At 71.8% G+C, this 42,857-nt stretch carries 40 protein-coding genes and 1 pseudogene; 20 read left to right on the forward strand and 21 right to left on the reverse strand.

Annotated features, from left to right (window positions below):
• Positions 1-196: 196 nt before the first annotated feature.
• From C5508_RS19480 to C5508_RS07710, 5 genes are all read right to left on the reverse strand, one after another.
• Positions 197-361 (reverse strand): hypothetical protein, encoded by a 165-nt coding sequence (locus C5508_RS19480; protein ID WP_157944022.1) that lies wholly within the window; start codon positions 359-361, stop codon positions 197-199.
• Between the two features lie 414 nt (positions 362-775).
• Positions 776-1,585, reverse strand: a complete 810-nt coding sequence (locus C5508_RS07695) for a 3-oxoacyl-ACP reductase (RefSeq protein ID WP_198597952.1) — start codon at positions 1,583-1,585, stop codon at positions 776-778.
• Positions 1,582-3,087, reverse strand: a complete 1,506-nt coding sequence (locus C5508_RS07700; RefSeq protein ID WP_104524361.1) for an acyl-CoA reductase — start codon at positions 3,085-3,087, stop codon at positions 1,582-1,584. Before C5508_RS07700 ends, C5508_RS07695 begins: the two co-directional genes overlap by 4 nt.
• Positions 3,084-4,229, reverse strand: coding sequence for a LuxE/PaaK family acyltransferase (locus tag C5508_RS07705; protein ID WP_104524362.1), 1,146 nt, complete (start codon positions 4,227-4,229; stop codon positions 3,084-3,086). Before C5508_RS07705 ends, C5508_RS07700 begins: the two co-directional genes overlap by 4 nt.
• On the reverse strand, positions 4,226-5,665 hold the full coding sequence (locus C5508_RS07710; protein WP_198597953.1) for a sodium:solute symporter family transporter: 1,440 nt from the start codon (positions 5,663-5,665) through the stop codon (positions 4,226-4,228). The genes C5508_RS07705 and C5508_RS07710 overlap by 4 nt, the downstream gene beginning before the upstream one ends.
• 541 nt (positions 5,666-6,206) lie before the next feature.
• Here C5508_RS07710 and C5508_RS07715 point away from each other — a divergent pair.
• The 10 genes and pseudogenes from C5508_RS07715 to C5508_RS19490 all read left to right on the forward strand — a co-directional run bounded on the left by C5508_RS07715 (position 6,207) and on the right by C5508_RS19490 (position 12,201).
• Complete coding sequence (locus C5508_RS07715) at positions 6,207-6,599, forward strand: hypothetical protein (protein WP_232796991.1); 393 nt, start codon at positions 6,207-6,209, stop codon at positions 6,597-6,599.
• Positions 6,600-6,702: 103 nt separating this feature from the next.
• Positions 6,703-8,052 (forward strand): dihydrolipoyl dehydrogenase family protein, encoded by a 1,350-nt coding sequence (locus tag C5508_RS07720; protein ID WP_104524364.1) that lies wholly within the window; start codon positions 6,703-6,705, stop codon positions 8,050-8,052.
• 68 nt (positions 8,053-8,120) lie between these two features.
• Positions 8,121-8,237: a Zn-dependent oxidoreductase gene (locus tag C5508_RS07725; protein ID WP_232796992.1), complete on the forward strand. Its 117-nt coding sequence runs from the start codon at positions 8,121-8,123 to the stop codon at positions 8,235-8,237.
• 280 nt (positions 8,238-8,517) lie between these two features.
• Positions 8,518-9,390 (forward strand): TIR domain-containing protein, encoded by an 873-nt coding sequence (locus tag C5508_RS07730; protein WP_198597954.1) that lies wholly within the window; start codon positions 8,518-8,520, stop codon positions 9,388-9,390.
• A 221-nt stretch (positions 9,391-9,611) separates the two neighbouring features.
• Positions 9,612-9,845: a hypothetical protein gene (locus tag C5508_RS19865; protein WP_198597955.1), complete on the forward strand. Its 234-nt coding sequence runs from the start codon at positions 9,612-9,614 to the stop codon at positions 9,843-9,845.
• 46 nt (positions 9,846-9,891) lie between these two features.
• Entirely contained in the window at positions 9,892-10,548 is a 657-nt protein-coding gene (locus tag C5508_RS07740; protein ID WP_104524366.1) for a TIR domain-containing protein, read from the forward strand.
• Positions 10,533-10,745, forward strand: coding sequence for an FxLYD domain-containing protein (locus C5508_RS07745; RefSeq protein WP_104524367.1), 213 nt, complete (start codon positions 10,533-10,535; stop codon positions 10,743-10,745). Before C5508_RS07740 ends, C5508_RS07745 begins: the two co-directional genes overlap by 16 nt.
• A gap of 108 nt (positions 10,746-10,853) precedes the next feature.
• Positions 10,854-11,108, forward strand: coding sequence for a hypothetical protein (locus tag C5508_RS20270; protein WP_232796993.1), 255 nt, complete (start codon positions 10,854-10,856; stop codon positions 11,106-11,108).
• A 13-nt stretch (positions 11,109-11,121) separates the two neighbouring features.
• Positions 11,122-11,349 (forward strand): annotated as a pseudogene (locus C5508_RS20700) (hypothetical protein); the annotation flags it as partial.
• 195 nt (positions 11,350-11,544) lie between these two features.
• Entirely contained in the window at positions 11,545-12,201 is a 657-nt protein-coding gene (locus tag C5508_RS19490) for a restriction endonuclease (protein WP_157944023.1), read from the forward strand.
• A gap of 851 nt (positions 12,202-13,052) precedes the next feature.
• On the opposite strand, the gene C5508_RS07760 is transcribed toward C5508_RS19490, so the two are convergent.
• Positions 13,053-14,222 (reverse strand): MFS transporter, encoded by a 1,170-nt coding sequence (locus C5508_RS07760; RefSeq protein WP_104524369.1) that lies wholly within the window; start codon positions 14,220-14,222, stop codon positions 13,053-13,055.
• Between the two features lie 395 nt (positions 14,223-14,617).
• Here C5508_RS07760 and C5508_RS07765 point away from each other — a divergent pair, with 395 nt between their 5' ends.
• Positions 14,618-14,767, forward strand: coding sequence for a Zn-dependent oxidoreductase (locus tag C5508_RS07765; protein WP_104524370.1), 150 nt, complete (start codon positions 14,618-14,620; stop codon positions 14,765-14,767).
• A gap of 92 nt (positions 14,768-14,859) precedes the next feature.
• Here the strand turns inward: C5508_RS07765 and C5508_RS07770 are convergent, their stop codons facing one another.
• Complete coding sequence (locus C5508_RS07770) at positions 14,860-15,549, reverse strand: GPR1/FUN34/YaaH family transporter (RefSeq protein WP_157944024.1); 690 nt, start codon at positions 15,547-15,549, stop codon at positions 14,860-14,862.
• A gap of 660 nt (positions 15,550-16,209) precedes the next feature.
• On the opposite strand from C5508_RS07770, the gene C5508_RS07775 reads away from it, so the two are divergent.
• From C5508_RS07775 to C5508_RS07785, 3 genes are all read left to right on the forward strand, one after another.
• Positions 16,210-16,356 carry a Zn-dependent oxidoreductase gene (locus C5508_RS07775; RefSeq protein ID WP_104524372.1) on the forward strand — a complete coding sequence of 49 codons (147 nt, stop codon included), beginning with the start codon at positions 16,210-16,212 and terminating at the stop codon, positions 16,354-16,356.
• A gap of 361 nt (positions 16,357-16,717) precedes the next feature.
• On the forward strand, positions 16,718-17,977 hold the full coding sequence (locus tag C5508_RS07780; protein WP_269801774.1) for a S1C family serine protease: 1,260 nt from the start codon (positions 16,718-16,720) through the stop codon (positions 17,975-17,977).
• Positions 17,978-18,401: 424 nt separating this feature from the next.
• Positions 18,402-18,875 carry a hypothetical protein gene (locus C5508_RS07785; protein ID WP_198597956.1) on the forward strand — a complete coding sequence of 158 codons (474 nt, stop codon included), beginning with the start codon at positions 18,402-18,404 and terminating at the stop codon, positions 18,873-18,875.
• On the opposite strand, the gene C5508_RS07790 is transcribed toward C5508_RS07785, so the two are convergent.
• On the reverse strand, positions 18,809-19,453 hold the full coding sequence (locus C5508_RS07790) for a hypothetical protein (RefSeq protein ID WP_104524374.1): 645 nt from the start codon (positions 19,451-19,453) through the stop codon (positions 18,809-18,811). The genes C5508_RS07785 and C5508_RS07790 overlap by 67 nt on opposite strands.
• Positions 19,454-19,605: 152 nt before the next feature.
• Between C5508_RS07790 and C5508_RS07795 the strand changes: the two genes are divergently transcribed.
• Positions 19,606-20,577: a quinone oxidoreductase family protein gene (locus tag C5508_RS07795; protein WP_104524375.1), complete on the forward strand. Its 972-nt coding sequence runs from the start codon at positions 19,606-19,608 to the stop codon at positions 20,575-20,577.
• 57 nt (positions 20,578-20,634) lie between these two features.
• Here the strand turns inward: C5508_RS07795 and C5508_RS07800 are convergent, their stop codons facing one another.
• The 7 genes from C5508_RS07800 to C5508_RS07830 form a co-directional block, all read right to left on the reverse strand.
• Positions 20,635-21,591, reverse strand: coding sequence for a VWA domain-containing protein (locus C5508_RS07800; RefSeq protein WP_104524376.1), 957 nt, complete (start codon positions 21,589-21,591; stop codon positions 20,635-20,637).
• Positions 21,588-22,616, reverse strand: a complete 1,029-nt coding sequence (locus tag C5508_RS07805; RefSeq protein WP_104524377.1) for a DUF58 domain-containing protein — start codon at positions 22,614-22,616, stop codon at positions 21,588-21,590. Before C5508_RS07805 ends, C5508_RS07800 begins: the two co-directional genes overlap by 4 nt.
• Positions 22,613-23,875 carry an AAA family ATPase gene (locus tag C5508_RS07810; protein WP_104524378.1) on the reverse strand — a complete coding sequence of 421 codons (1,263 nt, stop codon included), beginning with the start codon at positions 23,873-23,875 and terminating at the stop codon, positions 22,613-22,615. The genes C5508_RS07805 and C5508_RS07810 overlap by 4 nt, the downstream gene beginning before the upstream one ends.
• Before the next feature lie 379 nt (positions 23,876-24,254).
• Positions 24,255-25,607, reverse strand: a complete 1,353-nt coding sequence (locus tag C5508_RS07815) for a C40 family peptidase (RefSeq protein ID WP_232796995.1) — start codon at positions 25,605-25,607, stop codon at positions 24,255-24,257.
• Between the two features lie 326 nt (positions 25,608-25,933).
• The gene (locus tag C5508_RS07820; RefSeq protein ID WP_104524379.1) at positions 25,934-27,469 is read right to left on the reverse strand and encodes an AMP-binding protein; all 1,536 of its coding nucleotides are present in this window, start codon (positions 27,467-27,469) and stop codon (positions 25,934-25,936) included.
• 182 nt (positions 27,470-27,651) lie between these two features.
• Positions 27,652-28,407, reverse strand: a complete 756-nt coding sequence (locus C5508_RS07825) for an SIR2 family NAD-dependent protein deacylase (RefSeq protein ID WP_104524396.1) — start codon at positions 28,405-28,407, stop codon at positions 27,652-27,654.
• Between the two features lie 112 nt (positions 28,408-28,519).
• Positions 28,520-29,530 carry a phosphatase PAP2 family protein gene (locus C5508_RS07830; RefSeq protein WP_104524380.1) on the reverse strand — a complete coding sequence of 337 codons (1,011 nt, stop codon included), beginning with the start codon at positions 29,528-29,530 and terminating at the stop codon, positions 28,520-28,522.
• 284 nt (positions 29,531-29,814) lie between these two features.
• Here C5508_RS07830 and C5508_RS07835 point away from each other — a divergent pair, with 284 nt between their 5' ends.
• The 3 genes from C5508_RS07835 to C5508_RS07845 are packed head-to-tail and all read left to right on the forward strand — an operon-like array spanning position 29,815 to position 34,197.
• A complete protein-coding gene (locus tag C5508_RS07835) occupies positions 29,815-32,679 on the forward strand; it encodes an aconitate hydratase (protein ID WP_104524381.1) in 2,865 nt (954 codons plus the stop codon).
• 16 nt (positions 32,680-32,695) lie between these two features.
• Positions 32,696-33,457 (forward strand): SDR family oxidoreductase, encoded by a 762-nt coding sequence (locus C5508_RS07840; RefSeq protein ID WP_104524382.1) that lies wholly within the window; start codon positions 32,696-32,698, stop codon positions 33,455-33,457.
• A complete protein-coding gene (locus C5508_RS07845; protein ID WP_104524383.1) occupies positions 33,454-34,197 on the forward strand; it encodes a sirohydrochlorin chelatase in 744 nt (247 codons plus the stop codon). Before C5508_RS07840 ends, C5508_RS07845 begins: the two co-directional genes overlap by 4 nt.
• Position 34,198: 1 nt before the next feature.
• On the opposite strand, the gene C5508_RS07850 is transcribed toward C5508_RS07845, so the two are convergent.
• Positions 34,199-34,480 carry a hypothetical protein gene (locus tag C5508_RS07850; protein WP_104524384.1) on the reverse strand — a complete coding sequence of 94 codons (282 nt, stop codon included), beginning with the start codon at positions 34,478-34,480 and terminating at the stop codon, positions 34,199-34,201.
• 94 nt (positions 34,481-34,574) lie between these two features.
• On the opposite strand from C5508_RS07850, the gene C5508_RS07855 reads away from it, so the two are divergent.
• Complete coding sequence (locus C5508_RS07855) at positions 34,575-35,432, forward strand: DUF881 domain-containing protein (RefSeq protein ID WP_104524385.1); 858 nt, start codon at positions 34,575-34,577, stop codon at positions 35,430-35,432.
• 9 nt (positions 35,433-35,441) lie between these two features.
• On the opposite strand, the gene C5508_RS07860 is transcribed toward C5508_RS07855, so the two are convergent.
• The 5 genes from C5508_RS07860 to C5508_RS07880 all read right to left on the reverse strand — a co-directional run bounded on the left by C5508_RS07860 (position 35,442) and on the right by C5508_RS07880 (position 41,042).
• Positions 35,442-35,906, reverse strand: a complete 465-nt coding sequence (locus C5508_RS07860; RefSeq protein ID WP_104524386.1) for an SgcJ/EcaC family oxidoreductase — start codon at positions 35,904-35,906, stop codon at positions 35,442-35,444.
• A gap of 245 nt (positions 35,907-36,151) precedes the next feature.
• A complete protein-coding gene (locus tag C5508_RS07865) occupies positions 36,152-38,050 on the reverse strand; it encodes an ABC transporter ATP-binding protein (RefSeq protein WP_232796996.1) in 1,899 nt (632 codons plus the stop codon).
• Positions 38,051-38,130: 80 nt separating this feature from the next.
• Positions 38,131-38,880 carry an enoyl-CoA hydratase/isomerase family protein gene (locus C5508_RS07870; protein WP_104524388.1) on the reverse strand — a complete coding sequence of 250 codons (750 nt, stop codon included), beginning with the start codon at positions 38,878-38,880 and terminating at the stop codon, positions 38,131-38,133.
• A 76-nt stretch (positions 38,881-38,956) separates the two neighbouring features.
• Complete coding sequence (locus C5508_RS07875; protein ID WP_104524389.1) at positions 38,957-39,187, reverse strand: helix-turn-helix domain-containing protein; 231 nt, start codon at positions 39,185-39,187, stop codon at positions 38,957-38,959.
• Positions 39,188-39,440: 253 nt separating this feature from the next.
• Positions 39,441-41,042 (reverse strand): ABC-F family ATP-binding cassette domain-containing protein, encoded by a 1,602-nt coding sequence (locus tag C5508_RS07880; protein WP_104524390.1) that lies wholly within the window; start codon positions 41,040-41,042, stop codon positions 39,441-39,443.
• Positions 41,043-41,174: 132 nt separating this feature from the next.
• On the opposite strand from C5508_RS07880, the gene C5508_RS07885 reads away from it, so the two are divergent.
• The coding region (locus C5508_RS07885) for an SCO7613 C-terminal domain-containing membrane protein (RefSeq protein ID WP_157944026.1) at positions 41,175-42,857 on the forward strand (1,683 nt) is incomplete at its 3' end.

Here is a 42,857-nt window from a genome sequence, read left to right on the forward strand (position 1 = left end):
AACCCACCCACCCCGGGGCCAGGCCAGCAGCGCTACGAGGTGAGCGCCGCAGGAGTCAACTTCACCGACACCCACCACCTGCTGTCTCGCAAGGCAGATCAGCGCCCTCGAGGTACCGGCTGCCACTGTTGAGCGGGTTCGCGTGGCGTGCAACCCTCTCGGGCACTCATGTGGGTCGGTTCCAGTTGAAGCGTTCTCAGGTGGAGCCTCCGGAGATCGCTGCGGCCTTGTGGCAGCTTCGGGGCGGGTCGCGATCGACAGGGAGGTAGTCCGGACCGACGTGCACACCGTCCAATCCGTCTGCAGCACGGAGGGTGTCGAGGTCGTCGAGCGCGGTCACGGCCTCCACCATCACGATCATCAGGGCTGGTCAGCCCGCGCCGTCGCGTCCGATCGATCACCCACCGGCCGGCGCCGATCGCTCCGGCGCACCGCAGCCGGGCGAGCCGCTGGGCAGCGCTGCAGCGGATCCCGTCCTCGCCGACCGGCACGCCCACCTCACCGGCCCCGCCGACAACCCGCTCCCCGACGCCCGAGCCCGCACCTCGCAACTGGGCATGAGCAGTCCCGACAGCCTTCCCAGTGCTCGGTCGGAGGCTGGAAACCTACCCCCGGTGGAACGCTGGGTGGAGCAGGGAGGCGGGCAGCAGAACCCCGTTCGACATCACCGCCACCGACCCCGACACCGCGATATGGAGCGCGGCGCACGCCGGCGCGGCAAACCACCACGCCTCCAACCCGCCAGGACAGGGCTCGCCTTCACTGTTCAGGCCCCTCAGCGCATGACGAGGCCACCGTCGACGAAGAGGCAGGCGCCTGTGACGAAGCGGGCCCACTCACTGGAGAAGAAGAGCACCGCGCCGGCGACGTCGTCCGGGGTGGCCAGGCGCCGCAGCGGTGTGGCCTCCTCCAGGGCGTCCCGTTGCTCGTCCGTCGCGGTCCGGCTCGAGTCCGTGGGGTGCACCAGTCCCGGCGCGACGCAGTTGACCGTGATCCCGAAGGGTCCGAGCTCGGCGGCCAGGTTCCGGGAGAAGCCGAGCAGGGCGGCCTTGGCCGTCGTGTAGTCGTGGTACGGCACGCTGGGGCGCTCGACGAGGTCGGTGACCAGGTTGATGATCCGGCCGCCTCCACGGGCCTGCATGCCGGGCAGCGCTGCCCGGCAGACGTTCACCGCCCCGCCGAGGCTGCCCTCCAGTTGGAGCTGGTAGTCCGCCCAGGTGGTTTCCCACGCCGTCCGGCGGGCCAGCGGGTCGAAGGTGTAGCTGCGTAGCGCGTTGTTGACCACGATGTCTGCAGGCCCGAAGAAGTCGTCGACCTCGGCGACCATCTGCTGAACGGCAGCGGGGTCGGTGACGTCGGCGCGAATTGCCCGGGCCCGCCCTCCGGAGGCTTCGATGGTCGCGGCCACGCCTTCGGCGGACGCTGCATCGCGGAGGTAGTTCACGGCGACGGCAGCGCCGTGGGCACCCAACGCTCGGGCGATGGCGGCGCCGATGCCGCGTCCGGCGCCGGTGACCACCGCCACCCGCCCGGCGAGGAGATCGCTGCGGCCCAGCCCGCTCGGAGACCCGTGGAGGGCGCTCAACGCCGACTCCTGTCCGGCCTGCTCGCAGGCTGGGTCCACTCGGGGTCGTACCGCTCGACCGCGGCCTCGGCCGCGCCTTCGACGTCGGTCCACCGCACCAGGGAGGCGAGGCTGCCCAGGCCGTCGTGATGCCAGCCCGCCGCCGGCTGCGGCATCTGCCCGACCGCACAGATGCGGTCCGCGCCACAGCGGCCGAGGAGGGACGCCCAGGCATCCAGTCGCTCCGGAGCGCAGGCGATTCCGGCGGTCTGCAGATAGCGGCGCAGGGGCTGCAGCTGCGCGACGACGTCCTCGATGCCGTCCACCGGGTGCACCCGCACCAGCCGGTTGAGGACGGAGGGCTCGAACCGCTCGGGTCGCTCCTCGAACAGGACGGTCCACGCGTTGCCGTGCGGGCTGGTGAGGACCTGCACCCCCGAGTCGGCATCGTAGGAGCGGAACTCGTACCGGGCGCGCACCCCGGCGATGGCAGCGCTCTCCTCCAGGCCGATGGCGGCCCGGGGCCGGGACCGCTCGTAGCGCTCCATCTCCGCGGCCAGGGCCGCGGCGAAGGCCCGGGGATCCACTCCTCCCCCTCGCTCGACGAACACCGCATGCGGGGACAGGCAGCCCTGCTGGTCGTACTGCGACACGTCGCGCGCCACCCGGCGAGCGGTGTCGGCGTACCGGTTCAGGGCCAGCGCCTCGTGCCCCACCACGGCGAAGCTGACCTTGTGGCCGTAGGGGACGAAGGGCATGCCCACGGGCACCCGCCGGGCCAGGCTCTCGGTCGCCCGCAGGCCCGCGGTCGCCATCACCGCGTCCGAGCGGGTGAAGGCGGTCTCCTCGACGTCCTCCTGCCCGCCGGGCCAGTGCAGGACGGCCAGGCATCGCGCCAGGCCAGGGTCCTCCTCGGCGATCGTGCCGGCGAACAGGACCGGGAACAGCGGCTCGGCGCCGGCGGACTTGCCCAGGGTCGCCGACTTCACCAGCAGGGCGCAGACCAGGTTCCAGGCCGGCAGCCCCGGGACGTTCCCGGCGAAGAACTGGGTCGTCAGGCGTGGGCCGTAGGCGCGGGAGCGGCCGCCGGCCCGGTTTGGGTGGAACCCGTCGAGCACCAGCGGGTTGTCGAAGTCCTGGGCGAGGAACCGGAGGAGCCGGTCGCGCCGGAAGGTCCGCAGGTGTTCCTTCAGGCCCCGGCGCACCATCTCGGGGGCGTAGCCGGTGATCTGCGGCAGCAGCTCCTCGGCCAGGACCCGTTGCGGGCAGCGGGGGTCGAACCACCGGGCCACCGCTCTGCCCAGGACCTCGAGCACCTCCATCACGGGGCGTTCGGCGAGCTCCTCGGCCTGGGCCTGCAGGAGGCGGTCGCACAGCTGCTCGACCAGCGGCGGCGTCACCACAGGGAAGCGCAGCGGCACCGTGCCCACCTGCCGCGTCGTCCACTCCAGGGCGGCCAGCTCCGCGGGGTCCAGCTGAGGGAGGAAGAACGCGTCCACCACGTCGGAGGAGGGCGGGGTCACCGTCGGCGTCCCCCGTTGGCCGCGAGCAGCTCGTCCAGGGCGATGGAGCACCCGCGGGCCTCGCTGCCCTGCGCGCGCCCCAGCAGCACGAACCCGTCCGCGGTGAGGTGGCCGACGTCCTCGGCCAGCACGGCGAGGCAGGAGCCCCGGTTCGCCAGGTCGACGTGGACGAGCAGGCCGCGCTCCCCGGCCGGCACCGGCCGGCCGGTGCCGGGGTCGACCACGCGGATCCGGGCCCACGGCGGCACGGCCTTGACCCGGGGACCGGGGTCCTCCCCGAGCCAGACCCGCCGCAGGCTGGTGTCGTAGTACTGGGTGCTGATCTCGGTCATCCCGTAGTAGTTGACGCACCACGGGTCGGGGATGCCCAGCCGGTCTCCGAAGGCGGCGCGCAGGGTCTCGGCCGAGACCTCCCGGGAGCGCCCCTTGAACCCGCCGGTGTCCAGCAACCGGCTCCCGGCGGGGAGTGCGAATGAGGCACCGGAGGCCTCCAGGGCATCCAGCAGGTGGACGTAGGCGAACGACGTGCCGAGCAGGCCGACCGCCACCCCGTCGCGTTCGGCTTCCGCCAGCGCCGCCGAGAGCCGGTCGACCTGGAGGCCGTCCTCGTCGAGGAAGAAGGCGCTGCCCGGCGCCCCGAAGGAGTCGACCAGGCGACCGAGGAAGTAGGCGAGCGAGGAATGCGGCTGCTGCGCGGGCGGGGGGTTGAGCACCAGCAGGCGGATTCGCTCCCGGTCGGGCAGAAACCAGTGCCGGAAGCTCGCCTGCAGCGAGGCGTCATAAAGCCGCAGGTGCGGGTGGTGGTTGCGCCCGCGCCGGCTCGGGTCGGTGCTGCCGCTGGTCATGAACACGGCGGCGGCGGACTCCGGGGGGTCGCACGACAGGGTGAGCTCCTTGAAGGCGCTCAGCGGCACCGGCGGGATCTCCTCCCACCCCGGTATCCGCCCCGGCTGGGCTCCTCGGGCACGGCAGAAGCGCCGGTAGGGAATGTTGCGCTCGTACTGGTCGGCGAACAGCTCCCGCGCCAGGCGGTCGAACTCCGCCTCCGCGGCCTCGCCGGGGCCGCCGTCGTCCCACCGCTGCGCCGCCTGCTCCATCCAGGCCAGCAGCCGGGCGTCCAGGTCGGGGAGGTCGGGGTTCATCGCGTCTCCGTCCGCGCCACGGACGAGGTCAGCGGCGCGACCTCGTCGGACAGGGCCTGCAGGTCGGTGTCGCGCCGGCCGAGGAGCGAGACAGCGACGGTCACCGCGGTGGAGGAGGCCAACGCCGCCGCGAACGGCGGGAGCGACAGGCCGTCGGCGAAGGTGGCCAGGTCGAGGGCTGCGCCCAGCGAACCACCGGCGGCGAGTCCGTAGGACAGCGCGCCGGCCAGGCCTGCCACGGCTCCGGCGATCGCGGCGCCAGGAGTCGCGCGGCGCCACAACCCCAGGAAGGCGGGTGCGATGGTCGCGGCGCACAGCAGGTCGGCGATCAGGAACAGCCGCAGCACCGAGAAGCCCTGGAACGCGACGACCGTGGGGAGCGCGGTGAGCAGCACCACCAGCACCCGCGCGCCCCGCAGCCCCATCCGCGGCGCCTCGGTGACGACCGCCGCGGCCAGCCCGCCCTGCAGGGTGTCCACGGTGGAGGTGACCAGCGCGATGGTGAACAGCAGGACGACGACGAGCACCCATTGCGAGCTGCCGGTCAGGAGCGCGAAGAACGGCGCCGGCGGGGAGCCCAGGTCGACCGCCGCAGCGGCGGCCAGGAGCCCGACCAGACCCGCCGGCAGCACCACGAGGAACCGCGTCGCGGCGCCGATCACCGCGCCGCGCGCCAGGGCCCGCTGGTCCCGCGCGGACCACACGCGCTGCCAGTATCCGTTGTGGAACAGGCTCGTGGCCACGACAGCGACCACCAGCGTCGCGGCGCCCTCCAGGCCGGCTGCGTCCACGCGGAACAGCTGCTCACCGCCCTGCAGGCCGCCGTCCGCCAGTGCCCGGACGACGACGACCCCCACCACACCCAGCAGCAACAGGAGCAGCCAGCCCTGCCACACGTCGGTGCGGATGGATGCACGCAGCCCGCCGTACGCGGTGTAGAGGGTGGTCACCGCGGCGACGGCGGCGACGCCGATCCGGGGATCGAGGTCGGACAGCCGGCCCAGCACGGCCTGGGTGGCCGTCAACTCGGCGGCCAGGGCCACCAGCATGTAGACCAGCGAGATCCCCAGCACGTACAGGTGCATCACCCGTCCGAAACGGACGCGCACGAATTCGACGAGGTTGTGCCCGGCCGGCACCAGCTGCCGCAACCGCCGGCCGACCAGGGCCAGTGCCGCCAGCGGGAGGGTGATCGCCACCGCGTACCCGACCACCCCGGCCAGCCCGATCTGGGCCCCCACCTCCGGAGGCGCGAAGAGCACCCACGCCCCCACGCCGGAGGCGAAGAACGACAGGCCGAGCGCGCCGCCGCTCTGGGTGCCACGGGCCACCGCGAACTCCTCGAGGTCGCGGTCGCGACCGACCGCCAAACCGACCACGGCGAACAGCAGCAAGACGGCAGCCACGGCCACCACGGTCAGGGGGATGCCCACCATGTCGAGTCCCTTCGCCGGCATTACCCGGGCAGGTTCCTGCGGTCGGCGGCGCGTCCTGCCGCCCTCTCAGCCCGGTGTGCCCGAGCTCCCGCTCTTTCCCGCGGACTGTAGCGCCAGGCACCGACGCAGCCCTGGGCACTCCCATCCGAGGAGGACGTGCGCACCGAGCTGCTCGAACCGAGTTCCACCACGACTCGTTGCCCTACGAGGGCATCGCCCACCACGGGTCCCTCCGACTGGGCGAGCGGTACGAGAAGAGTTTGCTGTGGACCTACTCGGGCCCTCCTACGACGCCGAAGCCGTCCGAGGGCTGCTCTGCCTCGTCGAGGGCAGGGTCGATCTCGAGGTCGATCACGAAACGGGTCGGCGGGGGATCCGCTGTGAATCAGAACGCGGAGGTCCGGTCCGTCCCTCGCGGCATGGACATGGTCCGGCCGGGTAGCTGAGTCCGATGAAACCCGTAGAGCCTTCAACCGCACGTTCCTCACTCCTGGCGAACGTCGGACGGGGGGTGCTGGCCGGTGTGGCCGGCAGCGTCGTGATGACCGCGTTCCAGAAGTTCGTCGAGATGCCCATCTCGGAGCGTGAGGACAGCTACGGCCCTGCTGACCTGGCCCAGAAGCTCCTGCCCGTCCGGCCGGCCACCGATGCGGGCAGGAAGCGGCTGAACTACGTGACCCACACCGCTCTGGGCGCCATGTGGGGTGCCGCCTACGGTGTGGCCGCTCACCGGGGCCTGCGCGGCCTGCGCGGCACCGCGGCAACCTTCGGCGCCATCTACTCCCAGGACCTGGTCATGATCACCGCGCTCGGGCTCGGCAAGCCGTGGACGTGGTCGCGCAAGGAGGCCACCATCGACGTCCTCGACAAGGTCGTGCACATCGCCGCGACGTCGGCCATCTACGACCGCTTGCTCTCCCCCGCCGTCAGGTGATGGCGCGCGCCGAGGCCGATGGGCCGGACGACGGGAGGCCCGCCACCTGCGCGGAGGACAGCTCGAGTGACCTGATCGGCCACGGACCGAACGAGGGAGCGGCATGAGCGAGCACGTCGACGTCGCAGTGATAGGCATGGGACCGGGTGGCGAGGTCGCCGCCAGCAGGCTGCTGGCCGCCGGCCGGCGCATGGCGGTGATCGAGCGGGAACTGATCGGCGGCGAATGCGCCTACTGGGCGTGCATCCCGTCCAAGACCGTGTTGCGCCCTCCGGAGGCCGCCGGAGGGGTCGACCGGGTCGAGGGAGCAGCCGGAGCCCGTCTGGACTGGTCACAGGCCCGGGACTACCGCGACTACATGGCCCGCCACCTCGACGACTCCGGCCAGGTCCGCGGCTACACCGACCAAGGGGCTCTTGTCCTCAGGGGCGGGGCCCGGCTGCTCGCACCGGGTCGTCTCGACGTCGGCGGCCGTGAGCTCACGTGCGACCACGTCGTCGTCGCCACGGGGTCGGATGCCGTCATCCCGCCCATCGACGGCCTCGAGAACGTCACGACCTGGACGAACCGGGAGACCTACACCGCCCAGGACCTGCCCGAGCGGGCCGTCATCGTCGGAGGCAGCGCCGTAGGAGTGGAGACCGCCCAGTTCCTCACCCGCTTCGGCGTGCACGTCATCCTGGTGCAGCGGGGCAAGAGGCTCCTCGGCCGGGAGGAGCCCCGTGTCGGGGAGCTGGCGGAGAAGCACCTGCGGGACATCGGCGTCGACGTCCGCCTCGGCACGGACCCGACCCGGGCGCGTCGCGACGGCACCGCGAGCGTGCTCGACCTGGCCGACGGCAGCGAGGTACGGGGCGACGTCGTCATCCTCGCCACCGGCCGCACGCCCCGGACCGACGGACTGGGGCTCGACCGCGTCGGGGTGCAACTCGGCGAGCGCGGCGAGGTCCTCGTCGACGACCACTGCCGAGCCGCGGACGGCGTCTGGGCACTCGGTGACGTCACGGCCGTGATGCCGTTCACCCACGTCGCCAAGTACCAGGGCCGGATCGCGGCGGACGCCATTCTCGGTCGGCCGCACCCCGCGAACTACGACGGCATCCCGCGGGTGGTCTTCTCGGACCCCGAGATCGCCGCGGCCGGGCTGACCCAAGCTCAGGCCGACGAGCGGGGCCTGACCACGTCGGCCGCCGTGATCGACCTGGCGCAGTCCCTGGCCCGCCCGTGGACCTACGAGCGCGACCCGCGTGGGCATCTGGGGCTCCTCGCCGACACGGAGCACCGCGTCCTCATCGGGGCCTGGGCGATCGGTCCTCAGGCCGGCGAGTGGATCCACCAGGCCTCACTGGCGATCCGCGCCCGCATCCCGGTCGAGACGCTCCTCGATCAGGTCGCCCAGTTCCCTACCTACAGCGAGGGATACCTGACCGCGCTCGACGCCCTGGACCTGTGATCGACGAGGTCACCTCCTGCCGTCGACTCGGATGACCTGCCGTTTCAGCCGAGCCCTAGCTCACCGGCATGCGACCCGTGGAGATCACCCGCTTCGGCGGGCCCGAGGTCCTCGACGTCGTCGACATCCCCGAGCCGGAGGCCGGGCCCGGCCAGAAGGTTTACGACGTCTCGACGGCGGGGTGAACTACGCCGACACCCACCACCAGCTGTCGTCGAACTGACATGAGCAAGGGCGGCCACGCTCATCCGTCGTTCCCCAGCGACGGCGCATGCTGCCCACGTGAAGCACCCGCCCAGAATCTGAAGCACAACCAGGCCGGCCAGGTCGAAAGCCGTTCCACCGCTCGCCGCTGTCGAGGCGAGTCGAACACCGACGTTCAGTCCTCCAAGCACTGTCTTACCGGCGCGCTACATTTCTTCCCATGACTGACTCGAGTCGTCGGCGCAGCCGATGAGCGGGCCCATGCCCAGCACGCGGGACGTCTTCGTCATCCACGGCCGGAATGAGCCAGCCCGCGCTGCACTGTTCACCTTCTTGCGCTCGATCGGTCTGAAGCCAATCGAGTGGTCCCAAGCGATCGGTATGACGGGAACGGCATCGCCGTACATAGGCGAGGTCCTTGACGCAGCGTTCAACGCTGCTCAGGCAATCGTCGTGCTGGAGACCCCCGACGACATTGCCTACCTCCACCCCAGCCTGACTTATCCCGGTGACCCGGAGTGCGACGCGCAGCCGCAGCCTCGACCCAACGTGCTGTTCGAAGCGGGCATGGCGATGGGCCGGGACCCTCGCCGGACAGTGATCGTTGAGCTGGGACGAGTCCGAGTCTTCAGTGACATTCACGGCCGTCACGTAATCCGCCTCGACAACTCTGTGAGCAAGCGTCAAGACCTGGCGGCCCGCCTAGAGGCAGCTGGCTGCGCCGTCGACCTCAGCGGCCGTGACTGGCATGACGCTGGAGACCTCACACCGCCAGCGCCGCCTGGCGGTGGACTTCCCCTCGGGCGGAAGCTGCCGTCGACCCAAACATCAGGCCTCCCTCGTCTGGACGCCCGCTACCACGATGGCCCGAAGAGCAGCGGATATGTCGAGATCATCAATAATGGACCGGGCGACGTCTACGAACTCGACTTCAGCACGGATCGAGATGAGGGTCTGCGCATCGATCGAAATGGCGACTTCCCGATCCCCAAGCTGCCAGCCGGCAAGAGCATCCGGGTCATGCGAACACTGACCCTAGGTTCTGGCGCTGGCTCCTACTTCAACGTGCGCGTGACTGGAAAGACCATCGACGGGGCCCCGATTGACGAGGAGCTGTTTGTGAGTACGACGTGAGCATGTCTGTGTCTCTACCCCTAGACAACGACGGCTTCCTTCGGCGTGAGTGCCCACACTGCGAGAGAGAATTCAAGTGGCACCACGGACCTGCCAACGAAGAAGCCGAGCACGCTGAAGTCCCGGTCACCTACTACTGCCCGCTGTGTGGCGAGCCTGCGCCGCCGGACCACTGGTGGACCACAGCGCAATTGGACTATATGGAAGAGGCGGCCACGCCCATGATCATCCGTCAGCTCAGTGACGAGATCGGGAACGCGCTGCGCGGCAATAAGCACCTGACCTTCAAGCCGGGTGACGGACGGGACGTCCCCGATCCACCAAGCGCGTTGACCGAGCGCGACGACATGCGGATCGTGGCCTCGCCCTGCCACGACTACGAGCCGGTCAAGGTGCCCGATGACGTCGACGGCCCACTGCACTGCCTGGTCTGCGGCAACGCCTACGCCGTTTAACGTACGACGTCCGACAGGCGGGAGTCGTCACGACGCAGGGGGATAGATGGCACAACGCGTCTTCATCAGTCACGCAGCAGGCGACAAGGCCCTCGCGGGTTTGATACAACGGCTGTTGCTTATGAGTGGCGTTCCACGGGACCGCGTCTTCTACTCCTCGGACCGCGCCACCGGAGTGCCCGCGGGGCGTGGATCCCGCGAGGTCCTCAAGGAGATGCTCCGCGATGACCCCTTCGTCATTGAGGTCATCAGCAACACCTTCATGACGCGGCCGATGTGTCTCATGGAGCTCGGTGCTGCCTGGGTCATGGAAGTGCCCACCTTTCCCGTAGTCGTGCCACCACTGTCCCGGACTGAGCTCATCGCTCAGATCGGCGATGTCCACCTCCCCCGCTTGGGCACGGAGGAGGAACTCGACGAACTCTTCGACGAGTTGCACGGTCGACTCTTTGAGCACCTCGGAGTCACTGTGCAGGCCGCGGTTTGGAACCCCGCCGTACGAGACTTCAAGCGCGACCTCCCTCAAGCACTGGCCGCAGTCGACGCCGCAAGCGGCCAGGCAGCCTCGCCAATGCAGTCCGCCGCACGCCCACAGACTCGGTCGTCGGCCAGGACGACCAGCAGCGACTGTCTCCGGATTTGGTGGCGCACAACATCACGAGACTCGACGCTGCCTACAGCACTGATGTGCTCGGCGAGCTGACCAACGAGTCCAATCGGGACTTCCAGTTAGTGATGTTGTCCGCGACGCTCTACGGCGCGACCGGCGGCATCGTTGGGACCGCGAGCGGCTCGATCAATGGCCTCCTTGGCGGCCAGACCAAGACCTTCCGCCTGTCCACGACTGGGCGAGTTGAGGGAATCGCCACGATGCGTCTCCAGACGGACGGTCAGATATAGCACCGGAGGAGCGCCGCCGCCTACTCGGACTAGGCAGCCGGACATCACTCCTCTCATGCAGTGAGCGGGCAAAGCACCTACTCAGCGTCCACCGCCTACCCTTCCTGCATGCGTGCCGTGCAGATCACTCGCTTCGGCGGTCCCGAGGTCCTCAAGGTCGTCGACCTCCCCGAGCCTGAGGCGGGTGATGGCCAGAAGCTGTACGCCGTGACGACCGCGGGCATCAACTATGCGGACAGACATCACCCTCAGCAGGAGTGGCAGACGACTCCACGCACACCGGGATCCTCGGGACTCGACCACACGGGGATCGCCGGGAACTCGACGACTACCGTCCGCTTACTGACCTCCGAATCCGGCTAGGAGCTGTTGCTGCATGCCATCTCGACCAGCTTGCGTGGCCATCCTGGATCTGGCTCTCCAGGCAGGCGAGGCAAATGAAAGCTCTCCAGTGCGCCCGCCAATCGGCGAGGGAAGACCACTGACAGTGGGTCTCGGCCTCGGCCAACACGGAGTTCGCGTTCGACAGTTCTTGCAAGAATTCAATCACGACACCCGATCCTTAGTCGGCCACATCGTCCCCGTGAAGTTGTACGTCTTTGCTGACCGCACCTACAAGTACACTCTTACGTGGCCACGGTCAGACTTCGACATCGACACACAAGGCGGCGTTGCCCCTCCCCCCTCCCCCGACAGAGTCGAGACTTCACCACAGCCGCGGCACTCGCCTTCCCTGCTGGCATGGGACAGTGAGCCCCGAACGGAACTCCAACCGACGCCTGTTGTGACGTCCTGGCAGATGGCTGAAGCCTTAGCAGCCTGGCACATGCGTACGATCGGATTCCGGGATGCCGAGGTGACACAAGCTGGCGTAGACGGCGGACTGGACGTCGTTGCGGCAGAAGGCGCCGCACAAGTCAAACACTATTCAACATCACCCGTTGGGTCGCCTGCTGTCCAGCAACTCCGAGGCGCAGCCATCGGCCATCAGTGGGCACTTTTCTATGCCCTTTCCGGTTTCACGACGTCGGCCGTAGCCTTCGCAGATTCTGCCAGCGTCGCGCTACTTCGATACACCGAATCCGGGGACGTCACACCAGTCAATGCGGTCGCTAGTCACCTCACCGAACGGCGAGCCGCGAACACCCCCTCGACGCCGAATCACTTTCAGCTAGATCAGGAAGCAGCGAAAATATCCCAGCAGTATGTCGAAGAACTGGCCGGGCAGTTTCTGACAAGTGCCGAGAAGGCAATCGAGGCGGTGCGCCCATGGGGCGGAACGCATCCGCTGGCATCGGCAGTTATGGCGGAGACGGATAACGTGCAGGCCCTGCTCTCCCAAGTCAACGGCAACCGGGTCTCCGTGGACGACATCATCCGCGTGGGCGAGCAGATTCTAGTGGCAAGGAACCGGCTTCTTGGAATCTCCGCCCGCCTCGGGGCTTCTGGCGACTAAGCAAGCCCGGGACCGCGGTCTCGGCAAGAAGGCACCGAGCCTGCCGAGCCGACTCCGAGCACCTCTGCGCATAGATGTCCTGGTCAGACGTACAGCCGGGACAGCGACCCAGGCGACTAACCGGTCAGGCGCTCAAGCACGTGCGCCGGCTCTGCGTTCTAGCCAGAACAGGCGACGTCTGAGTGCCGCTCACCTTCCCGACCCGGTCAACCCTCGGCGTCCCTTGCATGGGCGCTGTGCAGGCACCCGCTCCGGCGGGCCAGAGCCCTGATGTTGTCGACATCCGAGCCGAAGGCGGGTCAGGTGCAGAAGCTTTACAACGTCTCGGCCGCCGGTATCAACTTCGCCGACACCCACCACCGGGAGGAGGGCAGCATCAGGACGTGGTGAACAGGCGCCCGGCAGTCGACAGCGGGACGCCCCAGCGAGCGCGACGCGTACGAGGCCTCGGACGCAGACGAGGTGAAGCTCGAATCGACTGCCGGGCCAGTCCGTACACAGCCCAGTCGCGAAGAAGACGGAACGGAGAGGCACCGGATCACCGCTCACTCCCTCGGACCGCCACCCCAGCGGCGGCCGGTTCCGCCCGGTGCAGCGGCGCGTGGGCCGGAAGCCGAAGCGTCGATGAGGCCGCCGACGAGTCATCCGCCGGCCGCATGCAGCCTTCGTGTTCGGCGGCGCGGCTGCACGCAGACCGAGCGCCAGCGCTGCGCCGGCGGTCCCGATTGCATCGCTTGTGCGGCGGGTGGGCAAACCCCGAGTCGCCTTCCGGAGCGGGGCTTTCCACCGAGCGATGACCGGCTCATCACGATGCGGAGTGTGCGCGTCGATGACCGGCGGGTTTGTCGTGTTCACGGGCTGGTTTCGGCGACGGCCGCCCCTCCCGACCGCCCCTGCAGCATCAGCGCCAGCGCGCTGAGCAGCGACACCGCGGCGGTGAGGACGAGCAGCGCGCCCAGTCCCAGGCCAGGGATCACCGCACCGGCGAGAACTGGCGCTGCTACCGAGCTGACGGCCCCCACGACCAGGCAGCCGGTGAACGCCGCGCCTGCGCGGTCGGGCACCAGCTCCGCGGTCCAGACCGCGAGCACCGCAGACCCGGCCATGTACCCCACGCCGAAGATGCACGCCGAGGCCGCCGTTGCGGCCATGGAGTCGCTGCCCAGCCCGAGGAGCGCCAACGCTGCAGCCACCGTCGCCAGGGACAGCGCCGCGACCCTTGTACTACCCAGTCGCTGCGCGACGGCCCCGGTCGCCACGCCCACCACGCCGGTGACGCCGATGGCCGCGTAGAGCACCGGAACGGCTGCCACCGGAAGGGCACCGCGGTCGACGACGTCCCCGGCATAGGTGAAGTAGATGACGACGACCGCGAAGTAGACGACGGAGTAGGCGGCCGGCACCCGCAACGCTCTCCCCAGCGACGAGGCACCGCGTCGTCCGTCCGGGTGTGTGTCCGGCTTGGTTCGCGGCACCAGGCGGAGGTTGACGATGGCGGCGGTCACGGCGGCAAGGGCGATGCCGCCCCAGACCAGGCGCCAAGATCCCAGTGCGGCGAGGACCGCCAGGCCACCCAGCGCAACCAGTCCGCCGCTGGTGCCGGTGGTGATGATCGCCAGCGCCCTGGGCTGCTCCCGCTGGGACACCGTCCGGGACACGATGTCGGAGTAGGGCGCCCAGACCCAGCCACCCGCGCTGCCGGCCAGGACGACACCGACGGCGAGCAGCCAGGGGGACTGCGCGACCGTCACGACCACCGCCCCCAGAGCGCCGCAGGCCCCGCCCACGGTCGTCGGGGCACGTGAACCGCGACGAGCGGCGAGCGGGCCCGCGAGCAGCAGGCCGGCCAGGTAGCCGACGAACGTGGCGCTGGCGACGAAGCCGAGCACCAGTTCGGAGAGCCCGAGGTCCCGACGGATGCCGGGCAGCGTCAGACCGTAGGCGTACCGGGCCATGCCGAAGGCGACCCCGACCACCGCCGCTCCGGCCAGGCCGACCCGGCCGCCCGCGGAGAGCGTCATGCTGCTCCTCTTCCTGCGGCGCGCACCGGAGCCACTGCCCGCCTCCGCGAGATCGGCGTCACGATGCGGTCGGCCTGGCTGCTGATCGTGTACTGCGGCGGAAAGATCCGAGGAACTCCCGCCGTCCACGCGAGGACCAGAGCCTACTTACATGGCTCATCAGAGTTCAGGCGGTGGCGTCGGCCCGCGCATCGGCAGCCCGGTAGAGGTCGAGGGCGCCGAGGATGAGTTCCTACGACGCCCCGTCCGAAGACCCGGACGTGCTGACGCGACCTCCGCGCGCCCGGACCTGAGCACGAGCGGCCGGTACCAACGAGACGGACATCGCTCCAGGCGCCTGCAACTCGGCCTACCGCCAGGCACGTTCCACACCGAGCAGGCCATAGCCTCCCCCGATGCGAGCTGTGCAGATCACCCGCTTCGGCGGCCCGGAAGTCATGGACGTCGTCGACCTGCCCGACCGCATCCCAGGGCCCGGCCAGCAGCTCCATGAGGTGAGCTCCTCAGGAGTCAACTTTGCCGACACCCACCACCGGCTGTCCTGAGGCCTACCTCAGGACAGCTCGGGGTCGGACGCGGAAGCCCCGGCGCTGCAACGACCCGACACGGAGTTCAGTTGTCGACGTGGCTGACCGTTTCAGAGATTGCGGCGAATGCCCGCCTCCTGCTGCAGATCCCCGAGCTGGTCACCGAGCGAGCCCTCCAGAGCGGTCCGCGACTGCCCCCGCCGCGCCAGTGGCAGGACGGTCCCGTGGGTGGTGTCCTCGAGTAGCAGGGCGAGGCCGCCGTAGAGGGCGAGGGCGGTGATCGCCAGCGAGATGATCCCGCTGGTGGTCTGCAGCGCGCCGATGCCGAGCAGCTCGTAGAGCGCGGAGAGCGCCGTCCGTACCGCGGCGGACAGCAGGATGACGGCCAGCAGGAGCTGGCCTTTGAGGGCGACGACGCCGAGCAGCACCACCGCGACCGCGAAGGTGAAGAAGTAGATGGCCTGCACCGGCGACCGCGCCCCCGGCTGCGCAAGCAGGTACTGGACGCCGATCGTGGCCCATGACCCCGCGAACAGTCCGAGCCCCGTGCCGGCCAGGCCGTCACGGGACACGAAGGCCAACAGCGAGGCGACGAACTCCAACGGGGCGACGAAAGTAAGCAGCAGGACTGCCGCCTGGTGGGTCATCGGCAGAGGGATGAGGTGCAGCTGGATGCCGCCGAGCACCGCCATCCCCGTGCCGAAGACCAAGAACCCCAACGGCAGAGCGCTGCCCAGCGGCCGCAGGACGATGCGCACGGCGTCGCCCGTACCTGCGCCGTCCTCCTTCGTGGCGTGCATCAAGCGACATCCCTCGGTGCGGTCATCCCCGACGAGTAGCCGGTTGGACCCCTGCCGAACCGCGTCGTCCAACCCCGCGGACACGCGGCGCCCGACGCAGCACAGGCCCTTGGCCCGGCGGCGGGGCACCGCCTCGTCGGCTGGACGGAGCGTTCCCTGCCGGGCTCAGTGGGGGCTCGGAGCTGACCCGGCCACGGTAGTCGCCGGGGGGTGTCGGTAGAGATCGTCTTCGTGCTCGGTCAAGGGCTTCGGCCGACGCTCCGGACGGCGAGACGAGTGGTCACCGTGCCTGACCGCGCCCCCACGACCCCGCCAGGTCCTCCCGCTGCGGGAGGGAACGGCCGCGCAGACGCCCGCTGAGAACGTGGAGGTGTTCAGCGCCGAGTGGACCGACCACCCCCGCCAGAGCGGCACAGCCGGCTGACCCGCGCGGTCATCGTCGGGGCCGCGCTCGGCGCAGCCGCGAACGAACTCACCTCGCCCGTCGCTGGCACGTGCTCCGCACTTTCACGTGGGCTCACCGATCATCAACACGCGCCCCCAGCCGGGCCCTACGGTGGCCTGGGTGGCGCTGAGACTGCCTCCGGTTCGATTGAGTCCACCGAGCTCACTGCCAACGACTGATGCCCCGAGTGCAAAGTGACGCCATAGCCTCGGCGCATGCGCGCTGTCCAGATCACCGAATTCGGCGGACCCGAGGTCCTGAACATCGTCGACCTGCCCGACCCCACCCCCGGGGACGGCGAGCAGCTGTTCGAGGTCTCCACCGCCGGCATCAACTACGCCGACACCCACCACCCCGCGTAGTAGGAGGTAGATCAGGTGCGGCTCGTACTGCTCCCGGTCGCCGCGCCGGCACGGCCCGTCGAATCGCCGCTCAGACACCGAAGCGGCAGCACCCCATTCCCGTTCGTGCGCCCCTCCAGAGGTCGACCTTCGGCCCCGGAGGAAAGCCGACTCAAGAAGGAGTCGGCTGACTGTTGACCCGCGCCAGCCGCGGCATCGAGCGTCGCCTACAGCGCTTGCGGCAGCGCCGCGCGTGATGACACGCCTAGCCGACCGCTGACTGTCGCAGCCGGGCTGGCGGGCAACCCCCTTTCGCGCGGCGTGGTCGCATCCTGTGCGCCCAGCCGGTCCCGATGGGAGGCACATGCGACGGGCATTCTTGATGGTCTCGCTGGTATGCGCGGCGACCTCTTGTGGCTCACTGGATGACACGCCCCGCGCCGAGGATCCGGCTCCACCCGGCGCTTCACTTCCCTCCGTAACGCCGGTACCGGCCCCCTCCTCGCCCACGGAGACGTGGACGTCGAGCAGTTCCGCGCCCCCGCCGTCACTGCAGTCCGCGTTCGAGACGGTCAAGTCGGGCGTCACGCGCTTGGAGGTGGCGACCTGCGAGGGGCACTCGACAGGGTCGGGGTTCCAGATATCCCCCACGCTGGTCGCCACAGTGGCGCACGTGGTCCACGACGGCCAGGTCATTCGAGTCATCCAAGGGACCATGTCCTCCGCGGGCACCGTCGTGGGGATCGACCAGGGCACTGACGTGGCGCTGGTACGGACCGCCTCCCCACTCAACGGGTACACGCTTTCCTTCTCCGACACCGATCCCCGCGTCGGGGACGAGGTTGCCGCGCTGGGCTTCCCGAGACGAGACCCGCTGGCCTTCACCCCCGGGACGATCAACGGCCTCGGCCGGAAGGCGACCATTGACGACTTTCTTCGCTACGACTTGCTGGAACTGGACGCTGCTACGCACCCCGGCAGCAGCGGTGGACCCGTCATTCGTCCTGACGGTTCGGTCGTGGGTCTGGTCGACGCTCACAAGGTGGACCCAGAGACCGGCGAATCCGAGCAGGGGCGCCGTCTAGCCGTCTCCAGCGCGACGGCGCAACCGCTGATCGCGCAGTGGAGCGCCGATCCACAGGCGGTCCCGCTCCCCGACTGCAGCGCGGCGATCGACCCTGATGGCGTAACCGACCCGGAGGAAGCATCTCCACGGCGGGACATCGTGCAGGCGGCGAGAACGCTCGACCTCTACTTCGAAGGAATCAACAGCGGCGATTACGCCACCGCACTGGCTCAGCTGACGGCGCCAGGCTCTCTGGAGGATTTCCAGGCAGCTGTCGCAAGCGCCGTCGACACGGACATCGCCTACCGGACCTACCGAGTCGACGGGGAGGAACTCGTCCTGTGGGTCACATTCACCAGCCATCAGAACGCTGGCAGGGGTCCGTCCGGCCGTCCCCAGGAAACGTGCACCCATTGGTCTCTGGATTACGTGCTGGCGCAGAGAAACGGGCTTTGGCTCATCGACGCCACCCGCCCTCACGACGGGACAGGTCACCAGCCGTGCGACACAACGGCAAGTAGCACCCCGAGCACCGCGGCGACCCTTCCCTCCGGATCAACGGCGCCGCCGAGTTGATGACCGCGGTACGTGCATAGCCGCCCGCCCAAAGCAACTGGAGCCGTTCCGCACGGCTGGGCCGCCACCCGGCCGAGCCGACGCCCGGAACCCACACCTGCTCTCACCGCCGAGTGTGTGGAGGCGACGTGCGAGACGCCGCCGGTCGGCCAGTCGACAGGCACTCGCGCCACAGCTGTCAGCTGCCATGGCCAGCCCTAACCTGCCGGCATGCGAGCTGTGCAGATCACCCGCTTCGGCGGCCGGGACTGCTGCCCGCCTGCGAAGCGCCAGACTCCCATCTTCGACGCGTCGGCCGGCTGCGCCGTGACCGCCGCTTTCCGGTAAAACGAGTCATGCCGCAAGCCGTCGACCTCGGTCTTCTCAGCGCCCGCGAGCTTCTGCGGCTCTACGCCGACATCCTGACCGAGCTGGTTGACCGGGGGTGGTGCGGTCGCGGAACGCGCCGGCGGGCGACTTGGCTGAGCACCTCGTCGCGACGGCGTACCGCGGCGAGCTCGCCCCGCCGTCGGAGAAGAGCTGGGACGTCCGCGCCGACGGGCGACTCCTCCAGGTGAAGGCTCGGGTCATCGCGTCCGACGACAAGAAGTCGCACGTCTACAGCCCCTTCCGGTCCTGGGGCTTCGACGCGTGCGTGTTCCTGCTGATGGACGCACACACGTACGAGGTCCTGCGTGCTGTCGAGCTTCCCGTGGCGACGGTTCAGTCCCTCGCCCGGGAGAGCGTCTGGGTGAAAGGCTTTCGAGTCACCACCAAGACCCCACTGCTGGGGCAGCCAGGCGCCGTCGATGTCACGTCAGCCGTCAGGGACGTCCTCGACGCGCTCGGAGCTCAGCATCCGGCGACCTCGACGACGAGCGTCCTGAACACCCCGCGCGGGCCAGGCAACGCCGAGTAGTCCGACCACGCCATCCGGTACGTCCCGACCAGCGTCAGAGGCTTCGCCCGTCCCCGGCTAGTGCCCAGGCCGGTCAGCGGGCCCCACGCCCGCGTCCCCTGCAGGACCACTCCCTCGTGGAGGCGGAACGCGTCGGCGTTGGTGGGACGGCCGTGCGTGGGGGCGTTCCAATAGGACGGGTCATTGCCGACGCAGATCACCGCGCCGTTGCTGCCCGGCATCGCCGCGACGAACTTCTCGACCCGCACGATGTCCTTCACAACGTCGTGCGCCCGGATGTCCTGCGCGCCTTGGTCCTTCAGCTCGAACCGCTCCCCGGCGGATTCGCCGGTCCAGAGGCGCGTGAGGTACTTCAGCTCGACCGCACTGCGCTGCAGTCCGTCATCGCTTGTCAGGAGGAGGTCGAGCCGCATCCCAGGCGCAGGCCGGGTCTCCAGCCTGACGCGCACGGTTGGGTCCTGCATCCGGACCTCCCAGGCGAACGCCTGCTGGAAGTCCGCCTCGGAGTGGAACACCGGACGGAGCGCCGCGAGCCGGGCGAGCACGGCGTCCAAGCCCACGCTCCCGGCCAGCAACATCCGTCGACCATACGAGCGCGCCCTCGCTCACGGATAGAGGTGAAGGATGAGCCCATCCACGCCGTCGCGGTGGAGTTCCGGGAGAAGCCCTCACAACGAGGCTGGACCGGAGCCCGTACCGGCGAGAACACGCGGCTCGTAGGTTGAGGTGCATGCGTGCCGTGCAGATCACCCGCTTCGGAGGACCCGAGGTCCTCGACGTCGTCGACCTTCCCGACCCCACTCCAGGACCAGGTCAGACGCTCTACGAGGTGAGTGCCGCAGGAGTTAACTTTGCAGACACCCACCAGATCGAGAACAGCTACCTCGCCGAGCAGAAACTTCCGCTCGTGCCGGGCGCGGAGTTCGTGGGCACCCCGGTCGGTGGCGGTCAGCGGGTCGTCGGCCTCCTCGACGGCGGCGGCTATGCCGAGAAGGTCGTTGCGCACGACGCACTCACCTGGGCCGTCCCCGACGGCGTGAGCGACGAGCAGGCCCTCGCCGTCGTCCTGCAGGGCTCGACCGCCTGGCACCTGCTGCGCACCAGCGCGCACCTCGCCGAGGGCGAGACCGTCGTCGTCATCGCCGGAGCCGGCGGGGTCGGCTCGCTGGCCGTGCAGCTGGCCCGCCGCTGGGGCGCCGGCCGCGTCATCGCCACCGCCTCCTCCCCCGAGAAGCGGACGCTCGCCGAGGAGCTCGGCGCGCACGCCACCGTCGACCCGGCGCTGGCCGACTCCGACCCCAAGGCGTTCACCTCCGCGCTCCGCGAGGCCAACGGCGGCAAGCCGGTCGACATCGTGCTGGAGATGACCGGCGGCAACGTCTTCGCCGGCTCGCTGAGCGCGCTGGCGCCGTTCGGCCGGCTGGTCGCCTACGGCATGGCCGCGCGGCAGGAGACCCGCGCGGTGCCGCCGGGCATGCTCATGCAGAAGAGCCGCGCGGTCATCGGCTTCTGGCTGGCCCACTGCATGGCGCGCCCGCAGATGATGGACGCCGCCATGACCGACCTGCTGGCTCTGGTGGCCGCCGGTGAGCTGAAGCCCGTCGTGGGCGGCCGCTATCCGCTGTCCGCGGTGGCCGAGGCGCACGGCGACCTGCTCGCCCGCCGCACCACCGGCAAGCTCGTCCTCGACCCCAGCCGCTGACGGACTGCCGGTACCGGAAGTCCCGTCGCCCCCGGGACTTTCGGTACCGAAAGTCCGTCAGACGAGGCGGTTGGTCCAGAGAAGGCTGAGGACGGCGCCGATCAGCACCACGAGGACGCCGGCCCGCACGAACCACGGGCTGATGTCCTGCGGCTCGGTCGTGTAGCCGATCTGGCTGCCCAGGTCGCTGTAGACCTGCTCCAGCTCGCTGGCACTGGCCGCCTCGCTGAAGCTGCCGCCCGTCTGGTCGGCGATCTCCTCCAGCGCCGTCCGGTCGACCGGCACGGGGACGTTCTCCCCGTCGATGTCGAGGGTGCCGTAGTCGGTGCCGAACGCGATCGTGGAGACCGGCACCCCGGCGGCGCGAGCGGCGTCGATGGCCTGGGCGTTGTCCCGGCCCACGGTGTTCGAGCCGTCCGAGAGCAGCACGATCCGCGACGGGGGCAGCTCCTCCCCCGAGCCCTCCAGCGACGCCTGGAAGTTCTCGATCGCCGCGAGGGAGGTGAAGATCGCCTCGCCGATCGCCGTCGCCTCGGCCAGGTCCAGGTTCTCGATGGCGAGCGCCACCTGCCCGCGGTCGGTGGTCGGCGGCACCACCGTCGTCGCCGTGCCCGCGAAGGACACCAGACCGAGGTTGATCCGCTCGGGCAGCACGTCGACGAAGTCCGTGGCCGCGCGCTGCATGACCTCGAAGCGGGTCGGCTCGACGTCTTGTGCCTGCATGGAGAGCGAGACGTCGACGGCCATGACCACGGTCGCCTTCTCCCGGGGCACCCGCACCTCGGTGCTGGGCACCGCGAGCGACACGACCAGCGTCGCCAGGCCGGCCGCGACGATGCCGAAGGCCAGGTGCCGCTTCCAACCCGGCCGCTTGGGCACCAGGGTGCCGAGCAGCGCGACGTTGGTGAAGCGCGCCGCGTACGCCTTCCGGCGCAGCTGCAGCAGCACGTACACGCCCACGAGGGCGGCAACCACCAGCAGCGCCAGCAGCCACCACGGGGACTGGAAGGTCATCGGGAGGCCCCTCCGTTGCCGGCACGCCGGCGCTCGGCGACGAATCGGACGACGTCCATGAGCCAGTCGCGGTCGGTCCGCAGCTGCAGGTGCCCGGCACCGGCGCGGCGCAGCGCGGCGGCGACCCGCTCGCGCTGGGCGGCGGCGCCCTCGGCGTAGCGGGCACGGAACTCGGCGTCGCCCGTGGGCACCTCGAGGGTCTGCCCGGTCTCGGGGTCGACGACGGTGAGCAGGCCGACGTCGGGCAGTTCCAGCTCCCGCGGGTCGACCACCTCGACGGCGAGCAGTTCGTGCCGGGTACCCAGTCCGCGCAGCGGCCGTTCCCAGTCGCTGTCGCCGAGGAAGTCCGAGATCACCACGACCAGTCCTCGCCGGCGCTCCGGACGCCGAAGCGCCTCCAGCGCCTGGGCCAGGTCGCCGCGCCGGCCGCCGGCTGCCCGCGGCGTGGCCACCACCGAGCGCAGCAGCCGCTCGGCGTTCAGCCGGCCGGGCTGGGCCGGGTAGCGGTCGACCCGCTCACCGGTGGTGACGACGGCGCCGAGCCGGTTGCCGCCGTGCACGGTGAGGTGCCCGACGGCGGCGAGCCCGGCGATCGCCAGATCCCGCTTCTGGCAGTTGGCCGTGCCGAAGTCCAGGCTGGCGGACAGGTCCACGACGGCCCAGGTCTCCAGCTCGCGGTCGGCGATGGTCTCGCGGACGTGCGGCACCTGGGTGCGGGCGGTGACCGGCCAGTCCATCCGCCGGACGTCGTCGCCCGGGTGGTATGTGCGGGAGTCGCCGGCCTCGCTGCCCGATCCGGGGACGAGCCCCAGGTGGTCGCCCTGCAGCAGCCCGTCCAACCGCCGCCGGACGGTGAGCTCGAGGCGGCGGAGCAGGACGTCGGCCGGGCCGTCGGTGAACCGGGGCGGAGCGCCGTCGCTGCCGCTGGTCGCGGCGGCCGAACCGGGCGTCGCGGGGTGCAGGAGCAGCCCGGGATGCTCGGGTGCGTCCGGGAGCGTCCCCTCCCGGCGACGGCGACCGATCACGCCGGCTGCGATCCGGGTGAGGCGCCGTTGCCGTTGCCGTGCGCGCCCGAGGCGGTGGATCCACCGGGGGCGCCGTTGCCCTGAGCACCGGGGCCGTACCCACCGGGGTGGTGCGGACCGGGCTGCTGGTGAGCAGGCTGCTGGGCGCCGGGCCACGACGGGGCGCCGTTGGGCATCCCCTGCGGCGGGCCGTAGAACGGCGCCGGCACCGAGGGACCACCGGGGCCGCCGCCGGTGGCCTGCTGGCGCGGCGCGACCTGCGGCAGCGGGACCGTCTGCACGATCCGCTTCACGATGTGGTCCGCCGGCACGCCGTCGGCCAGCGCGTCGTAGGAGAGGACCAGCCGGTGGCGCAGCACGTCGGCGGTCACGTCGAGCACGTCCTGCGGCAGTACGTAGTCGCGTCCCCGGACCAGTGCGAGAGCGCGGGCGGCGGCGATCAGGCCGAGGGAGGCACGGGGGCTGGCGCCGTAGGAGACCCAGTTCGCGACGTCGTCCATGCCGTGCTCGCGCGGCGAGCGCGTGGCCACCACGAGGCGGACGACGTAGTCGACCAGCGCGTGGTGCACGAAGACCTGCGAGGCGGTCCTCTGCAGCCGGCGCAACTCGTCGGGCGCCAGCACGGTCTCGGCCACCGGCGGCTCGGAGCCCATTCGGTAGATGATCTCGCGCTCCTCCTCGGCGGTCGGGTAGTCGACGAGCACCTTCATGAGGAAACGGTCGCGCTGCGCCTCGGGGAGCGGGTAGACGCCCTCGGACTCGATCGGGTTCTGGGTGGCGAGCACCAGGAACGGGTCGGGCAGCGGATAGGTGATCCCGCCGATGGAGACCTGCCGCTCGGCCATGACCTCCAGCAGCGCCGACTGCACCTTGGCCGGGGCGCGGTTGATCTCGTCGGTGAGCAGGAAGTTGGCGAAGACCGGACCGAGCTCGGTGTCGAAGGCGTCCTGCCCGGACTTGTAGATGCGGGTGCCGATGATGTCGGCGGGCACCAGATCCGGGGTGAACTGCAGCCGGGCGAACTTCCCACCCACGACCGTGGCGAGGGTCTCCACCGCAAGGGTCTTGGCCACGCCCGGCACGCCCTCGAGGAGCACGTGGCCGCGGGCGAGGAGCGCGACGAGCATCCGCTCGACGAGCCGGTCCTGGCCGACGATGACGCGCTTGATCTCGAAGAGGACCCGCTCCAGCCGCGCCGCGTCGGCCGACGGCGGCACGGGGGCCGAGGCGTGGCCGACCGGGGTGCCGGCGGCGGTCACGCGAGGATCCCGGCGGGGACGGAGGTCATCGACGTTCCCGACGGTGCGGTGCTGATCGGCTCGCGCGCGGACTCGCTCACGGGGCTCCCTGGTCGTCCCGGGCCGCGGCCGCCCGGATCCGGGAAGGCCGTCGACAGGGCGGTGTCGTCCCGGCCCCTCGTCCAGTGTCCTACACCTTCGGACGGGAGCCACTCGCCGCGTTGGACGAGTCGTCGCGGGCACCGGCGCCGACGCCCTTTCCGTCCACAGCGAACATCCTTCCCCTGCCCCGGGGCGGCCGGAACTGCTAGCCTCTCGGGTGCGTCGGGCAGCTCCCCCCGTGGCTGCCCGACGCCTCATCGCCGGCCCGTCCCGGTTCCGCTCCGAGGACCGGGCTTCGTCAGGCCGAGGGCCGTACCGCGCCGAAGTACGTCGAGCTCGACGTCCGCGCGGACGAGATGGTCACGTGCTTCCCGCGGTCCGGGGCCTCGATCATCTGGCCGTCGCCGATGTAGATCGCCACGTGGGTGATCGACATGTAGTCGTACCGGTCGCTGCCCCAGAACAGCAGGTCCCCCGGCTGCAGGGCGCCGACGGCCACCTGCTGGTTGCGGTTGAGCCACCACTGGTCCCGGCTGGTCCCGCCGATGGCGATGCCGGCGCGGGCGTAGGCGTACTGGGTGAGCCCGGAGCAGTCGAAGCCGAACACCTCCGTGTCGGGGGCGATGCCGTAGCTCGGGCCGTTGGTTCCCCCACCGCCCCACGAGTAGGCGACGCCGAGCTGCGTGCGGGCGGCCGCGATGGCGGTCTGCGCGGCCGAGACCGACGGAGGCCCGGCCTGGCCACCGCCCGGGAGGGGACGGGGACGCGACGGCGCGGGAGCCGGGGCCGGTGCCGGCGCCGGAGCCGGTGTGGACGGGCGGGCCGTCGCGGCCTGCCGCGCCGCCTCCTGCTGGGCACTGGTCTGCCGCGCCGCTTCCTGCTGCGCGGCGGCTCGTGCGCCCTCCAGCCCGCTGACCACCTGCTGCGCCTGCTGGAGCTCGCCCTGCAGAGCGTCCTCCTGGGCGTCGATCGCGTCGGCCTGCGCACGGGCCGCGATCTCCTGCGCCTGGGCACCGGCGAGCAGGTCCGCGGCCTGCGCCTGCAGCTGGTCGGCTTCGCCGAGCGTGCGGGAAGCCACCTCCTCGGCGTCCTCGGCCTGCACCTCGAGCACGGTCAGCTGAGCGAGGACGTCGACCCGGTGGGTGCCGGCGGCGTCGAGCAGCGCGGCGCGCTCCACGAGGTCGGCCGGGCCGCCCGCGCTGAGCATCGCGGTCATGCCGGGGGCGGTGGTTCCGCGCATGTAGCTGGCCCGCGCGAAGGCGGCGACGTCGTCCCGGCCCTCCAGCAGGTCGGCCTCCGCCTGAGCGGCCGCCGCGGCGGCGGCCTCGGCGGCCGCCTTCGCCGTCTCGTACGCGGCCTGCTTGTCCTCGTAGTCCTGCAGGGCGACCAGCGCGGCCTGGTGCGCGGCGTCCGCGCCGGCCCGGGCCGAGGCCAGCTGTGCGGTGATCTCGCCGACGCGGGCGGCAGCATCCGCCCGCGCCTGCTGCGCCGCGGAGAGCTGGGAGTCACTGGGGTTCCGGGGTGCCGCGGCGGCGATCCCCGGGGCGGCGCCCAGGCAGAGGGCTCCGGCGACGCCGATCCCGACCACGCGGGCCGCCCAGCGGGCCTCCCTGCGCTCCGTACCGAACCGTGCCTCGTCCTGCTCGCCCACGAACCCGACTCCTCCGTTGCCCGGCGCCACCCGGGAGGGGCGCCGGTCTCGACTGGTGTCGTGCACCCGTCGGGGCGCACCAGTCCGGGATCGACCAGAAAGGGTGGAGAGGAGAGGGGTTGCAGCGCCGCCTCCCCCCGAGGGGGGAGACGCCACTCACGGGTGAGGTGCCGGAGCGGACACCCTTCGGGGGCCCGCGCCAGGTGACGGGATGGAACGGCCACGCTCGAGGGGCCCGCGCCGAGCGTGCGAGGCGTGGGGGAAAGCTGGAAGGACCCCGTCCTCCCCACCCCTCGCAGGCTCGCGGCGGGCCCCGGGACGGGGCCTCAGTTGACCTGGCGCTCCGCGCCGGACCAGAAGTCCTGCCGGAGCTTGAACTTCTGGATCTTCCCGGTGGCGGTGCGGGCCAGCTCGTCGCGGAACTCGACCTTCTTCGGCGCCTTGTAGCCGGCCAGCCGCGCTCTGCAGTGCGCGATGATCTCGGCTTCGGTGGCCTGCTCCCCCTCGGCGAGGACGACGACCGCGGTCACCAGCTCGCCCCACTTCTCGTCGGGGATGCCGATGACCGCGACCTCGGCGACGGCCGGGTGGCTGAAGACGACGTCCTCGACCTCGATCGAGGAGACGTTCTCGCCGCCGGTGATGATCACGTCCTTCTTGCGGTCGGAGATCGTGAGGTATCCGGCGTCGTCGATCGTGCCGCCGTCGCCGGTGTGGAACCAGTCGTCCTCGAGGGCCTCGGCCGAGGCGTCCGGGTTCGCCCAGTAGCCGGCGAGCACCGTGTTGCTGCGGGCCAGCACCTCGCCGGTCTCGCTCACCGACAGGCGGGTGCCCAGCGTCGGGACGCCGGCCCGGGACAGCCGCTTGGCCCGCTCCTCGGCGTCCATCCCGTCGTACTCCTCGCGCCCCCGGTTGATGGTGAGCAGCGGAGCGGTCTCGGTGAGGCCGTAGATCTGGTTGAACTCCCAGCCCAGTTCGGCCTCGATGCGGGCGATGGTGCGCGAGGGCGGCGGGGCGCCGGCGACGACCACTCGCACGCGGTCGCGGCCGGGGATCTCGCCGTCCCAGTCGACCGCGGCGTCCAGGACGGCGTTCCAGACCGCGGGCGCGCCGGCCATCATCGTGACGCCGTGCTGCTCGACGCGGCGCAGGATCTCGGCGCCGTCGATCTTGCGGATCACCACCTGCCGGGCGCCCACCCCGGCCATCGCGTAGGGCAGGCCCCAGCCGTTGACGTGGAACATCGGCAGGGTGTGCATGTAGACGTCGCGATCGCTGATCTGCATGTGCATCCCGAACGTCACCGCGTCGACCCAGATGTTGCGGTGGGTCATCTGCACGCCCTTGGGCCGCGCGGTGGTGCCGCTGGTGTAGTTGATCGTCGCCGTGGCGTCCTCGTCCGGCTCGCTCCAGGGTCGCGGCTCGGTGTCGAACCGCAGCAGCTGCTCGTACTCCTCACCCGTCCCGAACCGGTGCTCGGCCCGCACGGCCTTGAGCGAGGTCTCCAGCTCGGGGTCGACCAGCAGCACCCGGGCGCCGGAGTGCCCGACGATGTACTCGACCTCCTCGGGCTGCAGCCGGAAGTTGATCGGCACGGCCACCCGGCCCGAGGACGGCACCGACAACAGCAGCTCGAGGAGCCGGGCGGAGTTGTGGCTGACGATCGCCACCCGCTCCCCCTCGGCGATGCCGAGCTCGTCGAGACCGGCCTGCAGCGCGCGGCCACGCCGGGCCATCTCCCGGTAGGAGACCTCGCCGAGGGTCGGGGCAGGCTGCGTGAGCTCGTCGACGACGCCGACGCGGTCGCCGTAGACCAGCTCGGCACGGTCCAGGAAATCGCGGGTGGTGAGGGGCACGCGCATGCCGGCTCCCGGTGTTTCGGGGCCGGCACGATCCGGCCGTCGAGGTGGTCGTCGTCACGCTATCCGCCGACGCGACCGCCGACGAGCCGGTCGGTGTCGATGATCAGGCGACCTGATCACCAGGGGTCCTGGCTCACGGTCGGCAGTGAGCCAGGACCCCGGACGGTGAGCCAGGAAGCGCCTCAGGCGAGGGCGATGAGCCGCGGCAGCGCGGTCCCGATCGGCTCGTCCACGACCAGGTCGGCGACGTCGTCGTACGGGGTGGGCTCGGCGTTGACGACGACGACGCGGGCGCCCGAGCCGACCGCCAGGTCGACCAGGCCGGCCGCGGGGTGGACCGTCAACGAGGTGCCCACGGTGAGGAACACGTCGCAGTCGGTGGCCGCGGCGACCGCCGCCTCGACGACCCGCTCCTCCAGCATCTCGCCGAAGTAGATGGTCGCCGACTTGAGGATGCCGCCGCAGACCCGGCAGGCCGGGTCCGGCTCGCCCGCCTCGACCCGGTCCAGCGCGGCGCTCATCGGCGTCCGGTCCCCGCAAGAGGTGCAGCGGACCTCGTTGACGGTGCCGTGGATCTCCAGCACCCGGTCCGGGTCGGACCCGGCCGCCTGGTGCAGCCCATCGATGTTCTGCGTGACCAGCGCCCGCAGCCGGCCCTGCCGCTCGAGGTCGACCAGGGCGGCGTGGCCGGCGTTCGGCTGCGGATCGGCGACCTGCAGGTCCCGGCGCATCAGCCAGGACCGGCGCCGGATGTCCGGATCGGCCAGGTAGTACGAGAGGGTGACGAGCTTCTCGGCGTCGGGGTCACGGGTCCAGACGCCCTTCGGACCGCGGTAGTCGGGGATGCCGCTGTCGGTCGAGATGCCCGCGCCGGTGAGCACGGTGATCCGCGAGGCGGCGGTCAGCCAGTCGGGCAGGGATTCGGGGACGCCGGTCACGCCCGCCACGGTAGGGCGGATGCCAGGCGTTCGGCGCTCCGACGAGGTGCGCCGTGCGGCAGCGAGGTACGCGGTCTCCCGCGTGCCCGGCTGCCACACCGCGCACCTCAGGTCATCCGGCGCCGGTCGGGTTCCCGTCGGCAGCGCGACCGACCCGCCGCAGAGCGGCACGGCCGGCCCGCTCCATCGACGGCATCGCCAGGAAGATGCCGATCGCGTAGGCCGCACCCAGCAGCGTGTCGACGACGTAGTGCTCGCCGCCCCACACGAGGACCACCGGCATGAGGACGGCGTAGGCGATCAGTGCGACCCGCTGCCACGTGCGGCGGGCCACCGGCAGGAGCACCGCGCACATGAGCACGGCGAACGCGGTGTGCAGCGACGGCACGGCCGCCACCAGGTTGACCTGCCCCTGCCCGGCGTCGAGCAGGACGCCGGCCCGCGGCAGCCCGAGGACCTCCCAGCCCGATCCGCTGATCCGGTCGACGGGCTCGATGACGTCCTCGCGGGCGGCCAGCCAGGGCGGCGCCGCCGGGTAGAGCACGTAGGTGGCCAGCCCCGCGACGGAGAGGCCCACGACGAGGCGGGCGCAGCGGGCCCAGCGTCGGCGGTTGCGCACCCACAGCACCCCGAGCACCAGCGGTGTGACGACGAAGTGGCTGCTGTAGACCAGCGTCGCCGCGGCCCTCCACCAGTCGGCCTGCACGTGCTCCTGGAGCCAGACGGTGGGCAGCAGTCCCCCGCCGAGCCAGCGGTCGGCGTCCGCGAGCTCCTCGACGTGCACCGGCATGCCGAGGCCGTCGGCCAGCCCACGGCTGGCGTCGTAGGCCAGCAGCACCGCGACCAGCGGCAGCCAGTCCAGCAGCAGCCGGCCCAGGCGGCGCGGCCCCTGGGTGGCGGCGTGCGCGCCGAGGCCGGCGATCACCCAGCCGAGCAGCACCACTCGGTCGGTGGGCAGGCCGTGGACCGCGCAGGTCGCCGCGAAAGCGACGGCCAGCCCGGCCCAGAGGACGGCGGTCAGCGCCAGGACGCGTCGGCCCCGGCGCGCGGCCGGCGCAGCCGTCGCGTCGACGACGGGGGCCGCCGGGGCCACGACGGGTCCCGGGAGCTCGACCGCGGTCATGGCGCGGGACGGTATCGGCGCCCGGAGCCGCTGTGGGCCGCCTCACGGCGGCACGCCGTCGATTCCGCCGCACGAGTGACAGGAGAGCCGTCGTGGACGGATGTGACGGTCCCGGGCCGCCGGTTCGGCACCGCCCAGCGCGTTTCACCGGACGTGACACAGGTCACCGGGTGAGGGAAGGGTCGCCTGACCAGTCATGCCCGTCGCTGAACTGGGATGATCGGGGGTGGACACGAGCGCGACGAACCAGCCGCGACGAACCAGCGAGGGGTAGGCGCAGAAGAGTGGCAGCCAGCAAGGACAGCTTCGGAGCACGATCGACGCTCTCCGTCGACGGAACCGACTACGACATCTACCGGCTCGACGCGGTGGAGGGCTCCGAGAAGCTGCCCTTCAGCCTCAAGGTCCTCCTCGAGAACCTGCTGCGCACCGAGGACGGCGCCGACATCACCGCCGACCACATCCGGGCGATCGCCAACTGGGACCCGTCGGCCGAGCCCGACCAGGAGATCCAGTTCACCCCGGCCCGCGTGGTCATGCAGGACTTCACCGGCGTGCCCTGCATCGTCGACCTCGCCACGATGCGCGAGGCCATGGCCGAGCTCGGCGGCGACCCGCAGAAGATCAACCCGCTCGCCCCGGCCGAGCTGGTCATCGACCACTCGGTGATCGCCGACATCTTCGGCACCGAGGACTCGTTCCAGCGCAACGTCGAGATCGAGTACGAGCGCAACGGCGAGCGCTACCAGTTCCTCCGCTGGGGCCAGGGCGCCTTCAGCGACTTCAAGGTCGTCCCCCCGGGCACCGGCATCGTCCACCAGGTCAACATCGAGCACCTGGCCCGCGTGATCTTCCCGCGGCAGGAGGGTGACCGTGTGGTCGCCTACCCCGACACCTGCGTGGGCACCGACAGCCACACCACCATGGTCAACGGCCTGGGCGTGCTGGGCTGGGGCGTCGGCGGCATCGAGGCCGAGGCCGCGATGCTCGGCCAGCCGGTCTCCATGCTGATCCCCCGCGTCGTCGGCTTCAAGCTCTTCGGCCAGCTCCCTGACGGCGCCACCGCGACCGACCTGGTCCTCACCATCACCGAGATGCTGCGCCAGCACGGCGTCGTCGGGAAGTTCGTCGAGTTCTACGGCGAGGGCGTCTCGGCGGTGCCCCTGGCCAACCGCGCCACGATCGGCAACATGAGCCCGGAGTTCGGCTCCACCGCGGCGATGTTCCCCATCGACGAGGAGACCATCACCTACCTGCAGCTCACCGGCCGCTCGGCCGAGCAGGTGGCGCTGGTCGAGGCCTACGCCAAGGAGCAGGGCCTCTGGCACGACCCGTCACGCGAGCCGGCGTTCTCCGAGTACCTGGAGCTCGACCTCGGCAGCGTCGTCCCGTCGATCGCCGGCCCGAAGCGCCCGCAGGACCGGGTCGCGATCACCGACGCCAAGGCGTCCTTCCGCGTGGCGCTCGCCGACTACGTGCAGGCCGACGAGACCGGTGGCGAGGACCGCAAGCCCGGCGTCCCGCAGCAGGAGCAGCCGTACGGTGTCGAGTCCGCCCAGGACGAGGCCTCGGCGGAGTCCTTCCCCGCGTCCGACCCCGCCACCCCGACCCCGGGCGGTGGCCACGGCAACGGCGAGGCGGGCAAGCCGCACCACGCCGAGACGGGCACCGTCTCCGAGCGGCCCTCCAAGCCGACCCGCGTGGTGATGGAGGACGGCACCGAGACCGAGGTCGACCACGGCCACGTGGTCATCGCGGCCATCACCTCCTGCACCAACACCTCGAACCCGCAGGTGATGATCGGTGCGGCCCTGCTGGCCAAGAACGCCGTCGAGCGCGGCCTGGCCACCAAGCCGTGGGTCAAGACGACGCTGGCTCCCGGGTCCAAGGTCGTCATGGACTACTACGAGAAGGCCGAGCTCACCCCGTACCTGGAGAAGCTGGGCTTCTACCTGGTCGGCTACGGCTGCACCACCTGCATCGGCAACTCCGGGCCGCTTCCCGAGCCGGTGTCCAACGCGGTGAACGAGGCCGACCTCGCCGTCGTCTCGGTGCTGTCGGGAAACCGCAACTTCGAGGGCCGGATCAACCCCGACGTCAAGATGAACTACCTGGCCTCCCCGCCGCTGGTCATCGCCTACGCGCTCGCCGGCTCCATGGACGTCGACCTGAACAACGACCCGCTGGGTCAGGACACCGACGGCAACGACGTCTTCCTGCGCGACATCTGGCCCTCCCCTCAGGAGGTCCAGCGGGTCATCGACCACGCCGTCTCCGCCGAGCAGTTCGGCCGCAGCTACGAGGACGTGTTCGCCGGCACGGAGCAGTGGCAGAACCTGCCCACGCCCACCGGCGACACCTTCGAGTGGGCCGAGGACAGCACCTACGTGCGGCGTCCTCCGTACTTCGAGGGCATGCCGGCCGAGCCGGCCCCGGTCGAGGACATCACCGGCGCCCGCACCCTCGCGGTGCTCGGCGACTCGGTGACCACCGACCACATCTCGCCGGCCGGTTCGATCAAGGCCGACAGCCCGGCGGGTCAGTACCTGCGCGAGCACGGTGTGGACCGTCGTGACTTCAACTCCTACGGCTCGCGCCGCGGGAACCACGAGGTCATGATCCGCGGCACCTTCGCCAACATCCGGCTGCGCAACCAGCTGGTGCCCGGCACCGAGGGTGGCGTCACCAAGAACCACCTGACCGGCGAGACGACGACGATCTACGACGCCTCGCGCGCCTACATCGACGCCGGCATCCCGCTGGTCGTGCTGGCCGGCAAGGAGTACGGCTCGGGCTCGTCGCGCGACTGGGCCGCCAAGGGCACTGCGCTGCTGGGCGTCAAGGCCGTCATCGCCGAGAGCTACGAGCGGATCCACCGCTCCAACCTCATCGGCATGGGCGTCCTGCCGCTGCAGTTCCCCGAGGGCCAGGACCGCGAGTCGCTCGGCCTGACCGGTGACGAGGAGTTCACGATCACCGGGATCACCGCGCTGAACGACGGCTCCGTGCCGCGCACGGTCAAGGTGAAGGCCGGGGACGTCGAGTTCGACGCCCGCGTCCGCATCGACACCCCCGGTGAGGCGAACTACTACCGCAACGGCGGGATCATGCAGTACGTCCTGCGCTCGCTCCGCGGCACGGCCGCCTGACCGCCGGGACCCGCTGATGGACCTGGGCCTGGGTGGTCGTGGATTCCTGCTCACCGGCGCGAGCCGGGGGCTGGGATTCGCGACCGCCCGGGCCCTCGTCGATGAGGGGGCCCACGTGCTGGTCAGCTCCCGGTCTCCCGACGGTGTCACGCGGGCGGTCGAGGAGCTCGGCGGGGCGCCGTCGGCCTTCGGGCTGGCCGCCGACCTCGCCGACGCCGGCGCGGCCGACCGGCTGGTCGAGGAGGCCCGCCGGCGGCTGGGTCGCCTGGACGGTGCGCTGATCAGCGTCGGCGGCCCCGCCCCGGGCACCGTCCTGGGCACCGCCGAGGAGGACTGGCGGTCCGGCGTCGAGAGCGTGCTGTTCGGCCCGCTCCGGCTGGTCAAGGCACTCGTCCCGCACCTGGACGAGGGCGCGGCCATCGGCCTGGTCCTCTCCACCTCGGTGCGCCAGCCGCTCGACGGGCTGGCCATCTCCAACGGCCTCCGACCCGGACTGGCCATGACCGCGAAGGGCCTGGCCGACGAGCTGGGGCCGCGCGGCATCCGCGTCGTCGGGCTGATGCCCGGCACCATCGCCACCGACCGCATCGCCGAGATCGAGGCCGCGTCGGGCGACCCGGCGGCCGCCCGGGCCCGCACCGAGGCGGAGATCCCCCTGGGCCGCATCGGAGAGCCTGCGGAGTTCGGCCGGGTCGCGGCGTTCCTGCTCTCCCCCGCCGCGTCCTACGTCAGTGGCACCATGGTCGCCGTCGACGGCGGCCGGCTGCGCACCCCATGAAGGACCCCCTCACCCCCCTCCGCTCGCACGCTGGCGGCGGGCCCCTGCGAGCGGGCCAGGTCCTCGTCGCCTGCGCGCACGGGACCCGCAACCCGACCGGCCGCCGGCTCATCGCCGAGCTCGCCCTGGCCGCACGTCGCCTCCGTCCCGGCCTGGTCACCACCGCCGCGTTCGTCGACGTCCAGCCACCCACCGTCGTCGACGTCGTCGCCGAGCTGTCGGGGCAGGGCCGGCCCGCGGTCGTCGTCCCGCTGCTGCTGAGCGGCGGGTACCACGTACACGTCGACATCGCCGGGGCCGTGGCCGCCGCTCCGGGCACGGTGGCCGCCCGGCCGCTGGGCCCCGACCCGCGCCTGGCCGCGGTGCTGCTCGACCGCCTGCGCGAGGCAGGCGCCGATCCGCACGACGGGGGCACCGCCGTCGTCCTGGCCGCGGCCGGCTCCAGCGACCCGCGGTCGGTGGCCGACGTGGAGAACACCGCCGCACTGCTGCAGGAGAGCTGGACCGGCCCGGTCACCACCGGCTACGGCTCGGCCGCGCGGCCACCCGTGCCCGACGCGGTCGCCGCGGCGCGCGCCGCCGGCGCCCGGCGGGTCGTCATCGCCTCCTACCTGCTCGCGCCCGGGCACTTCCACGACAAGCTCGCCGGCGCGGGCGCCGACGTCGTCACCGCTCCCCTGCTGCCCGACGAGCGGATCGCCGCCGTCCTGCTCGACCGCTACGACGCCGCGGCCGGCTGACTCACGCCTGCCAGCCCAACAGCCGGTCCCCCACCACGAGCACGGCCACCAGCAGCGCCGCCGCCGCGACCGGAACCACCGGCGTCCACCACGACCCGCGCAGCATCCAGCGGGCCAGGAACGCGGCCATGGCGAGCCAGACGAGCCACAGAACGATCAGCACCGGCCCGGGCACCACGAGCCCGCTGACCAGGTAGAAGTAGCCCACGAGCAGGTGGGCGGCGCCGGCAAGGATCCCGACGACGATCGGCCCGGCCGAGGCGACCGTTGGGGGCTGGCGCATCCCGCGAGTATGGCGGCGGCCAGCGCCCAGCGGGCTTCGTCCGCGCCGCGTCACACCGTCCGCGCTCCGGTCGGAGCACCTACTGTGGACGGCGATGGACGACGAGCCGGCGACTGACGGGACGGGGGTCCCCACCCCCGCGGAAGGCGGGGGCGCGCCGGTCCCGCCCGTGGAGGCGGCCGCGCCCGAGGCCGAAGCCCCCGCCGGGCCGGACCCGGTCGAGGAGCCCGCGGACGCCCCTGACCAGTCCGGTCCTCCCACCGAAGTCTCCACCTCGGGTTCAGCTTCAGCCCCTCGGCGCCCCTGGAGCCGGCCGGCCTCGATCGCGGCCAGCTCGCTGCTGGCCGTCGTCCTCGGCTTCGCGCTCACCGTGCAGATCCGCAACACCGCAGAGCCCGACGCCCAGGTGGGTGCCACGCGAGAGGAGGACCTGGTCCTCATCCTCGACGAGCTGAACGCCCGCGAGGAGGTCCTGCGCAGCCAGATCAACGAGACCCGGCAGACCATCGAGGACCTCAGCACCGGCCAGCAGAAGTCCGACACCGCCGTCGAGGAGGCGCAGTCGCGCGCCGAGGCCATCGGCATCCTCAACGGCACGCTGCCCGCCCGTGGTCCGGGTCTGCGCGTCACCATCCAGGACCGCGACGGCGCGGTGCCCGTCTCGGTCCTGCTCGACGCCGTCCAGGAGCTGCGCGGAGCCGGTGCCGAGGCCATCCAGGTCGACGGTGTGCGGGTCATCGTGTCCAGTGCGATCACCGGCTCGCCCGGGTCGCTGCGGATCGACGGCGTCCCGCTCACCGCCCCCTACGACGTCCGCGCCGTCGGGCCAACCGACGCCATGGAGGTCGCCCTCAACGTGGCCGGCGGCTTCGTCGCCGACGTCAGCCGCGTCGGCGGGACCGCGCGCGTGGAACAGGCCGACCTGGTGGTCGTCGACGCCCTCGTCGACTGACCACCGGGCTCACTGCGGGATGAGCAGTCCCCGCAGCTCCGCGGTGAGCGCCTCGCGGGCCTCGGGGTGCTGGCGCCAGGATGCCGGCGTGGTCTGGAACAGCGAGATGCGCCAGCGCCCCCGGCCCTCGTCGACGGCGACCAGGGTGTGCACGGCGTTGAACCGGGGGTCCAGGTCGCTCGCGCCCGGCGGGATCATCCCCGCGTGCGCGATCAGCACCGCCACGCCGTCGGCGACCGGGCGCACCGAGCGGACCACCGCGACGTAGGCGGGCGTCTCGTGGCTGGCGAACACCTGCCGCAGGTCCGCGGCGATGGACAGTCGGCCCCGGTGGTGGCTGCCGTCGAAACCGATGATGTCGCCGTCGTCGGCGAACCCGGCCGCGACCGCCGCGCCGCTGCGCCGGTTCCAGCCGTCGACGAAGTCCGCGTAGAGCGCGCGGATCAGGGCGTCCTGCGGGTGGGCTGCGGTCACGTCTCCTCCTCGCTGGCGTTCGTCGGTCACTCCCGACGGTGCGATCTTCCTTCGGAACCGCGCCAGCCCGGTTCCGCGTCCCGGCTGCGGCCGCCTGGGACAGGTGTGACGGTAGTGCTCTGCGGGGAACGACCGTTCGACGCTCGCCGGTGTCGCACCCGGCGCGATCCGCCCACGTCGCGCCTCTCCGAGCGCCTGCGACGCACCGTGCCCGGTCGTGCGCGCAGCGGCACCGACCGGCGGGGTCAGGCGACGACGGCGCGTCCGCGATCCTCCTCGGCGAACTGGGTGCGGTAGAGGTCGGCGTAGCGCCCGTCGGCGGCGAGCAGCTCGTCGTGGGTGCCCGACTCGACGATCCGCCCGTCGTCGATCACCAGGATCTGGTCGGCGCTGCGGATGGTGGAGAGCCGGTGTGCGATCACCAGCGAGGTGCGCCCGGCCAGGGCGGTGTCCAGCGCGTGCTGCACGGCCGCCTCGGACTCGCTGTCGAGGTGGGCGGTGGCCTCGTCGAGGATGACGATGCCCGGCGCCTTGAGCAGCACCCGCGCGATGGCCAGCCGCTGCTTCTCGCCACCGGAGAGCCGGTACCCGCGGTCGCCGACCACGGTGTCCAGTCCTTCGGGCAGAGAGCGCACCAGGTCGGCGATCCGCGCCCCGATCAGCGCCTCCCACACCTGCTCGTCGGTGGCATCGGGCCGGGCGTACAGCAGATTGGCGCGCATCGTGTCGTGGAAGAGGTGGGCGTCCTGGCTGACGACGCCGATCGCGTCGCGCAGGGAGGCGAGCGTCGCCTCGCGGACGTCGAGCCCGCCCACCCGGACCGTGCCACCGGTCGCGTCGTACAGCCGCGGCACCAGGTGGGCGATCGTCGACTTGCCGGCCCCGGAGTGCCCCACCAGGGCGACCAGCTGCCCCGGTGTCACCCGGAAGGACACGTCGTGCAGGACGTCCACCGGGCCGCCGTGCTCGGGCAACGACACTTCTTCCAGTGACGGCAACGAGACGTCCGACCCCGCCGGATAGCTGAAGGACACCGAGTCGAACTCGATCGACCGGTCGTCGGCCGGCACCGGGACCGCGTCGGGGACCTCACGGATCATCGGCGGCAGGTCCAGCACCTCGAAGACGCGGTCGAAGCTGACCATCGCGCTCATCACGTCGACGCGGACGTTGGCCAGCGCGGTCAGCGGTCCGTAGAGCCGGGACAGCAGCAGCGCGAGGGCGACGACGTCCCCGGGGCTCAGCGAGCCGGAGAAGGCGAGGTAACCGCCCAGGCCGTAGACCAGCGCGGTGGCCAGCGCCGCGACCAGCGTGAGGGCGGTGAAGAAGGTGCGGCCGTACATGGCCGACAGGACGCCGATGTCGCGGACCCGGGCCGCACGGCCGCGGAAGGACTCCGCCTCGACCGCGGGCCGGCCGAACAGCTTCACCAGCAGCGCGCCGGCCACGTTGAACCGCTCGGTCATCGTCGCGTTCATCGAGGCGTTGAGCTCGTAGGACTCCCGGGTGATCTCCTGCAGCCGACGGCCGATACGGCGCGCGGGCAGGACGAACAGCGGGACGAGCACCAGCGACAGCAGGGTGATCTGCCAGGACAGCGTGAGCATCACGCCCGCGGTGAGCACCAGCCCGATCACGTTGGAGACGACGCCGGACAGCGTCGAGGTGAACGCCTGCTGCGCGCCGACGACGTCGTTGTTCAGCCGGCTGACCAGCGCGCCGGTCTGCGTGCGGGTGAAGAAGGCGACCGGCATGCGCTGCACGTGCGCGAAGACCTTGCTGCGCAGGTCGTAGATGACTCCTTCCCCGATGCGCGCGGAGAACCAGCGCGTGCCGAGGGAGATCGCCGCGTCGACCACGGCCAGGCCACCGATGACCAACGCGATCCGGACGATGTCGCCGGCAGACCCCTCGAGCCCGGCGATCCGGTTGATGATGTCGCCGGCCAGCAGCGGGGTGATGACCCCGATGACCGAGGACCCGACCACCAGCAGCAGGAAGAAGGTCAGCTCGCGACGGTAGGGCCGGGCGATGCCGAGGATCCGCCGCACCGTGCCCTTGGGCAGCTGCCGCGACGTCACCGACGGATCACGCCGGAACGACCGCATGGCCGCCATGGAGGTCATGGATGAGCTCGCGTCCACCGCACCTCCCTCATCCGGCCGGTCACGTGCCGGCGGCTCCTGCAACCGGGCCGCGACCGCCCTTGTTCCGGGAGAGCCTCTCAGCGACCCCTGACGAGATCGTGCAGCCGCCGCACCTGGGCGGCGCGCTCGGCGGCGTCCTGGGTGGGGAAGTCGTTACGGACGGCGGAGCGCACCAGTGCGGCGGTGGCGCGGCTGGCCGCGACCGGTGGGGCGAGCAGCGCCTGCACCAGATCGGCGACGGCGGCCTCCAGCTCGGCGTCGGGGACCACCAGCGAGGCCAGGCCGATCGCCTGCGCCTCGGCGGCACCCACGGCGCGTCCGGTCAGACACATCTCCAGCGCGCGGGAGTAGCCGACCAGCTCCACCAGGGTGCTGGTGCCGGTCAGATCGGGCACCAGCCCCAGCGTCACCTCCGGCAGCCGCAGCTGCGCGTCGTCGGCGAACACCCGCAGGTCGCAGGCGAGCGCCAGCTGCGCCCCCGCTCCGATGGCGTGGCCCTGCACCGCGGCGACCGAGACGATCCCCGGCGACCGCAGCCAGCGGAAGCCGGCCTGGTAGGCGCGGATCCGCTCCTGGGCGTCCTCCACCGGCATGCCGACCAGCTCGCCGAATCCACCACCGGTGGACGACGCGGGGTCGAACATGCTGCGGTCCAGGCCGGCCGAGAAGGAGCGGCCCTCCCCCGTGAGCACGACCACGCGGACGTCGTCGTCGAGGGAGGCGCCGATCTCGGCCAGTGCGGACCAGGTGGCCGGGGTCTGGGCGTTCAGCCGGTCAGGGCGATCCAGGGTGACGGTGAGGACGGCGCCGTCGCGGCGCGTCCGCACCCAGCCGGATCCGGAGAGGGAACTCGTGGACCCCGGGGAAGTACCCGGTGCTCCGTCTCCTGGTTCGTTCGCGAGCTCACTCACTCTTCTTGCTGTTCCGGTTGGCCCCACCGCGGCTGCGCAGCGATGCCCCGGACTCCGACAGGAGACGGTGCACGAAGCCGTAGGACCGCTTGGTGGACTCGGCCAGCGAGCGGATGCTCTCGCCCTCGTCGTACCGCTTGCGCAGGTCGTCGGCGAGCGTCGACCGGTCGCCACCGGTGACGCGCTTGCCCTTGCCGAGGTCCGCAGTGCTCGAGTCGGCCATGGCTCCCCTCCGTGTCAGCCACCGGCCCGCGCGGCGCGCCGGTCAGTGCTGTCGCCCTGGTGCCGCCGTCCGGGTGACCACGGCTCCCGCGACCCCATGATCACCCAGTCACCTGGGGTCGGCCAGGTGAAACGGGTGCGGATCGGTCGCGGGGGCCGGAGGCCTCCCGACCGGTACACGTGCAGCGGATCAGCGCCAGCAGGGACGGCACCTGGCCGCGGTGTCGGCCGGAGGCCGACGGATCACGAAGACCTCAGGCCAGCTCGACGAGGTCGGCGAGCTCCTCGCTCCAGGCGTCCTCGGTGCCGTCGGGCAGCAGGATGACCTTGTCCGGGTCGAGCGCGCGGACGGCCCCCTCGTCGTGGGTGACCAGGACGATCGCGCCCGCGTAGGTGCGCAGCGCCTCGAGCACCTGCTCGCGGCTGGCCGGGTCGAGGTTGTTGGTCGGCTCGTCGAGCAGCAGCACGTTCGCCCCGGAGATCACCAGCGTGGCCATCGCCAGGCGGGTGCGCTCACCGCCGGAGAGGGTGCCGGTGCGCTGGTCGACCGTCTCGCCGGAGAAGAGGAAGGCGCCCAGGATCCGGCGCAGCTCGGTGTCGGTGCTGTCCGGCGCGGCCGAGCGCATGTTCTCCAGCAGAGAGCGGTCCATGTCCAGGGTCTCGTGCTCCTGGGCGTAGTAGCCGACGCGCAGGCCGTGGCCGGCCTTCACCTCGCCGGTGTCGGGCCGCTCGGTGCCGGCCAGCATCCGCAGCAGCGTCGTCTTCCCGGCGCCGTTGAGGCCGAGGACGACGACGCGTGCGCCCCGGTCCACGGCGAGGTCGACGTCGGTGAAGATCTCCAGCGAGCCGTAGCTCTTGCTCAGCCCCTCGGCGGTGAGCGGCGTCTTGCCGCAGGCCACCGGCGTGGGGAACCGCAGCTTGGCGACCTTGTCCTGGACCCGCACCTCGGCCAGGCCAGAGGCCAGCCGCTCAGCCCGCTTGTCCATGCTCTTGGCGGCCTTGGCCTTGGTGGCCTTGGCGCGCATCTTGTCGGCCTGGGCGGTGAGCGTGTCGATCTTCCGCTCGGTGTTCGCCCGCTCCTGCTTGCGGCGGCGCTCGTCGGTCTCCCGCTGGGCCAGGTAGGACTTCCAGCCGAGGTTGTAGACGTCGACCGTGGCCCGGTTGGCGTCGAGGTGCCAGACCTTGTTCACCACGGCGTCGAGCAGCTCGACGTCGTGGCTGATGACGATGAGCCCGCCGCGGTGGCTGGAGAGGAACCCCTTGAGCCAGGTGATCGAGTCGCCGTCGAGGTGGTTGGTCGGCTCGTCGAGCAGCAGGGTCTCGGCGTCGGAGAAGAGGATGCGGGCCAGCTCGACGCGGCGGCGCTGGCCACCGGAGAGCGTGCGCAGCGGCTGGGCGAGCACGCGGTCGGGCAGGCCCAGGTTGGTGCAGATGCGGGCGGCGTCGCTCTCCGCGGCGTACCCGCCGAGGGCGGCGAACTGGTCCTCGATCCGGCCGTACCGGCGCACCGCCTTGTCCCGCTCGGCGTCGTCGGCGGGCTCGGCCATGGCGATCTGGGCCTTGACCATCTGGTTGCGCAGCTCGTCGAGACCGCGGCCGGACAGGACGCGGTCGCTGGCGGTGATGTCGAGGTCGCCGCTGCGCGGGTCCTGCGGGAGGTAGCCGATCTCGCCGGACACCTCGACCTTGCCTGCGTGCGGCAGCCGCTCACCGGCCAGCGTGGTCAGGGTCGTGGTCTTGCCGGCGCCGTTGCGGCCCACGAGCCCGATCCGGTCGCCGGGCTGGACGCGGAGCGTGGCCTCGCTGATGAGGATGCGGGCCCCGGCGCGCAGCTCCAGACCGGTCGTCGTGATCACCGATCCCAGGGTAGGCGCTCCGGACCCGATATCACGAACGCTCCCGGGGTGACATCGGCGGCATCCGCGGGCGGCGCCTGCCGGTGACCCGCCCTACGGTGGGACGTCGCAGGCGCACGGGAGGGGGTGGTCATGGGTCAGCCCGTCACGGTCCCCCCGTTCCCCTACCGGACCCGGCCCCCGCAGGTGCTCCTGGTCGTGGGCGCGGTCCTGCTGGTCAGCGCCGGCGCGACCCTGGCGTCGGCCTTCGGGGGCCCGCTGGTGCGCACCGTCGTGCTCGCGCTCGCCGCCGTCGCCGCCGCCGTCTCGGTGCGGGCCGATCGGGCCGGGCTGCGGAGTTCCGCGGAGACCTTCGCCGCCACCGCCGCCGGCCTCGGGCTGGCTGGGAGCGACGTCGGCGGCTCCCCCGTCACCGGCGATCCGCTGCTCCCGGTGGTCCTCGCCGGCGCCTTCGTCGCCCTCCAGCGGATCTCCTCCTCCCCCGCCGCCTGGCCCCTCGCCGCGTGGGCGGCGGGCCAGGTCGCCGTCCTGCGATCGCTGGACGCGCTGCCGGAGGGCCTGCGCCCGGAGTTCTTCCTCGGGGTCTCCCTGGTCGGGCTCGGCATCGCCCTGTGGGCCCGCCCGCTGGTGGCCCGCCTGACGATGGCCACCACCGCCCCGTGGTGGGCGGCGGGCGTCGTCGGCGTCTCGCGCGAGGCGTGGACGGCACCCGGGCTGGAGCGGTGGCTCGCCGCGGGCTTCGTGACGGCGGCGGCCGCCGGACTGCTGCTGGCCCGGCTGCGCCGCCCGCTCGACGTGCTGCTGGGCCCACCGCGCCTGGTGCCGGTCGCCGCCGGCGCCGTTCCCGCGGTCGCCGTCACCGGGGCGTGCTCGGCCGGCGGGCCGGTCGCCGTCGCGGTGGCCGGCTTCGTCGGGGTCCTGGTCGCTGCCACGGCTGCCGCCGAGCTCTCCGGCTGGCGCCGAGGGCTGCTGCTCCCGGTCGCGCTGACCGGCGGGGTGCTGGGCGCCGTGCTCTCCGTCGCCCGGCTGGTCGACGGGCGCCACTGGTCGGAGATCGCGCTGCTGCTGCTCCTCACCGCCGTCCCGACCGTGTGGGTCGCCGTGCTGCGCCGCGACGACCGGCCGGTGGCGGCACCCACCGCCGTCGGCTGCCTGGCGGGAGCGGCGCTGCTCGGCCTGCCGGACGGCTGGGCCTCCCCCGCCGCCGTCGCCGGCCTGCTCACCGCGCTCTACGCGCTCGCGCTCGTGACCACCGCCCGCCTCGACCGCGACTCCCGCCGCGCCACCGCCACAGCGGCTGCCGGGGTCGCCGCCGTCGCCCTCGTCCTGGCCGCGGCGCGGGGGGACCACGGGCTCGTGGCCACGCACCTCGCCGTCCAGGGCGTCGCCACCGTGGTCTGGGCCTGGTGGACCGCCGGTCGTGCCGGCGCCGCACCGGACGACGACGTGGACGCGACGGCCGCCTGGCGGGTGGGTGCGCTCCAGTTGGTGGTCGCCGGCTGGATCACCGCCGCGCTGGCCGGCCTGGGCGCGGTGGAGGCCTACACCCTGCCCGCGGCGGCGGGCCTGCTGCTGGCCGCGGGGCGAGGGCTGGTGCGCTACGCGTCGTGGCCCACGTGGGGGCCGGGGCTGGTGGTCGCGGCAGCCCCGTCCACGGCGCTCGCGATCGCCACGTCCGACGCCCTCCGCGCCGTGCTGGTGCTGGTCGTCGCGGCGGTCGCGATGGTCGCCGGGGGGCGGGCGGGCGTGCGGGCGCCGCTGCTGGTGGGCGCCGGCACGGCGCTGCTGCTGGCCCTCGGCCTGGCGGTGCGCGCC

This window comes from Blastococcus atacamensis (assembly GCF_002938425.1).
In the GTDB taxonomy this organism is placed as follows: Bacteria; Actinomycetota; Actinomycetes; order Mycobacteriales; family Geodermatophilaceae; genus Blastococcus; species Blastococcus atacamensis.

Coding starts and splice junctions, on each gene's coding strand:
- C5508_RS19480 (WP_157944022.1), bottom strand. CDS start 361: ATGATCGTGATGGTGGAGGCCGTGACCGCGCTCGACGACCTCGACACC.
- C5508_RS07705 (WP_104524362.1), bottom strand. CDS start 4,229: ATGAACCCCGACCTCCCCGACCTGGACGCCCGGCTGCTGGCCTGGATG.
- C5508_RS07710 (WP_198597953.1), bottom strand. CDS start 5,665: ATGGTGGGCATCCCCCTGACCGTGGTGGCCGTGGCTGCCGTCTTGCTG.
- C5508_RS07715 (WP_232796991.1), top strand. CDS start 6,207: ATGACCGCGTTCCAGAAGTTCGTCGAGATGCCCATCTCGGAGCGTGAG.
- C5508_RS07720 (WP_104524364.1), top strand. CDS start 6,703: ATGAGCGAGCACGTCGACGTCGCAGTGATAGGCATGGGACCGGGTGGC.
- C5508_RS07725 (WP_232796992.1), top strand. CDS start 8,121: ATGCGACCCGTGGAGATCACCCGCTTCGGCGGGCCCGAGGTCCTCGAC.
- C5508_RS07730 (WP_198597954.1), top strand. CDS start 8,518: ATGCCCAGCACGCGGGACGTCTTCGTCATCCACGGCCGGAATGAGCCA.
- C5508_RS19865 (WP_198597955.1), top strand. CDS start 9,612: ATGATCATCCGTCAGCTCAGTGACGAGATCGGGAACGCGCTGCGCGGC.
- C5508_RS07740 (WP_104524366.1), top strand. CDS start 9,892: ATGGCACAACGCGTCTTCATCAGTCACGCAGCAGGCGACAAGGCCCTC.
- C5508_RS20270 (WP_232796993.1), top strand. CDS start 10,854: ATGCGTGCCGTGCAGATCACTCGCTTCGGCGGTCCCGAGGTCCTCAAG.
- C5508_RS19490 (WP_157944023.1), top strand. CDS start 11,545: ATGGCTGAAGCCTTAGCAGCCTGGCACATGCGTACGATCGGATTCCGG.
- C5508_RS07760 (WP_104524369.1), bottom strand. CDS start 14,222: ATGACGCTCTCCGCGGGCGGCCGGGTCGGCCTGGCCGGAGCGGCGGTG.
- C5508_RS07765 (WP_104524370.1), top strand. CDS start 14,618: ATGCGAGCTGTGCAGATCACCCGCTTCGGCGGCCCGGAAGTCATGGAC.
- C5508_RS07770 (WP_157944024.1), bottom strand. CDS start 15,549: ATGCACGCCACGAAGGAGGACGGCGCAGGTACGGGCGACGCCGTGCGC.
- C5508_RS07775 (WP_104524372.1), top strand. CDS start 16,210: ATGCGCGCTGTCCAGATCACCGAATTCGGCGGACCCGAGGTCCTGAAC.
- C5508_RS07780 (WP_269801774.1), top strand. CDS start 16,718: ATGGTCTCGCTGGTATGCGCGGCGACCTCTTGTGGCTCACTGGATGAC.
- C5508_RS07790 (WP_104524374.1), bottom strand. CDS start 19,453: ATGTTGCTGGCCGGGAGCGTGGGCTTGGACGCCGTGCTCGCCCGGCTC.
- C5508_RS07795 (WP_104524375.1), top strand. CDS start 19,606: ATGCGTGCCGTGCAGATCACCCGCTTCGGAGGACCCGAGGTCCTCGAC.
- C5508_RS07800 (WP_104524376.1), bottom strand. CDS start 21,591: ATGACCTTCCAGTCCCCGTGGTGGCTGCTGGCGCTGCTGGTGGTTGCC.
- C5508_RS07820 (WP_104524379.1), bottom strand. CDS start 27,469: ATGCGCGTGCCCCTCACCACCCGCGATTTCCTGGACCGTGCCGAGCTG.
- C5508_RS07830 (WP_104524380.1), bottom strand. CDS start 29,530: ATGACCGCGGTCGAGCTCCCGGGACCCGTCGTGGCCCCGGCGGCCCCC.
- C5508_RS07840 (WP_104524382.1), top strand. CDS start 32,696: ATGGACCTGGGCCTGGGTGGTCGTGGATTCCTGCTCACCGGCGCGAGC.
- C5508_RS07845 (WP_104524383.1), top strand. CDS start 33,454: ATGAAGGACCCCCTCACCCCCCTCCGCTCGCACGCTGGCGGCGGGCCC.
- C5508_RS07850 (WP_104524384.1), bottom strand. CDS start 34,480: ATGCGCCAGCCCCCAACGGTCGCCTCGGCCGGGCCGATCGTCGTCGGG.
- C5508_RS07855 (WP_104524385.1), top strand. CDS start 34,575: ATGGACGACGAGCCGGCGACTGACGGGACGGGGGTCCCCACCCCCGCG.
- C5508_RS07875 (WP_104524389.1), bottom strand. CDS start 39,187: ATGGCCGACTCGAGCACTGCGGACCTCGGCAAGGGCAAGCGCGTCACC.